We start from the raw sequence: 45,153 nt of genomic DNA, 5'->3' as shown, positions 1-45,153 counted from the left end.
GCCAGGCGTCCGGCGACATCGGCGCTCTTGGCGCCGGCCCCGCACTGCCGGCCCGCCCGGTCGTCGTGGGCAGCGACGGCCGGTCGACGTTCGCTTCACGCTTCGCCAGGGCGGTATCGATGAAGCAGACACGTGACCAGGTCCCCCCACCGGGATGGACGACGGATCATCTGCTACGGTAGCCGTGTTGCAGTTTTGATTTCCGTAGACGTTTTCCAGCGCCTGATGGGTCATCTGAACCCACCCAGGCGCTTCTTCGTTTTTCGTGTCGTTTCGACGCGGGTGATCAACGCGGCGGCGTAAGGGTCCGCACAGTGCGGTCTCCAACAGCCTGCGAGGAGCAGACATGACTACAGGTACCGTGAAGTGGTTCAACGCCGACAAGGGCTTCGGCTTCATCAGCCCGGACGACGGCGGCGCCGACGTCTTCGCCCACTTCTCCGCGATCTCGGCGAGCGGCTTCCGCAGCCTCGACGAGAACCAGAAGGTGGAGTTCGACATCACCCAGGGCCAGAAGGGCCCGCAGGCGGAGAACATCCGCCCGCTCTGATCCACCCTGCGAACGGCGGCCCGACTGATTCAGCGGGCCGCCGTTTGGCGTTTCATGCGCCCACCACAGCATTTCAAATCGTCTGATCGGCAGGGGTCCGGTCAGGTCGGTGGACCTACCCGTACGGTCGCCTCCCAGCGTTGATCTTGCCGTCTGACTGGTTGTCGGATCCCGCCGCGCAGGCTTGGCCCTGCCGGGTGGTGCGCGTCGGATGACGGTGGTTCGTCGGCCATCCCCAAGCTGCCCGGAGTCCAGGGGCGGCCGGCCTGGTTACCGGAGTCGGATCCGGTCTGGAGCGGGAGGTACACCCGCCGGAGGCAATCGCATTCATCAGGCGCGCGCAGGGCGAATCGGCTGGCGCAGGCAGAGCAGGATGGACGCATGGGAGAGGCACAAGATCGAGCGGTTGCCATCGTCCAACGTGCCGCTGGAAACACCGTGGCACCTGCGGCTCCATCGTGGAGGAATCGGTGTCGCTGGTCTACCGACCAACGTGCGGTTCCGGCCGTCGGTGGTGGTGACGGTGAAAATGAATTTCGTCGAAGCGGTTGAACGTGGCCAGCAACACCTTTCCGCCGAGGAAAAGGATGAGTTGCACGACGCGCAGAACACAAGAGGCGTGCCTGAACCGCGGTTCCCGACGAACTACCGCCTTACGGACTTGGGACAGACCATCGCTCACCTCCTTGGTCGGATTGGGGCGCTCCCTGGTCGACACTCTGCCGAGAGCCGCGACTCGTAAAAGTGACCTGAACCCGGACCGCCCGGCCGCGGCGTGGCGATCACCGCCCGGACGCACCGCGGGTCTCGGAGCGTACGTCGCCCGATCGCCCAGGTCGGTCGCCGCCATCCGGCGCGGAATGTAGCTCTTGTCCCCCGTGCGAGCTACCGACAATTGTCCACCGCACGGTGACGACCGCAGCGACGTAAAACCATAGGTTTCTTCGTGTCCGCTGCGCTCCGGCCGCGGTCTACAAAGGAGCCGCTATGCGATTCGTCAAACAGTTTCTCGCCGTCGCCGTCGCCGCCTTCGTCGGTTGGCAGAGCGTCGCCGCCGTCGAGGGCAGCTTCCTGCTCACCTTGGTTTTCGGCGCTTTGACGGCAGTGCTGGGCGTGGTCGTCTACCGGTGGGTCGTGCGGCGCACCGAACGCCGTGAGCCGACCGAGCTCGGCCTGGACGGCCGGGGCGGGAAGCTGGGCCGCGGGACGCTCATCGGCTTCGCCATGTTCGCGGCCGTCATCGCCAACATCGCATTCCTCGATGGTTACCACGTGCAGGGCTGGGGTTCGCCGACGGGAGCGCTGGGTCTGCTCGGGTTCATGGCGGCCGCCGCCGTCACCGAGGAACTGCTGTTCCGGGGTGTGCTGTTCCGCATTGTCGAGGAGCGTACGGGCACCTGGATCGCTCTCGCCCTGACCGGCGTGGTGTTCGGCGCGATCCACCTGGCGAACTCGGACGCCACACTGTGGGGGGCGACCGCCATCGCCATCGAGGCCGGGTTCATGCTGGCCGCCTGCTACGCCGCCACCCGGAACCTGTGGGTCCCGATCGGCCTGCACTTCGGCTGGAACTTCGCCGCCGGCGGCATCTTCAGCGTCGTGGTCTCGGGCAACGGCGAGTCGAAGGGCCTGCTCGATGCTTCGACGTCGGGCCCGGTCGCGCTGAGCGGTGGCGACTTCGGGCCGGAGGGCAGCCTGTACGCGGTGCTGGCCGGCGTGGTGCTGACCGTGGTGTTCCTGTGGCTGGCCAAGCGCCGCGGGCACATCATCCCGCGCCGCCGCCGCACGGCGCAGGCCCCGGCAACCGCTACAGTCACCCAGTGATCAAGCTCCGGAGGCTCCCGGATCTGTGGCAGCAGTGGCCGATCACGGTCCGGGACCTCCCGATCGCACTGGCCCTCGCCCTCGCGACGGTGGTCCCGGCCCTGGAGCGGCAGGGTACGCAGCTCGGCGACCTTCCGGACCGCCCGTACGACGCGCTGACCATCGGTGTCGTCGCCCTGGAGTGCCTGCCGCTCGCCGTGCGGCGTCGGTGGCCGGCCGTCTGCCTCACGCTCGTGTCGCTCGGCTTCGCGATCGACCAGCTCAGCGGCTACCACACCATCGCGGGTACGGGGCTGGCCATCGCGCTCATCAGCGCCGGCGCCCACCTGGAACGGCACCGCTGGTCCGTCGTGGGTCTCGCCTCGGCGGCGTACGTGCCCCTGGCGATCTCCCTCGACCGGCTCGGTTCGGGTGAGGGCGTTGCGGGGTTCACCACCTTCTACCTGCTGCTGGCGCTCGCGTGGGGCATCGGGGCGTGGCTGCGCCAGAACCGGGCCAGAGAGGCCGAACGCCGCCGCCACATCGAGGAGGCCACCCGTACTGCGGAGCGCACGCGCATCGCCCGGGAGCTGCACGACGTCGTCACCCACCACGTGACGGCGATGGTCGTGCAGGCCGAGGCGGCGCGTTACCTGACGGGCGCCCCGGACAAGCTCGACCAGACCCTGACAGCGATCACCGGGACCGGCCGCCGGGCCATTGGCGACCTCCGGCAGCTGCTCGACCTGCTCAACCCGGATCACAACAGCACAGCCGATCCGCGTACGCCCTCCGTCGGCGACCTGGACGCCCTCGTCGACCATTCCCGGCAGGCCGGGCAGCCGGTCGAGTTCGTCCGGGAGGGCACACCGGCGGTGGCCACCGGCAGCGCCGAGGTGGTGGCGTACCGGGTGGTGCAGGAGGCGCTGACGAACGCGCTGAAGTACGCGCACGGCAGCCGGACCAGGGTTCGCGTTCACCACGGGGAAGGAGAGACGACCGTGGAGATCAGCACCGACGGCTCCGGGGGTGACAGCGCATCCCCGGGCGGCAGCGGGCGCGGCCTCGCCGGGCTCCGGGAGCGGGTCACAGTCCTCGGTGGCGACTTCAGCGCCGGTGCGCAGGCCGGCGGCGGCTTCCTTGTGCGGGCCCGGATCCCGGCTGGGAACCCGTCGTGACCGCGCCGGTCCGGGTGCTCGTCTGCGACGATCAGGAGCTGATCCGCGCCGGATTCGCCACGATCATCGACGCCCAGCCCGATATGGAGATCGTCGGCGAGTGCGGCGACGGACGCGCGGCAGTCGACCTGGCCCTTCGGCTCCGGCCGGACGTGGTGGTGATGGACATCCGGATGCCGGTGCTCGACGGCATCGAGGCGACCCGCCTGCTGGCCGGTGCCGGGGTTCCCGTGCCGGTGAAGGTCCTCGTGGTGACGACGTTCAACCTCGACGAGTACGTCTACGAGGCTCTGCGCGCGGGTGCCAGCGGCTTCCTGCTCAAGGACGCCCCACCTGCGCAGCTGCTTCACGGCATCCGCACGGTAGCGACGGGCGCCGCGCTGCTGGCCCCGGAGGTGACCCGGCAACTGGTGGGCAGGTACGCGGCCCGCATTCGCCCGGCCGAGGGTGACCCGGACGGCGGCGCGCTGACCCCGCGCGAGCTGGAGGTGCTCCGGCTCATGGCGGAGGGCCTCTCCAACAGCGAGATCGCCGCGGCCCTGGTGATCAGCCAGGAGACGGTCAAGACGTACGTGTCCCGCATCCTCAGCAAGCTCGACCTGCGCGACCGGGTGCAGGCCGTGGTGTACGCGTACCGCCGGGGCCTGGTGACCTGAGCGGCCCGCACGTCCGCCATCGGAGCCCAGGAAAGGGATGTTCTGGTACTACAAACCTAGATCAGGCATTCATCACCGGTCTCACTGCCTGCCAGCTGGTGTTGCCAGGAAGGTGGGCGCAGCAAAGAAGTAGCCTGATCGCCCGGAGCGACACCCCGCGCTCCTGAGGGGTACCAGCAGTACGCGCCTCGACAGAGACTCGCAGCGCCGCCACGGCTGTGGTGAGGTGCAGGCAGGTCAGCATCACGTCACCGGAGGACATCATCTTCACCGTCAACGCCATCGCCGCGCCCTCGGCCACCGAACCGCTCGTGCGCACCACTATCGAACGGCGAGACCTGGGCCCGCACGATGTTCTCATCGAAATCCGCTACGCCGGCATCTGCCACTCCGACATCCACACAGTGCGCGGTGACTGGGGCAGCGTTCCCTACCCGCTCACCGTCGGCCACGAGATCGTCGGCCGGATCACCGAGGTCGGCGCCGACGTCACCCGTCACGCGGTCGGCGACCGCGCCGGTGTGGGCTGCATGGTCAACTCGTGTCGCGAGTGCGAGAACTGCCGCACCGGCAACGAGCAGTACTGCCTCAAGGGCAACACCCAGACGTACGCGGGCGTCGACCGGGACGGCACCGTGACCCAGGGCGGGTACTCGACCCACGTCGTCGTGAACGAGGACTTCGTGCTGCGGGTGCCGGAAAGCATCCCCTACGAGGCGGCCGCGCCGATGCTGTGCGCGGGCATCACCACGTACTCCCCGTTGGCGCACTGGAACGCCGGCCCCGGCAAGAAGGTCGCCGTGGTGGGCCTGGGTGGTCTGGGCCACATGGCCGTCAAGATCGCCGCAGCGATGGGCGCCGAGGTGACAGTGCTGTCACAGACGCTGGGCAAGAAGGACGACGGCCTGCGCTTCGGCGCCGAGCACTACCACGCCACCAAGGACCCGGCCACGTTCGAGGCGCTCAAGAACAACTTCGACCTGATCATCAACACGGTCAGCGCACCGATCGACATGGCCAGCTACCTCGGCCTGCTGCGCCTGGACGGCACGCTTGTCAGCGTCGGTGCCCCGCCGGAGCCGCTACCGGTGCCCGTCTTCGCGCTGTTCGGCAACCGACGCTCGTTCGCCGGCTCCAGCATCGGCAGCATCGCCGAGACCCAGGAGATGCTGGACTTCTGCGCCGAGCGCGGCATCGCCCCCGAGGTTGAAGTCATCGGCGCCGAGGCAGTCAACGACGCGTACGAACGGGTCCTCGCCTCGGACGTGCGGTACCGGTTCGTCATCGACATCGACACCCTGCGCTGATCTTCTCCCGGGTGCCAGGGTCCGCCGAACGGCGGGCCCTGGCACGCAGCCGGACCGGGGCGACCGGTGGCGAGGATGCCGATTGGCCGCCAAGGCGCAGAGCGCGCATCGGCGGCCCACCGTCTCAGCCGTTGTCGATCAGGCTGGCGATCTCGTTGTAGATCAGGTGCGCCTTCGCGCCCTGGTTCGACGGACAACCGCCGAGGTGGTGCAGGGCGATCACACGGTGGCTGGCGTTCAGCACTGGTGAACCCGAGTTGCCGCCGGAGGTGTCGCAGCTGTAACTGATGTTCCAGGTGTTGTAGTTCGCGTTCCGGACGGCGCAGGTCGCGCCGTTCTGGGTGTCCTCGTAGATCGACAGCCGCTTCGCACTGCCGTCGCCGTGCCCGGGGACATAGATCCGGGTGCCGTTGCTGGTGGCGGTGGTTGCCAGGTACAGCGTGCCGAATCCCTGGATGGCGGCGAAGTTGTTGACCGAGAACAGTGCGTAGTCCAGCTGGTTGGAGCCGCCGCTGCTCACCCTGTAGAGGGTGGCACCGCTGACCCTGGTGCCGGCGCCGGGATTCGCGCCGCCGCAGGTGGCGCACTGGTAGTTGAACTGCATCTCGCTGCCGCTCACGGCGGACTGCGTCGAGAAGCAGTGCTTGTTCGTCAGCATCCGGTTGGTGTCGCCGACCCGCCAGGTGGTGCACAGTCCACCGCCGCTGATCAGCAGCCGCGCCACCGCCCTGCCGCGGGCGTACTCGGTGGGGTGGCTGTTCTGGTAGCAGACCACGTCCCGGCGCGCGTCGGTGCTGCACACGGACTGGGCGGAGAAGTTGTGCGCGGCGATCTCCGTGCGGTCGTATCCGCGCCAGAACCGGTCGATGGTGGCGGCGCTGCCACGTGAGGGGCGGCTGCTGTGCAGTGTCACCACCGCGGTGTCGCCCTCCACCGACATCGCCCAGAAACCCGGCTGTCCGTCGGTGGTGTAGTCCGAACCCGTCGCCCGGTTCAGGTGGCGGTCGTACCGGTAGCTCTCCTTGCCGTCGCGGCTCGACACGGTGACGTGGTCGCCTTCGGCCAGCCGCAGTGCGCTGAAGTGCACCTTGACGTAGGTGGCACCGGGGTGCTGGATGATCTGTGTTCCGCCGTTGGTGGCGTAGGACAGGGAGCTGTCGACGGTGCGGAGTTCACCGATCGTGGTCACACCCTCCGCCGAGAACTGGTTCGATTCCGGTGCCCGCTCGGATTGTGGCGCGAGAGGGGCAACCGAGTACGCCTCGGCGGCGGGTACCGACAGTAGGCTCAGCCCGAGTGTGCAGGCGGCGAGCGCGACCGCCCCCGTTCGTAAGCGGCGCAGGGCATGTTTCATCTGTCGCTCCTTCTCAGGAATCAGCACCGAGACGTGCCTTCAGCCTTCCTACCTGAGTTCACGCAAGACATGTAATCCCATCTATGTCATAGCTACCCGCTGCGCCGCTTCATCCGCCTCATTTCCGTGGAATGCGCCCCGATGTGCGGCAAATGACCTACCTGCTCACCGCCCGGGCAACGTTGGTCGGCGTCGATCTGAGGTCCGGCGCACTCTGCGCCCTACCCGAGGGCGTCGACGAGGTCCCAGCCGCTCAACGCCACCATGACCGCGAACACCTGGATCGGCGCCGGCAACCCAGGCAGGTCGGCATGGGAGACATCGCTGTGCAGGTATTTGCGGCGGATGGAACCGGCCGGTCTGCCGTCGACGATGAGCCGTTCCTCCAGCCGGAAGGTCGACGCGCGCTCGAACGCGTAGAGCTCCTTCGAGAACGCCTGCGCGCGTTCCTCGTTGCACTCCACGAACGCCGCCCGCACCCCGTCTCACGCAACGCGGCGTACGCCTTCACGACGGTGTTCTGGTTGACGCTGAGGTTGTCTGCGAGCTGCCGGACCGGTGGCAGGCGCCGACTCGACGGACAGCTTGCTCATCGCCCGAGCCTACGTCGCCCGATCACCCAGGCCAGTCGCCGTCATCCGGCGCAGATTGGGCCACGAGCACGGTCGTGATCAGCGCGGCGGCCACCGCCAGGCTCAGAGCTAGTAGCGCTCCGGTAAGGCGGTGGTGGAAGTCCGGGCTACGGGCGAGCGGTTGCCGAGAAGGCCTGCTCCCGCAGGTGAACATTGCACAAACGACGGAATGTCAAGTGGATGTCCGGGGCACTACCTGTGCAGACACTGAAGACGACGTGCGAGGTGTGTGATGACCGAACCCGCAGCCAGTGGCGGTCTCGTTGACCCGGAGATCGCCTTGCAACGCCAGGTCGAGACGCTGAAACAACGATTCCCGGATGCCGAGGAGAGCGAGATCTCCGCCCTCGTGCACGAAACGCACCAGCGCCTCAAGGACGGGGCGAGCATCGACTCGCACCTGGTCGCCCTGACCGAGAAGCAGGTGACGGAGGAACTGCGCAGCGACGGTGGGACCGTTCACATCCGTAGCGACGACACGGCCTGAGCACAGACACGAGTGTGCCCGGCCGGTGGCGTTTCGCAGGCGTTCGACGTTCCCACGGGTCGCTGTGGTGGTGGACACGATGCCGTTGCTCACGGCCAGGTGCGACGTAGCGTTGAGGGCTGCCCAGGGCGGCCCGCGTGCCGCGCGCCTGGTTGACGCCGATCCGCAAGACGAAAAGGTGAACGCCGGGTGCCCGTGACGAGTGAACCCCAGGTGGTCGCGCTGCCGCCGTCAGCTGTCGCACCGACGATCCCTGCGGTGTTCCGATCCGCCTCCGCCCCGGCCCGCCGCACGCTTGTCGACATTCTCGACGACTCCGTGCGCGCGCACGCCGACGCGGGTGCGCTCGACAGCGGTGCCACCACATTGACGTACCGCGAACTGGCCGATGAGGTCGAGGCCGTACGGAGGTCGCTCGCCGGGCACGGCATCGGTGTCGGCGACCGGGTGGGCGTCCGGATCTCCTCCGGTACGGCAGAGCTGTACCTGGCGATCCTCGGCGTTCTCGCGGCGGGCGCGGCCTACGTGCCGGTCGACGCGGACGATCCCGAGGAACGCGCCGAGCTCGTCTTCACCGAGGCGGGGGTCGTGGCGGTCCTCGGTGACGGGCTGGCGGTGTCGCTGCGTCGTACCCCCGCGGGTCGGACCGCTCGGCCCGGCCCGGACGACGACGCCTGGGTCATCTTCACCTCCGGCTCGACGGGCACCCCGAAGGGTGTGGCGGTCAGCCACGGCGCGGCGGCGGCATTCGTGGACGCCGAGGCGCAGTTGTTCCTCGCCGACGAGGCGAGCGAGGCGATCGGCCCGCAGGATCGGGTCCTGGCCGGGCTGTCGGTGGCGTTCGACGCGTCCTGCGAGGAGATGTGGTTGGCGTGGCGGCACGGCGCGTGTCTGGTGCCGGCCGCGCGGTCGCTCGTCCGCAGCGGTGTCGACCTCGGTCCGTGGTTGGCCGAGCAGCGCATCTCGGTGGTGTCGACGGTGCCGACGCTGGCTGCGCTGTGGCCGGTCGAGGCGCTGGAGGAGGTGCGGCTGCTGATCTTTGGTGGGGAGGCCTGCCCGCCGGAGCTCGCGCAGCGCTTGGCCGTCGAGGGTCGCGAGGTCTGGAACACGTACGGACCGACCGAGGCGACTGTGGTCGCGTGCGCCGCGCGGATGACCGGCGAGGGGCCGGTCCGCATCGGGTTGCCGCTGGCCGGTTGGGCGCTCGCCGTGGTCGACGGATCCGGCGCTCCGGTAGCGATGGGTGAGACCGGCGAGCTGGTCATCGGCGGGGTGGGACTCGCCCGCTATCTGGATCCGGGCAAGGATGCCGAGAAGTTCGCGGCGCTGCCCGCGCTCGGCTGGGAGCGGGCGTACCGCAGCGGGGACATCGTCCGGGCGGAGCCCGAGGGGCTCCTGTTCGTCGGTCGCGGTGACGAGCAGGTGAAGCTCGGCGGACGCCGGATCGAGCTGGGTGAGATCGACGCCGCGCTGCAGGCTCTGCCCACAGTCGCCGGTGCGGCCGCGGCGGTGCAGCGCACCGCCGCGGGCAACCAACTGCTGGTGGGGTACGTGGTTCCGCGCGACGGCGTCACCTTCGATGCGGCGACGGCGGCGCTGCGGATCCGTGAGCAGCTGCCGGCCGCGCTGGTGCCGCTGCTGGCCGTGGTGGATGCGCTGCCGACCCGGACATCCGGCAAGGTGGATCGGGCCGCGCTGCCCTGGCCGCTGGCCACCCCGGGCGACGCGGTGGTTGAGCTGACCGGGACGGAGGAGTGGCTCGCTGGCGGTTGGGCGGAGATCCTGGGTGTACGCCCCACCGAGGCGGACGCGGACTTCTTCACCTACGGCGGCGGCAGCCTGAACGCGGCGCAACTGGTGGCGTGGATCCGGCGCCGGCACCCGCGCGTCTCGGTGGCCGACATCTACCTCCACCCGAAACTGTCGCGGCTCGCGGCGGTGCTCGACGCACTCGACACCACTGCGGCGACGCGCCGTGAGGTCCGGCCGGTGCCGAGGCGCACCGGGCTGATCCAGGCCGCGATGATGGTGCCGATGCTCGTGTTGGTCGGGCTGCGCTGGCTGACAGTCCTGGCCGCCCTCGGCAACGTCCTCGCCCTGTTCGCTCCCGCACCTTGGGCGCCGGCCGTTTCCTGGTGGTGGGTGGCGCTGGGCTGGCTTGTGCTGTTCAGCCCGCCGGGTCGGATAACCCTGGCCGCCGCGGGAGCGCGACTGCTGCTTCGTGGGGTACGCCCCGGCAGCTACCCCCGCGGTGGCGGCGTGCACCTGCGGCTGTGGGCCGCCGAACGCCTCGCCGAGCTGACCGGCGCCACCAGCGTCGCCGGAGCATCCTGGATGATCACTTACGCCCGGGCCCTCGGCGCGCAGATCGGGGCCGACGTCGACCTGCACTCCGCGCCGCCGGTGACCGGCCTGCTGAAGCTCGGCCGGGGCGCGGCGATCGAGCCGGAGGTCGATCTGTCCGGCCACTGGGTTGATGGCGATGTCGTCCGCATCGGCAGGGTTCGCGTCGGCGCCGACGCCCGGGTCGGTTCCCGCAGCACCCTGATGCCCGGCGCTCGGATCGGCAAGGGCGCCCGCGTCGCCGCGGGCTCGACGGTGGCCGGCGCCGTACCGGCCAACCAATACTGGGCCGGCTCACCGGCCGCAGCCGCAGTTGCCAAGGATTCGGACGGGTGGCCCGGGCAGCGTCCCTCTCGATCGCGGACGGGTGCACGCCTCTGGCCGCTCGCGTACGGGTTGACGGCCCAGTTGCTGGGGCTGGTTCCGGTCGTGGCCGCCCTGCCTGCGCTCGCCCTGCTCGGCTGGACGCTCGCCATCCGACCAACTGTCGGCGCGGTGCTGGCCGCCGTCGCGGTGGCGGCCGTCGCCTACGTCGTGGGCTACGCGCTGGTGGTGCTCGGGGCCGTCCGGGCGCTCAGCATCGGCCTGCGCGCCGGGTACCACCCGGTGCAGGGGCGGGTGGCGTGGCAGGTCTGGACGACCGAGCGGCTGATGGGGATGGCCCGGGTGGGGCTGTTCCCGCTCTACGCCAGCCTCTTCACACCTGTGTGGTTGCGGCTGCTCGGTGCCAAGGTGGGACGCGGGGTGGAGGCATCCACAGTGCTCGCGCTGCCGGCGATGACCACGGTCGCCGACGGGGCCTTCCTGGCCGACGACACCATGGTCGCGACCTACGAGCTGAGCCACGGGTGGCTGCGCGTCGCTCCGGCCCGCATCGGTAAGCAGGCGTTCCTCGGCAACTCGGGAATGGCCGCGCCCGGACGTTCGGTGCCGAAGCGGGGCCTGGTCGGGGTGTTGTCGTCAGCGCCGTTCAAGGCGAAGAAGGGTTCATCCTGGCTCGGCGCACCGCCGATGCCGCTGCGCCGGACCGTGGAAGCAGCCGACACAAGCCGCACCTTCGACCCACCGGTCCGGTTGAAGCTGGCCCGGGCTGCGATCGAGCTGTGCCGGATCGTTCCGGTGATGTGCGCCGGCGCCCTGGCGATCGGCGTCCTCGCCGTACTCTCGCTCGTCTGGCGGGTTGCCGGGTGGTGGGCGGCCGCTCTCGCCGCCGGGCCGGTGCTGCTGGGTGCGGCGATCGTCGCCGCCGCCATCGCGACGGCCGCGAAGTGGCTGTTGGTCGGGCGCTTCCGGGTCGCCGAGCGCGCCCTGTGGACCTCCTTCGTGTGGCGCAACGAGCTCGCGGACACGTTCGTCGAGGTCCTCGCCGCGCCGTGGCTGGTCCGTTTCGCGACCGGCACGCCACTGCTGACGGCGTGGCTGCGCACGCTCGGTGCGAAGATCGGCCGGGGCGTCTGGCTGGAGACCTACTGGCTCCCCGAGTACGACCTGGTGCGCCTCGGCGATGGTGCGACGGTGAACCGCGGTTGTGTGGTGCAGACCCACCTGTTCCATGATCGTGTGATGAGCATGGACCAGGTGACACTGGGCGCGGGAGCCGCGCTGGGCCCGCACGGCATCGTCCTGCCGGGCGCGAGCATCGGCGCGCGGACCACGGTCGGGCCCGGTTCACTGGTGACCCGCGGCGACGCCGTGCCGTGCGACAGCCGGTGGTTGGGCAATCCGATCACCACCTGGTCGGCGCCAGCGGCACGGTCGGCATGAATCCGAAGGCGGCGTCGGCGTCGAGCGGCGCAACGCCCGGCGCCGGCCACTCGGGCGACTCCTACCTGCCCGAGCACGGCAACGGCGGCTACCGGGTACGGCACTACGACCTGGACCTCGACTACCGGGTCGTGTCGAACCGGCTCGCTGGCCGGGCTGGCATCACCGCTGCGGCTTCGCAGTCGCTCTCTCGGTTCACTCTCGATTTCGGTCGGCTGCGCGTCCAGGACGTCCGAGTGGACGGGCGCCCGGCAAAGTACCTGCACCGGCCGGACAAACTGCAGATCAAACCGGAGCGGCCGATCGGCGCCGGGGACACCTTCCGGGTGGAGATCCGCTATGCGGGAAAGCCGGTGCCCATCTCCGGCCGGTGGGGCGAGCTCGGGTGGGAGGAACTCACCGACGGGGTGCTCGTGGCCAGCCAGCCAAACGGGTCTCCGTCATGGTTCCCGTGCGATGACCAACCCGGCGCCAAGGCCACCTTCCGGGTGGCAGTCACAGCGCCCTCCCCCTACACCGTTCTGGTGACCGGTGATCCCGTACTACAGCAGCGGGGCGCGAGTGGCACTACCTGGGTGTACGAGCGCCGCGAACCCACCTCGCCATACCTGATGAGCGTGCAGATCGGACGCTACGAGATGGTAGATCTGGCTGTCGGTGAGGTGGCGCAGCGCGCGGCGATTCCGCCCGCGCTGCGCCGGAACGCCGCTCACGACTTCGGCCGGCATGGCCAGATCATGTCGGCGCTGCGGCGGCTCTTCGGGCCGTACCCCTTCGGGGAGTACGTCGTCGTGGTCGCCGACGACGACCTCGACGATCCGGTCGAAGCGCAGGGCATGGCGGTCTTCGGGCGAAACCACGTCGACGGGCGGCGCACGCACGAGCGGCTGGTCGTGCACGAACTGGCCCATCAGTGGTTCGGCAACAGCCTCACGGTGGCGGACTGGCGGCACATCTGGCTCAACGAGGGCTTCGCCACCTACGCCGAGTGGCTGTGGTCAGGAGTCTGCGGCGACCTGCCAACAGACGCCCTGGCCGCCCGGTGGTACGCGTGGGTCGCGGCTCGCCCACGCCATGTCGTCGTCGCAGATCCCGGCGTCGACAGGATGTTCGACCCGCTGGTCTACAAGCGTGGCGCGCTGACCGTGCATGCCCTGCGTAAGAGGGTCGGCGACGAGTCGTTCTTCGCGCTGCTGCGAGCCTGGGTCGCCGAGCACCAGCACGCGACGGTGACGACCGAACAGTTCCGGCTGCACGCCCAGCGCTTCGCCCGCGAGCCCTTGGACGGCCTGTTCGCCGCCTGGCTCGACAGCCCGACGCTGCCTCCACCACCTCGCTGACGCCGCCGGACGACGCAGCATAGGCGAATGCGAGGGCGGCGGGACTGGCCTACTCACGCGCGGTTCCTCGCCCGAGCGCGGATCGAACGGCCGAGAGATGCGATGCTCGGAGTACGGTCGGGGCTACGAGGAGCGTTCACTCGCCATCGCGCGGTGCCGGCGCAAGCAGCCGCAAAGGCGCGACCTCTGCCAGTGGTTCAGCGTCGGGGCTGGGTACGGTGCGGGGCAGCAGCGCGGCGAGACCGGCGCGCGTGGCCAGCACGATCAGCCGGTCGGTGCGGACCAGTGGCCGACGTTCCGGCAACGACCAGATGGTCTGTCCCGTCCGACCGGTCCGCACCGCGATCACCCTCACTGCGCCCGGCTGGTTGACGTCGTGGCAGTACCGTCCCTCGATTTCGGACCCGGCGCCAACGGGAAACTCGGCCACCAGCAATACCCGGCGGCCGACCGAGATGGTGTCGATGACCTGCTGGCCCATCATGGCGGCTGCGAACGCCGGCGCTGCCAAGGATGAAACGCGCGGGTGTACGCCAGCAGGACGCTGGCCGTGGCGAGTATCGCGGCCGTGCCGACCAACGCCAGTCGCAGATTGCGGCTGAACACCAAGCCGAGGGCCCGAAGCAGGCGCGGCCTTCGACGCGGCGGGTCCATTCGGGGCCGACCGTATGCGCGGACAAGTACCAGGTCTGCCGAATCCTGGTCCACTGGAAGGACGACCGGCTCCGTGCCGGTCGTGTCGGCCAGGCCGCAAACCACATCCACACCGGCAGGTCGACTTCGGCGTGCAGGTGATGGCCGTTCCAGCTCAGGCCCGGGGGCCGTCGTTCAGGTTCGGGCGAGCCGGCGGACGGCGAGGAACGCGGCCATCACGGCTATGCCGAGCAGGGCCGCTACGGCGGTCAGGTTGAAACCGGCGCCGTGCCACGGGTCGCTGACCGCGTCCATCAGCGGCCCCATCGGGGTGAAGTCGACGGCGGTGTTGAGGGCGTCGGGAAGCAGGTACGGCGGAGGCCCGCCACCGGCGATGAAGAAGAGCCCGAAGAAGAGCAGCAGCCCCACCCCCTGAGCGGCCCGCGCGGTCGGTAGTAGCGTCCCGAGCAGGACTCCGAGCGCCGCGAAGGCCAGCGTGCCGGCGAGAAACCCGGCCAGCACCCCGGTGGTCGAGGACGGTGCGTTGAGGTCGTAGCCTCCGAATCCGATCGCGATCATGAGAGCGGCGGCGACCGCGGCCATCAGTGCGGTGACGATGATCTGCGCACCCGCGAGCGGCCAGGCGGAGACCCCGGCCGCGCGGAACCGCCGTAACACTCCCCGTTCGCGATACGCGGCCAGGTGGGTAGGGACGCCGAGGAAGCCCATCACGGCGATCGCCGCGGCGGCGTACACGGGCACGTAGAAGTCGACACCGCCGATGCCGCCCATCTCCGGATCGGGCTCGTTGCCGAACGAGCCGGCCAGCAGGACCAGCAGGAGGGCGGGAAACGCCAGGCTCATCAGCAGCGTGATCGGTTCCCGGCCGAGCAGCTTGATCTCGGTCCAGACGATGCGGGCGGTCATTACGGTCTCCTCTGTGGTTCGTCGCGAAGCCGGCGACCGGTGGTGGCGAGGAAGACGTCCTCGAGCGTGGGATGGTGAGTCCGAAAGTCGGCGGGAAATAGCCGCCGTTCGGCGAGGGCTGCCGCCACCGGCACCGTGACCCGGGCCTGCCCGGCGATGGTGACTACACCGCCGGTGGCGCTGACGTTGCTGATGCCCGGTATTCCGGCGAGGAAGCCGACGTCGTGACCGTCGAGGGTGAAGGTGATGGTGATCGGGCCGCCCTGCTGAGCGGTGAGGGTGTCCGGGCGGTCGAGCGCGACAACCCGACCGCCATCCACTATGGCTACCCGGTCGCAGAGTGCGTGCGCCTCTTCCATGAGGTGGGTGACGAGGACAACTGTGGCCCCCCGTTCGCGTACCCCTCGGACCAGGTCCCAGGTCACGCGCCGCGCCTGCGGGTCCAGCCCGGTGGTCAGCTCGTCCAGGAAGACGACCTCCGGCTGGCCGAGCATCGCCAGGGCGAGGAAGAGCCGCTGCCGTTGGCCGCCGGAGAGCGCGGCGAACGGTCGGCGGCGCAACGCGGCCAGGTCCCAGGCCACCAGCGCTGCCTCGACGTCTCCGCTGGACCCCGACGGGGCGAAGAGCCGGATCGCTTCGGCCACCCGCAGCCGGTCGGGCAGGGCGGAGGACTGCAGTTGCGACCCGACCCGGCGGCGCAACTGGTCCGGCTCGTGGGCCGGGTCCAGGCCCAGGACCTCGACCCTGCCCCCGTCTCGCCTTCGCAGACCTTGAAGGCACTCCACAATAGTGGTCTTGCCGGTGCCGTTCGGGCCGAGCAACCCGAAGATCTCGCCCCGCCGCACTGTGAAGGACACGTCCTCGACGGCGACCACGCGCCCGTAGCTCTTGCGGAGATTCTCGACCCTCACGACATCCATGAGGTGACGCTACGAGAGCGCGGGGCCCGGGCACGTCCGCCAAAGGCGGCGTTCGCGGCTACTCCGAAGGAGGTACGGCCTGGACCAGCCCTGTCTCGTAGGCGACCACTGCCGCTTGGACCCGGCTCTCCACCGCGAGCTTGGTCAGGACCCGGGAGACGTGGGTCTTCACGGTCAGCTCGGCGATGTGGAGCCGGCCGGCTATCTCCCGGTTGGAGCAGCCGCGGGCGATGAGACCCAACACCTCGCGCTCCCGCTCGGTGAGGGCCGCCAGCGCGGTCGGCGCTGGCCGGTCCCGCCGCAGCCGAGCGGCGACCAGATGGTCGACCAGGCGGCGGGTCGTCGATGGTGAGATGACAGCGCCGCCGCGCACGGCCGACCTGACCGCCTCCAGCAGCTGTACCGGCGGGGTGTCCTTCACCAGGAAGCCAACGGCGCCCGCCTCCAGCGCGTCGAAGACGTTCTCATCGGTGTCGTAGGTCGTCAGGATCAACACGTGCGGCGGGTCGGCGGCGGCCAGCACCTGGCGCGTCGCCGCTATCCCGTCCAGCTTCGGCATGCGAATGTCCATCAGCACCACGTCGGGTCGGTGTTCGGCGACGGCGGCCACCGCCCGCTCCCCGTCCTCGGCCTCGGCCACCACCTCGATCTGAGGGTCGTTGTCGAGCAGCGCCCGGAAGCCGGCCCGCAGTAGCGCCTGGTCGTCGGCGATCAGGACTCGGATCACGGCGCCTCCAGTGGAAAGGTGGCGGTTACCCGGAACCCGTCGGGTCCGCCCGAGGTCGACAGCTCGCCGTCGTAGAGGGCGACCCGCTCGGCCATCCCCCGCAGGCCCTGGCCAGGAATGTACGCCGGCTCGGCAGCGCCGAGGTCGTGGATCTCCACTGTGAGCCGGTCTGGTTGGTAGCTGATGGTGAGCTGGGTCCGCACGCCCGGCGCGTGCTTGATGACGTTGGTGAGCGACTCCTGGATCACCCGGTAGGCGGCGAGGTCGAGGCCGGGTGGGAGCGGCACCGGTGGTCCCGAGGCCGCGACGGTGACGGTGACCCCGGCGTCGCCTGCGGCGGCCACCAGCGACGGCACGTCGGCGAGGCCCGGCTGCGGCGCTGGGGCCGGACCGACCTGGTCGCTTCGGGCCGGGTCGCGGAGAACGGTCAGCATGCGGCGCAACTCCGAGAGCGCTTCCCGACCGGTCCGCTCGATGATGGTGAGCGCCTCGGCGGCCTGCGCCGGACGGGCGCCGACCAGGTGAGCGCCGACGCCAGCCTGGACGGTGATGACACTCATCGCGTGGGCGATGACGTCGTGCAGCTCGCGGGCAAGCCGGGAGCGCTCGTCGGCGATGGCGCGCTCGGCGAGCGCCTGCTGCGCCGCCCGCAACAGCTCGGCCTTGACCTCCAGGTCCTCGGCGTAGCGCTGCCGGTCGTCGATGGCGACTCCGAGGGCCCAGACCACGCCGCAGACCACTGCGACGTAGAGCAGGTCGGTCACGCTCACCGGCCACTGGCCGGCGACGACAGCGGTCATCATCCACAAGGGAGTGGCGAGGGCGATGGCCCGCTGCCAGAGCGGCCGGCGCCAAGCGCCGGCGGCGTAGAGGGCGACCATCAGCGGCAGCGACTGGAGGAAGTGGCCCTCGTGCGCTCCGTCGAATGGCGTTTCGAGCCAGAGCGGGTACGTGACACCGAAGACGAGCGCGATGGCGACGGGGTTCCAGCGGATCGCCAGCACCGGCAGGGTGTTGGCGAGTAGCAGGGGTATGGCGCGGAGCGGGTACTCCTCGACGATCCGCCACTCTGGAACGGCGAACACGATGGTCAGGAGCGTGGTGAGCCCGACGAGGGCACGTCCGGACCGCATTGACCCAGCCTACGGCTATTACCATGCGAGCGTGGCTCATGTTGCCCAGGTCCGCAGGCCGTACCCGCTGCTCGTCGCCGCGGTGGTCCTGTTGGCGCTCGGCGCGGCAGCGGCCTGGGGGGTCGGTGGCACGCTGGGGCTGAGCCACTCCCCCGCCGCCGTGCCGCGCGAGGACGCCCTCGCCGCGCCGGCGCGGACACCGGCACCGGTCCCGCCGTTGGCGTCCCTCGTCGTGCCCGACGAGCTTCGTGTCAGGAAGGCCGCGGCCGCCGTCGCCGACGCTGTCGTCTTCCGCGGCCTGCCTCGGCCGGTGCTCGTCCCGGCCACGTCGAGCCCGGCCGGGTCCGCGACGGCCGCGCCGGGCGACGGCACGGCTCCGGACCTGTCGGCGGTGAGCACGCTGCGGGCGGGCGTGCTGGCCGCCCTCAGCGGGACGCGCGAGTCGTACCGGCTCGACGTGCGCGGCACCGAGTTGACCGTCCAGGGTGGCGACGTCGCGGGCGCGGCGGCCGGGATGTACCGGTTGGCCGACCGGATCCGCTCCGGCGCCGAGGTGCTCCCCGCGGCGGACGCGGGTCGAGTGGTCATCCCGCGGCTCGGCCTGCGGCTGACCGACGCGGGTTCGGTGGGACGCGAGCCCGACCCGGCCGTCTTCGCCGCCGGCGACGACTATGGCCTGAACACCGACGTGGTCGGATCGGCGGTGCTGCCTCGCGCCCCGTGGGTGGACGCTGGCGCGGTGGCACGCATCGACGCGCAGTTTCGGCAGTTCGTCGATCACTCGGTGGCGCAGGGATTCAACGGGATCGTCGTGCCCGGCTTCCTGGAGTACGTCACGTTCGCGAAGGTCGGCGACGGGCGCGCGGTCTACCCGCCCGGCGACTCGCACGTCGACCGCGCACGGGCGATGGTCGCTGCGTTCGGGCCCGTCTTCCGGTACGCCGAGGACATGGGCGTGCGGGTCTTCCTGCTGACCGACATGCTCGCGGTGTCACCCCCGCTGGAGGCATACCTGACGCGGACCGTCGGCGCCCTCGACGTGGCCGACCCTCGGCTGTGGGCGGTCTACCAGGCCGGTCTGGCCGAGCTGTTCGAGAACATGCCGTTCGTCGACGGCCTGATGGTCCGCGTCGGCGAGGGCGGCGAGGTGTACGCCGCGACCGGCTGGGACTACTCGTCAAGGCTCGCTGTCACCACGGAGACATCGGTACGCGCGATGCTGCGGGCGCTGCTGGACACCGCGGGCCCAGCCGGGAAAGAGATCATCTTCCGCACCTGGACGGTGGGCGTCGGCGCCGTCGGTGACCTGCACACCAACCCGGTGTCGTACGCGCAGGTCCTCGGCGGGCTCGACGATCCGCACCTGATCGTGTCCACCAAGTACACACTCGGCGATTTCTACAGCCACCTACCGCTGAACACCACACTGTTGGGCGGCGAGCACCGCCGCATCGTGGAGTTCCAGGCCCGGCGGGAGTTCGAGGCGTTCGGCTCGCTACCCAACGACCTCGGCCCGCTGCACCGCCAGGCACTACGCGCTTTCCTTGCCGCCAACCCGAACGTCGAGGGTGTCTGGAACTGGACCCAGGACGGCGGGCCGTTGCGCGCCGGGCCCATGTCGCTGTACCTGCGCGCAGGCTTCTGGCAGCTCTACGACCTCAACACGTACGCCGTCGGCCGCCTGGCCTGGGATCCGCACGCCGACCCGGCGCAGGTCACGGCTGACTGGGCGTACCGCACGTTCTCCGGTGACCCGGGCACCGTCGCCGCGATCGGGCAGGCCATGGCGCTGTCCCGGCAGGCGGTCACCAGAGGCCTCTACATCGGTCCGTACGCCGACCGGTCGGTGCGGGCGCTCGGGCTGGAACCGCCGCCCATGATGTGGATCTTCGAGTGGGACATCCCGACCGGCGACTCGGCGGCGCTGGACAGCATCTACGCGGTGACCGGCGGTCGCGTCGACGAGGCGATCGAGGAGGGCACGCAGGCCGTCGTGCTGGCCCGACGCATGCGCGACCTGGTCGCCGCGACCGATCCGGCGACCTGGCGGGATGCCGAACTGCGCGGGCGCTTCACCGCGACTCTCGACTACCAGGTCGACCTGTTCGAGACGCTGAGCGCGTACCGGGCCATGGTGCTGCGGCACGCGCAGTGGCTGGACACGGGTGCACCGGCCGCCCGTGACGACTGGCGGCTGGCCGCGGCGGCGTACCACGACGCGCGCGACGCGCACCGGCAGCGCTACGGCGCCGACCTGGACCTGCCCGCGTACAACTTCACCGCCGCCGACCTCGGGGCGCGGCGCGCCGACCGGGACCCGGCGATGGCCTGGGCGGCCCGGGCGTTGCTCGGGTCGATCCTGCTGGTGGTGCTGCTCGGCCTGTACGGGCGCGGGTTCGGCGCGGCCGCCGCACGCGGGTTGCTGCTCGGCGCGCTCCGGCCGTGGCGGGTCGCCGCGCTGCCGACGCCCGTGACGCGGGCGGACCGGGTGTTGGTGTGGCTGGTCCCGGCCGTGGTGCTGGTGGCGAGCCGGATCGTGTTGACCTGGTTCGCCGCGCCGGCGCACCTGTTGGTCACCCTCGGTGGGTGGGCGCTATTCACCCTCGTCGTACGCCTCGCCGTCGGTCGCCGAGACCCGTTCCACCTGTGGGCCGTGGTCGGCGGCGTCGCGCTGCTGCGCAGCGTGCTGCTGCTGGCGGCGCTCGCCGGGCGCGGACCGGGCGGTTACTGGTTCGCCTTCTGGACCGCGCCGAGTCGGCGCGCGGCGTACGTCACCGTCGCGTTCGCGGCGTTCTGCTGGCTGTTCGTGGTCGTCGCCGTGGTCCTACGGGACCGGTACGGCCTGCGCCGCCGAAGCGCCGTCGGGCTGACCCTCACCGCCGCGGGCGTGCCCCTCGGCGTGCTGTCCGCCCTGGTATCGGTGGTGGGCCTGGAACGCGCGCTGACGGTGTGGAATGACCAGCTCGCGCTGCTGCCCTGGGGCCTGTCCCGGATCCTCGGCATCACCGTCCACCTCGGCATCCCCGCCCAACTCCCCGCATACACCGCCGCCGCCGGAATCGCCTTGGCCGCCGTCGGTCTGCTCCTGTCACTCGGCCGCAACCGGCACTCCGCCTGACCGCCCATCCCCCGACGTCTTGAGCGCCGTCGGCGCCGACATCGGCGGTCAGGCTGGTGTCGCGCTCGTTCACGGACTGATCTATGCCGGCTCGCGCACGCCACCGGCGTTCCCGCCGTCGTCCGGCATCGGTTCGGTCGGGGCTTCTGGCAATTCGTCCGGCGCGCCGGGCAGGAGGACTCCCGCGTCGTCGGGCACCGGTTCGCGCGGGTCGATGGGCGGATACTGTTCGGGGTCGAGATCGGGTCCAGTCATCAGGCGAGTATCCGTCGTCTTCCGCGCTGCCGCTCGTCGAGCCCGCGAGCCTTGCCCTCGTCTCAAACGCCTTGCGATGACGGGCAGCCGGCTGTTCACTCCTTCAGCAAGCCGACGAGTACCCGCGACATCATGTCCTCGAAGCGTGGCGCGGGCACCAGCGGACCGTCGGCAAGCGCCGCCGTCAGGTGGGCGTGCCGGCCCGCCGCGATCACGTGTGCCAGGTACGCGCCCTGCCTCTGCCGGGTGCTAGTGCTCCCATTGAGTTCGTTGAGGACGAACGCGGCGGTGAGCGTGTTCATCACGGCGAACGCCTCCAGCTTGCGGCCCACATCCGCCGGGTGCCGGGCGAGGAGCGCCAGCACGTGCTCCAGCAGATCGGTACCGTGCGGGCCGAGCGCCGAGCGCGTGAGCAGCAGCTCCGGCAGCCAGCGGTGCCGCAGCATCAGCTCGCGCCCCTGTCGGCACACCTCCAGCAGGCCCGGCAGCCAGGGGCCACCCGGCGCCGGCAGCTGGTAGGCCGCCGCCACCTCGTCGGTCATCAGGTCGAGCAGGTCGTCCCGGCTGTCGACATAGCGGTAGAGCGACGCCGCCCCAGTGCCCAATTCGGCGGCGATACGGCGCATCGAGACCGCGGCCAGCCCCTGTTGATCGGCCAGCGCGATCGCCGCGGCGGTCACCTCCGTTCGGGACCGCTCGGCGGGCCGGCCCACTCCCGTGCGCCGTTCCCGAAGCCATATCGGCATCGCCTCCATGCCACCCCTCTCGATTGCGTCCATCCTAACTATTGGCATACGGTGTTCGCGAACGCCGTTCTCGAAAAGGTGAGGCAGAGATGACCAGAACCCCGTACACCGCACGCAACGGTGACGTACACCTCGCGGCCGACGACCACGGCGGCACCGGCGGCGAGCCGCTGCTGCTGCTCATGGGGCTCGGCGTGTCCCGTTTCTACTGGCCCGACGGGCTGGTCGCCGCGCTGATCAACGCCGGCTTCCACGTGGCCTCGTTCGACGGCCGCGACGCCGGCGGCTCCACCCACTTCGACGACACCCCGGTCGGCAACCCGGTGACCGCCCTGTTCCGCCGGCGGCCGCCCGCCTACACCGCCGAGGACATGGCCGACGACACCGTCGCCGTGCTCGATGCGCTCGGGTGGCAGCGTGCCCACCTCTTCGGCATCTCCCAAGGCGGCCTGGTCGCTCAGCGCACCGCGCTACGCCACCCGGAGCGGGTGCACACAGTGACCTCCTTCGCCGCCGTGCCGAGCGACATTCGTGGTGGCGCGGTCCTGCGCTATGTGCGCCTCCCGTTCCTGGCACGCCTGGCGCGCATGCGCCAGCCCGTCGGCCGCGACGGCGACGTGGCGGCCGGCCTGGCCCTGTTGCGGGCGGTCGCCTCTCCCGGCTACCCGTTCGACGAGCACGACGCCCGCCTCCGCGTGGAGCGCGAACTCGACGCCGGGCTGCCCAGCGGTGTCCGCGACAGCCGCGCCCAGGCCCGGCAGACCAGCGCCACCTGGCACGGCCCGCGCCTGCGCGAACTCCGCGCGCCCACCCTGGTGTTACACGGCGAGCAGGACCCGCTGATCCGCCCCGCCGCCGGCCGCCGCATCGCCGCGTCGGTGCCAGACGCCCGCTACGTCGAACTGCCCGGCACCGGTCACGACCTGCCCCAGGAAATCTGGCCCACCGTGGTCCGCGAGATCCGCACACGGGTCAGTTGAGGCCGCAGAACCCGCGTCGGCGGCGCCTACGCCAGGCTGGCTCGGACCCAGCGAGAAATTGCCGCCAGAGAGATTCGCAGACGGCTGGCTGATCATTTACAACGCGCTGAACGAGGACCGGCTCGGGTTCGGCGACCTCCCGCCGGAGCACCGCCGGCATCGCCCGGGGTGAGCCCACTCCAGGCAAAGGTGACCGCCTCGTGGCTGGGCCGCCCAAATCACACGGCCCACCCGGTAGGTTGGCCCGCATGTCACCGATCCCGGCGCCGCTGTTACCCGAAACCCGACGGGCGCTGGTCCACCGGCTGGCCACTGCTCAGGTAGCGGGTCGGGCGCCTTCGGTCGTCGCCGCCGTGGTGCGGGATGGTCGTCCTGTGTGGGTGGACGGGTGGGGAACGGTGGACGGCAGGGTGCCGGACGGCAACCTCCAATACCGGATCGGCTCGATCACCAAGACTTTCCTGGCGGTGCTGGTGCTGCGCCTGCGCGACGAGGGGCGACTCGCGCTTACCGACCCACTGGCCGACCACCTCCCCGACACAGCGGCGGGTCAGGCCACGGTGGGTGCGCTGCTGGCGCACACCGCCGGGCTGATCGCCGAAGCGCCCGGCCCATGGTGGGAACGAACCCCGGGCGCGCTGCGACCCGACCTGGCCGACGTGCTGGGCAGCGACCCGCAGGTGCATCCGCCCGGACAGCGCCACCACTACTCCAACCCCGGCTATGCGCTGCTCGGCGCGCTGGTGCAGCGGGTCCGGGGCCAGGCGTGGGGCGAGGTGCTGCGGCGCGAGGTGCTGGAGCCGCTCGCAATGACCCGCACCACCCTGCTGCCGGTCGCGCCGCACGCCACAGGCTGGGCGGTGCATCCCTGGGCCGATGTGCTCCTTGCGGAGCCCGCCGTGGACACCGGTCTGATGGCGCCCGCCGGACAGCTGTGGTCGACCGTAACGGACCTGGCCAGGTTCGCCGCGTTCCTCATCGACGGCGACGACCGGGTGTTGCATCCGGGCACCGCCGCGCAGATGCGCAACCCGGCGAGCCCGCCGGAGGCGACGGACTCAGACAGCGGGTACGGGCTCGGTATGCAGTTGCTGCGCCGTGACGGCCGGCTGTTGGCCGGGCACACCGGCTCGATGCCGGGCTTCGTCGCGACCGTCTGGGTCAGCCCCGATGACGCGCTGGGCGCGGTCGTGATGGGAAACGTGACCGCCGGCCTCTCCGCCGGCACGCTCGCCGCTGATCTTCTGCAGACGGTCGCTGAGCGGGAGCCGCGGATCCCTGCCCCCTGGCGACCACTACCCTCAGTTGACCCACAGCTACTGGATCTCGCCGGCCCATGGTACTGGGGGCCTGCCCCTTATCTGCTGCGCCCGCAGGCTGATGGCTTCCTGGAGTTGACCTCGCTGTCCGGCGGCGGGCGCGGCACCCGGCTACGCCCCACCGACGACGGCGGCTGGAAGGGAATCAACGGCTACTTCGCCGGCGAACGGCTGCGGGTGCACCACGACTCGGCCGGCGCCGTCAGCCACCTCGATCTTGGCACCTTCATCTTCACCCGGCAGCCCTACGACCCTGCGGCGCCACTGCCCGGCGGCATCGACCCCGCCGGCTGGCAGGCCGGCTGACGTCACGAACGCACCGATCTCGGCATGAGCGGACGTCACCCGATTGACAGCCGGAAGCACCATGGCCGACATCTTCGAGCCCGTCGAAGAGATCTCGAGCCTGATGGGCCTGCTCAAGACGTTGCCCGCGGGATCGGCATCTCAGATGACGGACCTGGGACGGACCGCAGCCCGCTCGCCCGAAACGCTCTACGCCGATATACAGCATCTACAGAAGCGGCGTTTGGTCCTGCACTTCCTCCGACGACTCGGCCCGACCAGCCCACTTCTTCCACTGCCTAAAGTCAGCGTCTCAGCATCGTCAGCGCGTACGTCGCCACCTCCGTACAGTCCCACCCGGTGTGGCAGGGCGATGGCCGCGCCTCGCGGGCCCGCCGCTCGCAGAGTTCCTCGTCACCGCGCGGAGCCGCCAGCAGCGCCAGATTGGCCAGGTGCGCGGACACCGTGTTCTCGTACCCGGCCTCCCGCGCCAGCGCCAGACCCCGCCGGCAACTGGCCGCTCGGTGCTTGAATGCGCGCGCTACAGCCTCACGGCACAGTACGGACGAAGGCGGAGTCATTCCACCAGCGAAGCAGACGTGGGCAGCACCTGAGGCCCTCCGTGATACGGCTTAGCGGTGTAGCCACGCGACCCGCAACCGGCAACCGGCGGTCGCGCTGACCGCGATCACCTCTCCATTTTGAATGCAACTCTCGAGCGGACAGATCAGGCGGATCAACGCTCCGGGTACGCCAACCAATCTTCCAGCGATTCCCTCAAGCTGTCATTAACAGGATTCGAGCGGACCACAGTCAAGCCGGCCACTATAGCTTCCACCGATTCCCGATCAAGATGAAGCGTCAGGAAGTTGGACGGGTCGACCAACAGCACCTCAAGGTCAATCCCTTGATCTTTAATGACAGAGCCCACTTGGACTGCTTGATCGGCCGTCATGCCCGGCAGATCAAGGCTCCAGTAAAATTGCTTCTCAGGGGTGTTGTCATCTCCCACTTTCAGCATCCAATCTTGTTCAAGAGCGCGTCCGTGGTGGCAAGCCGAGTAGATTTCCTCCCGAGGTCGTCCACCGAGTTGGCAATCTTCCACGTTCCGCCGTTGTGTGATCCATCCCCACTGCCAATGTCCTGCGAGATGAAAGTCTTCCCGTTCGTGAAAACAGGTTGACCACGAACACGGAAGTTCGTTTTCTTGTATCCAAGATACTTAGCAAGATGTTCAGCTTGCTTGTTGGTCAGCGGCTGATTTTTACCCTGAACCTGAGTTGGTAGCGGAATATCATTGACGTTGTGAACCAGCACTGGCGCGGTGCCGGCCAGCACATAGTACGTGTGGATATCGGAAATGGTGAGGTTGTGCATGTACTGGGCGCCAGTGTAATTACGGACGCTCGCGATTCGCACCTCACTCCCAGCGCTCGAGCGCAGCCGCTCCCCCGCCACAAGCTCGGCCGCATTAACCCAGTAGCCACGGGACACGGACCAGATCGGGTGCTCCCACGTGGTCTCGACATCAGCCATCGCACCAGTGGGCAGCACCAGGACGAGCGTCGTGAGCTGCGAGTCGCGATTCAGGTGCAGGCGAGTCACCTGTTTGGCTGCAGTCACACCGGCGTGGGGATCGGTCGCCTGCACCAGGTCACCGACCTTGACGTCCCCGATCTCCTTTGTCGAACCATCCGCCATGAGTACCGGCGTGTCCCGGCTGAAGCTGTTGACCACTCTGCATGCCTCGACCACGTCATCGGCTGCCTTCGAGGCACCGGAAAGAAGATCGACGCCTTCGCCGACAACTTTTCCGGCCTTGCCCACCGGAATTGCTCCGGCAAGATCGAGAACCAGCCCGACGTAGTCGCCGTTGTCAAGCTTCTCCTTGGCGAGCGCAATGGAGTACGGAATCCCAATGCCAGGAATCCAGCTCATCCACTCGTAGAACTTGAGCTTCGATTCCTTGGCCCGGGCGTCCCGCATAGCGCAGTCGCCCTCGACCTCACACATGAAGGCGGCAAGCGACTCCTGAAGTTCAGCCGGAGTGAAGTCGGAGATGTGACACCTGAAATAGCGGTAGCCGCGGAAGCCGCCGTAGGTATCGCAGTCACCGATGTAGTGAACCGTGAAATTGATGAAGGCTTTCCGCCGCTTCTTGACTTCCTCATCACGATCCGGTTGGCCGGCTTTCGAGCCACCGCCACCGCCACCGCCGCCACCGCCGGAACCCGAGCCTCCGTCGTTCCGCTTTACGTCGTCCGGACTTGCCCGACCGGCCCAGACGTCATCCTGGATCAACCCGGTCGGGTCGCTGAACGTGATCGGCGAGTTGCCGGCGTACGCGTAGCCGTGCCACTGCTGCGGTTGGTTCTGGTCCATCAACGGGTCGACCGACACGAACCTGCCGAGCGTCGGGTCGTACTCCCGTGCCCCGATGTGGGTCAGCCCGGTCGAGTCGATGTCGCCACCGACGAAGCCCTTGCCGTTGGGCCAGGCCGCCTGGTCCCCGCGCGGTGCACCGTACGGGGTCTGGCGGCGGATCGTGACCGCCTGGGTCGCCGCGTTCACGCTGATCTGTTGGGTGCCCTGGTGGTCGCTGAACAGCCACTGCAGTCCACCGCCGTCCGAACGGCTGGCGATCGACTTGCCGGCGAAGGAGTAGTACCGGGTGGCGGTGTTCTGCGTCGCGCCGAGGTCTCGCCGGATCTCCATTCCGGGCAGGTAGAGGGTGGTGCCGGTGGCGTCTCGTCGGAGGATCCGCTCGCCCTCGGCGTTGTAGACGTGACTGGCCAGTGTGGCGCCGCTCTCGGTGACGCTTGTCAGTCGACCCTCGGCATCCCAGGCCAACGTCTGGTCGGCGGCCACACCCGGCCGGGTGGCGGTCTCGCCGGTGGCGTTGTAGCCGTACGACTTGGTCACCGGCGCCTGTCCGGGTGCCTCGGTCCGGACGGAGGTCACCGTGTGCGGCCGTACGGAGTTCGCGCCGCTGGTGGGCACCGTGTACGTGTTCGTGGTGTTGCCCGTCGAGCCGTGGCTGGTCTGGGTCAGCCGGTTGCCGATCCGGTCGAACGTCCAGTCGGTCCAGTAGGGGGCGGGTCCGCCCAGGTTCCCCACCGACGGATCGGTGGCGCACTCCACGCCGGCTCGGGGCGTCCAGGCCGAGGTCAGGCGGCGCAGCCCGTCGTACCGGAAGCACTGGCTCTCGGCCTGTCCGACCCCTGGCTTGTCGACGAGTTGCAGGATGTTACCGGCGGCGTCGTAGGAGTAGGTGCGGTCGGAGATGGTGCCGGCCGAGGTCTCCGGCTTGATCGTCGTCTGTCGGATCCGGCGGGTGTCCGTCTCGTAGACGTTGTTGTCCTCGACGTACGTCCCCCCGGCGGTCTTCCGGGTCAGGACGGTGGGCTCGCCGTACACGGTGTACTGCTGCCCGACGACGTACGACCCGACCGTCGGCAGGTTCGTGGTCAGCGTCTGCGGCAGTCCGGTCGTGCCGTCGTATCCGGTGCTCACCGTCTCCTCGGCGAGGCCGCCGGCACCGGGGTAGGTGATCGAGACTTGTGTCCCGTCGGTGGGGGCGAACCCGTACGAGTAGGTCCACTCCTGTCCCAGTCCGGTGACCGTGCTCGGAATGACGTACTGGTCCCCGATCACCTGGTAACGGGTGTTGAAGTTGATCGCCCGCCAGGTGTACGCGTTGGCCGAGCCTGCCGGTTCGTACCGGGTCGACTGGGTCAGTTGTCCGCGTACGGTGACGCCGGTGAAGAGCTGGTCGTACTTCCATTCGGCCCGCAGCTTGCTCGGCGAGACCGCGTCGTCGTACTGGCCGGTCCGGCGGCCCATGGCGTCGTAGGTGTAGACGAGCACCTCACCACGGGCGTCGACGCTCTTCTCCAGGTCGCCGTAGAGGGTGTAGGCGGAGACGCTCGTGCCCTTGTCCGGGTCACGGGACTCGATCTGTCGACCCCTGATGTCGTACTTGTAGGTCCACTCGTTGCCGGCCGGGTCGGTGATCTTCGTGAGCTGGTTCTTCCGGTTGTACGTGTACCTGACCGCGTCGTAGGCGCCGGAGACACCCGCCGGAGTGGTGTGCTGGCGTACCTCGACGTCGCGTCCCTTGAAGTCGAGGAATCTGGTGGTCGGGACGTCACCGGGGGCCGGGGTGCGGGCGATGCTGTCACCCCGGTACGACGTGCTGGTCCGCCACTTCTCCACCAGGTTCGTCACACCGTCCCCGGCGAGCGAGACCTCCGCGATCGGGCGGCTGGCGTCGTCGTACTCGGTGCGGGCGACCGCCGGCACCGACCACTCGGGCTCCCACCACAGCGTCCCCGAGGCCGTGCCCGGCTCGGCATGCGCCCCGTACGCGACGGCGGTCCGCCCCCAACGGTCGTAGATGGTGTCGGTGACGAGACGACCGCCGCCGATCCCGGAGGACTGGGTCTGCCGGGGCCGCAACATCGCGTCGTAGATCTGATACGTCGTCTGGTAATTGCCGGCGGCGTTCAGGGTCTCGGTCCTGACCGACGAGTAGTCGGACCGGGTCGGTGAATAGGTGTACACGTAGCGGACGGACGGCTTCTGCGGGTTGTCCGCCTTCGACCAACCCACCTTCCAGACCTGGGTCGTCCGTCCCAGGCCGTCCAGGGTCACCTCGGCCACGCGGGAGTTCACGTCGGTGGTCTTCCAGGCCGTCCCCCAGTACCGCGACACCTCCTCGTGACTCGTCCAGTTGAACCCGCTCTTGATGGTCTTGCTGACCCTGGTCACCGGCCCGCCCACGGCCGGCGTGTACGCGGTCGCGGTGGTCACCGACCGTGCGTCGGTCGTGGTGACCGCCCGTCCGAAAGCGTCGTAGGTGGCCTGGCCCTCCGTCTGGAAAACCGTGCCGGTCGTGGCCGTCCAGTCGCGCAGTTGTTCGGTTCGGGAGATGGAGCCGTAGGTCGGCGCGGTGTCCGCGCTGGCCGCACCGTCATAGCTGTAACGGGCGTCGGCCACGACGTCGTCGGCGCTGACCGGTGCCGTCCCACAGGGCAGGGCGTTCGTGGTGACCCGTTTCAACAGCCCGGTCTGGTTCCTGCCCAGGTTGCGGTTGTAGGTCTGGGTGACACACTGCTCGTCACCGGCCACGTCGACGTCGCCGTCGTCCTGGGTCCAGTCGAGGGTGCCGTGGGTGTCGTCGAACGCCGACGTGGAGCGGGTGACCCGCCAGCCGGCCGCACCGTCCGCGCCGAGCGCGGTCGCGGAATAGGTCAGCCGGGTGTTCGTGAAGCGGGCCGTGACCAGGTCGTTGTTGATCGTGCGACTGGCGGTCGGCGGGGACTGCCAGGGTACGTTCACGGTCCTGCTGACCGGCTTGTTGAGGTCGCCGTTGTAGACGGTCTCCTCACGCACCGAGCCGGCGAACCAGTCCTCGTCGTGAACGGTCTCGTTGCCCAGCGAGGCGCCGACGGTCACCTGTCTGGTGCCGCCCGTGGGACTGGAGCGGTCACCGTGCATCCCGCGCAGATACTTGGTGACGGTCAGGGTCTTCCGGCCGTCGGTGTCGCCGACCCGGGTGGTGACCTCCGAATAGCCCCGGAACTGGTTCCAGGTCTTGTGCTTCGGCTTGATCAGACCGTCGTCGTCGGAGTAGTGCCAGGCCGGGTTGCCACCGTACGAGTAGGTGGTGAACTTCGGCGGCGCCTGGTGTCCACCGGCGAGTTGCACGTCCGACTCGGACACGTGGCGTACCACGTACTTGTGCCACCACTCCGTCAGCAGCGCGTCCTCGGCACCGTTGGGGTCGGGTCCGATGACCGGATAGCAGAGCTTGGTGTTGGTGTGTGCTCCACTCGGAACGTTGTCCTTGTGGCATTCCGGCAGGCTGTAGGTGACCTGGATCTTCGCGCCCGTCTCGGTGACGATGTTGGCGATACGCTGCCAGTTGTTCGTCGTGTTCGAGTCGGTGAGGACCCGGTTCGGCATCGCGGTCGGCTCGAACGTGATCGGCGGCAGGGTGACGGCCGTGCCGACGTGACCGGTGTGTGCGATGGAGGCGAGCCACAGCCCCGCGTTGGTGCCGTCGCCGGGCGACGGGAACGTGTGGGTGAGGGTCCAGGAGTCGACGTCCTGCCAGTCCGGGGTCGCCTTCGTCGTGTCCCAGACCCGGGTCGTGACCTTCGCGAGTCGTTTCGTGGTCCAGAAGGTCGGGGAGAAGTTGTCGCCGCACTCCGACCCGGTGCACTCCTGGTCCCATGGCACGTCCGGCCAGTTCGTCGCGTTGTGGGTGCCGCAGTTCGACGTCACACACCGGTCGGCCGGCGTGAACAGGACCTGGGCGATCGGGGTGATCGACCGGTCGCTGGTGCCACGGTCCCAGGTGCCGTAGTCGATCCGGCGGATCATCCCGCCCCGGACGTAGGAGACGTCGGACGCCGCGGTCAGGTTCTGCGCGTACTTGTTGTTCTCTCTGTCGTACCAGTACGACATCGTGTTGCCGCGCGGGTCGACGACGTAGTCGAGGTTCCATCGCCACGCCTGGGTGCAGTCCGAGTCCAGAAACTCGTTGGCGTGGCAGGGCTCGTTGTCGTGGTTGCCGAACACGGGTGCGGTCCAGGTCGAGTTGGTGCCACTGCTCTGGCCGGGCAGGCTGTTCAACCCGAAGTAGTACTGGACCCCGTCGGTGGTGGTGACCCGCCAGTGCTCGCCGTTGTTGTCGCCGTTCGAGGCGTTCGCCAGCTTCTCGATCCTCGCGCCCTGCTCGCTGCGCGAATGCCAGCCCTTGCCGTCCTGGAACACCAGTTCCGTACCGGTGCCGTTCAGGGTCATGGTGGCGTTGTCGGAGCGCCAGCAGAGATCTCCGGTCTTCTTCTCGTTGTTGGCGCCGGAGGTCTTGTCGTCGCTGCACGACACATAGCTGCGCTCGATGTATCCGGGCCAGTAGTCGAAGCCCTCGCCGACGAACGACGGTTGGTTGTTCGTGGCGGCCGACCGTCCGTCGACGCTCGCCGACGAATAGGCCAGCGAGACCGTTGGGCTGGGGCCATTCAGCCCCGGCGGGGTCCGCATCGGGTACGCCCAGGAGAACCCGCCGGTGGAGCCGCCGCCGGTCCAGGTGGCCGACGCTGACAGCGAGGTGGCGGTGAAGTCGCCCGCCGACCCCTTGGCGTCGGCCGCGAGCGCGACCACGCTGCCGCCGGCCGTCGGCACGTCGGCGGACACGCGACCGGTCACGGTGTCGTTGCGGGAAGGTAGTGGGCTGGCCTGGCAGCCCGGAGCCTCCGGTGTGGTCAGGGCACAGGGTGGTAGCTGCCACAGCCGCAGACGGTCAGCCCAGCTACCTCCGTACGCGTGGCGGAATTCGTTGTAGTCGACGGACAGGTTGGCCTTCGCCGGTCCGGTAGTCCGTTGCGCACCGCTCACCTGGAGGACCACGCCGTCTCGCCAGGCCGGTGCAACGGCGTCGCGACCGACGATCTCGACAGTGACGTCGGTCGGGTCCCCGCTCGCGGAACCACCGGCCCGGTTCACCCAGACCGGAAGATGACCGACCCGTACGCCTGGTGTGCCCGAGGTGTCCGCGCGCCCGGTCCCGAGCGAGGCCGCTGCCCGGCCCGCCTTGGGCCACACCGGCGCCGGGGCCGGCTTGCCCGCCGGTGACGGTGTGGGCCAGGCGATCCCGCGTACCTCCCCGCCGTGCTTGTCCACCGGGTCGGCCTGCGACCGCAGGCGCTCCGGGGCGGCGAGCGCGCCCGCCGTCGCCGGCGATGCCACAAGCATCGACCCCGCGACCACCGCGGTGACGATGGCGGCGAGCACCTGACGCGGTCGACCCGGTGGCTTGGCACCCGAGCCTCGTTGACGCGGACCGTTCACTGGATCCTCCGGAATAAGGGGTCGACGAGGTCGGGTGTGGGACCGGAACCGGTCACCGGTCCGGCGGTTGACCGGCGCTCAGGACTGGAGCTGTGCCTGTGCCTGTGACTTGTGTAGTTCGGAAACCGCGGTGTCGGTCAGGGCGCCCTGGTAGACCAGCAGGTCGTCCAGGCCGCCCTGCCAGTAGTCGACGAGGCGGGACTGCTCACCGGGGCCGGTGAACAACGCCGCCCCCACTGTCAGCGGCCCCGTCGCCCGGAACACCCCGGCGCAGGGCGTGGACTTCTCCAGGACGCCGTTGACGTACAGCCGGATCTCAGCGGCCTGGGCGTCGTAGACGCCGACCAGGTGGGTCCAGGTGCCGATGTCGTCCTCGGTCAGCAGCCGGTTTCCCTCGGCATGTACGCGCACCGGCGTGACGTCGTCGTCCGCACCGCCCACTGTGAACCGCCAGCGGTGCTCACTCGCGCCGCTGGCGAGGCGGTACTCCCGTAGGGAGAGGTAGAAGGCTGACTCCTTGGTGCCCCGCTGTCCGGCCGCGGTGAAGGTACGGGGCTCGAACTGGTCCGGGCGTACCCAGACCGAGACGGTGAACGAGTCGTCGGTACGTAGCACCGGGGTGTCCTGCCACTGCGGCGGGCTGCCCTCGGCGGCCAGGTTTCGCTGCGACCAGCCGTACTCCAGCGTGGACAGGCCGAAGTACGGGTCGGCCGGGTCCTCCACGAAGTGGCGCTTGTCGAGCATCAGGCCGCTGTCGCGGTAGCCGGCGTCGACCGTCGCGCCCTGGGTCAGACTCAACCGCCGGCCCCACGTCGCTCCGTCCGGTGCCTCGCAGGTGGACGGGATGCCGACCTGGTAACAGGGCCTGGCGGCGTTCATGTCCCAGCGTCCGACCTCGATCGGGGCGAGGATGCCTGGTTCGTCGAAGCCACCGGAGTACTCGTCGGTGGCGAGTTGGCCGGTGAAGTCGTGGTCGACCAGCACCCGGTTGAACACCTGCACGTCGGCGATGTTGCCGGTCCACCAGTTGGACGGGAGACCCGCCGCGAAGCCTCGACCGACCACGAACTTACCGCTGGTGGGCCAGGGCGCCGCGACGTAGTCGGTCTCGGCCACCCGTACGCCGTTGACGTAGAGCCGCAGTTTGCCGGCGGTCCTGTCGTAGACACCGGCCAGGTGGGTCCAGCGTGCCGCCTCGGCCGCGGTGAACGGGGTCGGGGCGATCGCCACCCGGCTCGCGCTGGTCTGCGCCGAGGTGTCCTTCATGACGAACGACCAGTGCGGGACCTGCGGGGTGCCTTGCCGGCGTACGCCGAACTCGAACCGGGCGGCGTCGGTGGCGTCCTGGGTGAGCACCTTCATGTCGCTGGTCGGCAGGACACCCGGCCTGACCCAGGCGGCCACGCTGAACGAGTTGGTGGTGTCGAGCACGGGAGCCGCGGTGGCGGCCTGTGAGGTGGTGCCGTTGAACGCGGCGCTGCCACCGCCGAGAAGCCGGGCGTCGGCGGCCCAGCTGACGTTCGTCGGGGCCAGCGGGGTGTCACCGGCGACCGCGCCCTGTTGGTCGGCGAGCGCCTGGCCCTGCGTGACACCCGGGTAGGTTTCCAGCCCCCAGCGGGCGATCGCCGGGGAGGGACGGTCGACGACGAACTCGACGCTGCCATACCCCTCGTTGCGGGTGGCGTCGACGGCCGAGACGTACAGCGTGTTCTGGCCGTACTTCGGGGGCCGCAGCGTCACGGTGGCGCTCTTCGGGGTGCCGGTTGCGGTCACCACCGTGGTCGGGCCGGTCCAGCCGTACTTGAACGACGTGGCGTCGGTGGCGGCCGACTCGATCCGGAAGGTGACCGGTTCGCCCGGCCCGCCCGGCGAGCCCTGGAGCGTGACCGTGACCGGGGGAACGGTGGTGTCGGCGGTGAACTGGCACCATGGCGACCAGCCGCTCCACCGCGAGTACGGTGCCGGGTCGACGGCGGTCACCCGGTACGCGTACGTCTTGCCGGTGACGACGGCCACGGCGGCGGCGGTGGCCCGGCCGTTCGCGGGTGCGGACGCGGTCGGCGGCCGGGTCAGCCGGGTCGGGTACGCGTCGGTGACGGTGCCGATGCCGGCGGCCGGCACCTCGATCCACTCGTAGGTGCCGGTCAGGCTCTGGGTGGTGTCGGCGTCCGGGTAGACGGCGGAGAACTTCGGAGCCAGCGTGCCGATCGGCAGTACGCCGTCGGGCAGGCAGGCGACACCGGCGACCTGGAGACCGTTCGGCTTGCCCGGGATGGAGTCGTAGTCGACGACCAGCTTGGCGTCGTTCGGGAAGAACTTCTTCCACCGGCCCTGGGTGGACTCGCCGTCGCCGGCGCTGTCCCGGGCGGCGAAGCCGACAGTGATCGCGGTGCCGCCGGCGCTGGCGACGGCCTGGACCTTCGAGGTCACCACGCCGGACTCGAAGTTCATGGTCATGTCGGGTTGGATGACACCGCAACCACCCGCCTCGTTCGCGTGCCCGGGCGCACCGTCCATGATCGCGTTGAGCTTCATCTTCGACCAGGTCGCCTGCATGGCGTGGTCGATCGCCGGCACGTGGTACATGTAGGCCCAACTGTCGTCACACGACCATGAGTGGTCCAGCTTCATCTGCACGTAGGCGCTCTCGATGTGCTTCCCCTTCATGGCGGTCAGGGGGAACTGGAAGAACGACCGGTAGAGCTGCCCCTGGCAGGGCCCCTCCGGGCTCAGCCCGACCCGGGCCACGCTGACGTCGGAGTTGGAGCAGCCGTTGTTCGTCGCGTACGCCCAGCGGTTCTGCTTCACCGACCAGGCCGGGTCGATGAAGACCGGGAAGTCGCCCGCGTCTGCGCCGAGCATGGCCGGGTCCGGGGTCAGCAGCAGGTCACCGGTGGCGTCCACTGCGGTTTCCACCCGTACGGTCCGCGCGGTCGCCGCCGGTCCGTCGACCGAGGAACGCTCGGCGGGCACCGAAGCCACACCGGCCCTGCCGGCGATCGTCGTCTGACCCGCGGAGTTCCACATCGTCGCCGGTGTGGCCGTGGCGAAAGCCGTGGCGCCGACGTCGGCCCGCAACGACCCGTCCGGCAATCGGACCGCCCGCGCGTCGCCGCCCAGGTCGAATCGGATCTGGCGCAGCGCCGGGTTGGCAGCCGCCGTGGCCGTCTTCACCACCAGCACGTGGGTGAAGCCGGTCCGGGTCGCCTGGACCGCGAGGTCGACGCCGGGCAACACCTCGGGGTACGTCGCGGTGTCGCCGGTGAGCGCCGGCGCCGGCAGCGCGGCCGGCCAGCCCACCGTGAGGGTCTTCCCTTCCCTGGTCAGGGTTGCCAGCGGAGCCGCCCCGCCACCGGAGAACGCCACCTCCGCCGCCGACGCGGCCGGCCGTACCCGTCCGTCGGAGCCCCGGGCGAGGTCGAGGTCGACGTCCACCCAGGTGCCGTCCGCGCGGCGGGTCCACTGCGGAACCACCCCGGACTCGAACCTGAGCCGACCGTCCGGTTGCGCCGTTACCTGCGCGTACTCGGAGCGGGACGAGCCGACCACCACCGGCCGGGCACAGTCCTTCGCCACGGCCAGTGCCTGCGCCGGGGAGGCCGCCTCCGCCACGCAGGGGGCAGCGGCGGGTGCCGCGGCGGCCGGCCGTTCGGCCAACACCGGCATCCCCGCCGCCGGCATCAGTAGCGCGGTGGCGGCGGCGAGCCAGCGCAGCCGCACCAATCCGAGCCACCCGTTGGGCCCGCTGCGGCTGCGCAGCCCACCCACCTCTGCTGGGTCGGCGGCGGCGTGACCTACATCGACAGACATGGCAGCTCCAACCGACCAGGCCATGCCTGGTCGTTGTTAGGCGAGATCGGGATTTCGTGAGGTGCGGGATGGTCGCGGGAGCGACCTGGCGACTGGGCCGCCATCGAAACCGACGGAACCGGGGCTGGCACTCGGGTCGGTGACGACCGCTCGGCGGGCCCGTGTCAGCGCCCGACGCGGATCGGCGGCGTGCAGGGCGTTGACTACGGAATCAGATCGGGCACAACCCGGGTCGCCATACGTGGAGACGAACGTTCGGCCGGCGCAGTGGGCGTCAGCGGCCTGGATCGTCCAGTAGGCAGTCGTCTCTGGCGGACAGTGGCACGAGAGACATCCGTTGGATACATCATTCACCCCCGTGAATTGATGTGGCCAACGGTATGGGACGTAGACAACGGGGGTCAATCCCGATGGCGGCACGAGGAGTGACGGAGGTACGACAGCTCGACCGAGCAGCGGACGGCCGGCCCGCCGGGTGGGGTCAGCAGTTGGTCGCCGTGGTGGTGTGCGCAGGCCTGATTCACCCGGCCCACGGCCTCGTTTCGAATGATCGGGAACCGCACCAGCATTTCGTGCGGTATCTGCTCGACGAAATCTCGAACCTTGTCGGACATGCGCAGTTGCAGCTCCACGGCATACTCCCTCGCCTCGCCTCGCCTCGCCTCGCCTCACCGCATCCGGCCGACACTTGCGCTTGACGGATACGTCGACGATCTGCTTATGTCGATGACATGACTAGACCCTCCGCTCCGATGCGTGAGCCCACGTACTTCATCCTCGCCGCGTTGCAGGACGAGCCGTTGCACGGCTACGCCATCGTCAAACGCGCGCAGGAGTTGTCCGACGGGCGAGTGCGGTTGACGACCGGCACTCTGTACGCCGCACTCGACCGGCTCAACGGTGAGGAGATGGTGCGGGTGGCCGAGGAGACGGTGGTCAACGGTCGTGCCCGTCGCACCTACGAGCTGACCGAGCGCGGGTTGTCCGCACTGCACGATGAGGCGACGCGGCTGATCGCGGCGGCTCGGGTCGTTCGAGACCGCTCCGTACGGTCGACGGCCGCGACGGTTCGGACGGCGCCGGCATGACCGGCCTGGAGCGCCGCTACCGGTGGCTGCTGCGCGCGTACCCTCGGGCCTATCGGCAGTACCGCGCCGACGAGATGCTGGAGACGCTGCTGGTCGCAGGCGAGACGGACCGGAGGCACCCGAGGCTTCGGGAGTCCCTCGCACTCGTGGTGGGAGGTCTGCGGGTCCGCTCCGGCGTAGACCAGCTCCGCTCCCGGGACACCTTGCGACACGCCGCCCTGCGATCGATCGCACTGTCCCTGCTCGTGTGCGGCGTCGCCCTTACGGCCCTGCCCCTCACGTGGCGCGTATGGCTGCTGCTGCCGGGCAATTCTGCCAACTTCCTGTATGAGCGAAGCTCGGTCACGCCCACATTGCTGCTTCTCGCGCTGACCGCCGCGGTGTGGGCTCGCTACCGCCTCGCACTCCCCATAACCATCGGCGCCTTCGGCTGGGACGTCTGGTACTCCGCAGCGAATGACCTGAGATACGCAGTAGAGCCATGGGCGAGGTACGACGACGCCTTGGGGCTCCGGACAGGTCTCTACCTGATCATGCAAATCTCCACGTGGATATGCTTGTTAGCCGTGTTAACAATGGTGGCACTACTTCGAGCGCGCCAGCCACGGGCCACGCGACCATGGACCTGGCTTCTCGGTGCCACGATGGCTATAGCGTTCATAACGCCCAATCCGCTCAATGGCTGGGCAGGCGGGTTGACCCTACCGGTCATCATGGCCGCCGGGCTGGTGGCGGCCCTCGTGGGCGCAGCCTTTGATGTGCGGGTATCGATCGCGGCCAGCGCGGTCCTTCTGGCACTAATGCTGCCCATGCTGGCCTATCAGCCGACCAATTGGACGCTCTACGGTTGGGACTGGAGCCCGCGAAACTTACTCCTCGAAGCCGTGGTTGGGATTTTCGCAATCAACTTCACAGTCAGCAGAGTGGCCGCCCGCCGGCAAGTCACCATATGACGGTGTGGTCGCTACATAGGCTCCTGACGGCGGGCGTCGCCGTCATGGGCGCACTCTTTCTCCACATCACACTGCACGGCCCGAAAAATTCGGTCCGTGCCGTCCGGGACGAGGCAGAACCTACCGAGGCCGTCGCCGTCCGCTGACCAGACGCGAGTCGGGCGCACAGCGCGCGAACCGCCCCTGTCTCTGGCGGGTGTCCGCACCAGGATCGCGCGGAGCGTCGCCGTCCGACCGGGCGCGATCACCATTGAACGACGCCCTGAGCGGAGCGGCGAGGGTGATCGCGCGAGACGGGGGTGGGGTTGGTGTCCCTACGCCCGTACACGCCTGATCAGCACCGACTTGGCGCTCGACGCCTGGCTCAACCGGCTGCTGATCGGCGTGATGGTGGGGTACGCGGCGCTGGCGGCGGCCACCACCATGGTGATGGCCGCGCTGGCCCGCCGCCGTGAGTTGGCGTTGCTCCAACTGGTCGGGGTCACCCGCCGTCAGATTCGAAGGATGGTCCAGGCCGAACAGGCCGGGCTGCTCGGCACCTCGGTGCTGATCGGCGCGACGATCGCGGCGCTGACCCTGAGCGCGATCGTCAACGGACTGACCGGCAGCCCGATCCCGTACGTCCCGCCGCTCGGATGGGTGGCGGTGCTCGGCGGCACGACACTGCTGGCGTTGGCAACCACTGTGTGGCCCGTCCGACGGCTACTCAGCGCACCCCCGATCGACGACATCGGTGTGAAGGAGTAGGCGTCGCGGTGCGAATATCGGCGACCGTGCTCGCCCTGTCAGCGGCAGAGGCGGATGGTGTCGAACTACGGGAGTTCCGTCAGGATCGGTACATGGCGGCGAGGGTGTGGTTGTCGTCATCGCCAACCACTCCCCCCGTGCGGCAAGGGCGGCGGTGGGCGTGGGTCAGGGGGTGACGGGGAAGTGCCAGTTCTGACTTATATAAGTAGTGCCTGGTATGGTTCTGAGTCGTGCACGCGTTCGACATCCTCGGAGACCCGGTGCGCCGGCGCATCCTGGAGCTGCTCGCCGACGGTGAGCAGACCTCCGGCGCGATCACCGACGTGATCCGGGCCGAGTTCACACTGTCCCAGCCGGCCGTCTCGCAACATCTGCGCGTTCTGCGCGAGAACGGGTTCGCGTCGGTCCGGGCCGAGGGGGCTCGCCGGTTCTACGCCGTCGACCCCACGCCGCTGAGCGAGGTTGACGTGTGGTTGGACCGGTTTCGCAGGTTCTGGGATCAGCGGCTCGATGCCCTGGGAACTGAGCTGGCCCGTGGCAGGCGTGCATCCCGGACCCCGGGTGTTGGCAAGGCCGATCCGCCAGCGAAAGGAACATGACATGAAGGATGTACTGGACGAACTGGCCGCTGCGCGCCGGACGATGGGCGCAGCGACCCTGTCCGGCGGCGACGCGTACACGATTGAGCTGCGGCGTTGCTACGACGCACCGGTCGACGAGGTGTGGAACGCCATCACCGACCCCGAGCGGCTGGGCCGCTGGTTGAAGCCGATCACCGGCAACCTTCGGCTCGGGGGGTCGTTCGAACTGGACGGCGGTGAGCACGGCGAGATCCTCCGGTGCGACCCGCCGCGGCGGCTGCGGGTGTCCTGGCTCTTCGGTCCGGAGGCCGACGAGTGGCCGGGTACGAGCGAGGTCGAGGTGCTCCTGTCCCCGAGCCCTGCCGGCGGCACCGAGTTCGAGCTGGTCCACGCAGCGGCAGTCGGCGAGCCCATGTTCCCGACCTACGGCCCCGGTGCCGGTGGTGTGGGCTGGGACCTGCATCTCCTCACCCTGGCCCGATTCCTAGCCGACGGCGAGGCCCTCGATCACGAGGAGTTCGAGACCTCCCCCGCGGGCCGCGAGTTCGCCAGGCGTAGCGCTGTGGCGTGGGGCGAAGCTCACCTGGCCGCCGGCGGCGATCCGGATCACGTGGCGGCCGCGGTCGAGGCCACGACCGCGTTCTACGTCCCCGGAGGCAACGAGCGATGAAGTACACCACCTCGATCGAAGTAGACCTGCCCCGCGAGAAGGTGGTCCGGCTGATCTCCGACCCGGCGCAGGTGCCAAAGTGGCTGCGGGGCCTGGTGCTGCACGAGCCGATGAACGGGGCGCACGGCCAGCTCGGGACCACCTCGCGAGTCGTGTTCCAGATGGGGAAGCAGAGGATGGAGGCCACCGAGACCATCACGCGCGTGGATCCCACGGATCTGCACGCCATCCCGAGCTCGGTCGTCGTGCACTACGACCGCGAGATCGTCGGCGAGGGCATGTGGCAGGCCCAACGCGACCGGTTCATCGACGCCGGTCCGAACACGACACTGTGGGAGAGCGAGAGCGAGTTCCGGTTCGACGGACTCCTGATGCGGCTGGTGGCGCTGCTCATGCCTGGCTCGTTTCGCAAGCAGTCGCGGCAACACATGCAGGACTTCAAAGCGTTCGCCGAGCAGGGGACGGACGTCCGCCGAGGGCCGAACTGATCTGTCGCAGCCAGCAACAGGCCCCCACGGCGACGGGACAGTACGGACGCCGGGTGCACCCGGATCGACACCGCAGGCCCGGCATCGCTGCAGCACCGGACACGCGTCAGCGTGGCGGTGAGGCCTCCTCCAGTGGACGCCCGTGGGCTCGGGCCGTATCCGAGACGGCGACGCCGAGCAGGACCGCGACTGCTGCCGCAGCGACCCCGAGAGGCGGTAGGCCGACCATGATCGGTGCCATGGCCGCGAGGACGAGGATCCCGATCGGTCGTGGCCAGGACACTCGGGCGAAGGCCACATACTCGAATACTGAGCGCCCGGCGAGGTAGAGCGCAGGCCCGCCGAGGATGGCTCCGACCCAGGCGGGTTTGGCGTCTCCGGACGGATCCATGAGGACGAGTTCGGAGCCGGCTGAGCTGCCGAGGATGCCGGCCACCATGAGCAGGTGTGAGAACTCGGCCAACCGACCGAGCCGGCCGGGGTCGGGGGATGCCGCGATGGCCTCGCCCAGAATTTGGCCAGCTCGATAGAAGTAGATCCGCCACAGCAACACCGTGGTGAGGAACGACAATGTAAGGGCCATCGTTCGTTCAGCCACGATCGGACCGCGGAGAAGACTCGATCCGGAGGTCAGGATCGTCTCGCCAAGCGCGACGATGACAAGCTGCCAGTAGCGCTCGGCCAAGTGCTCGCCCGCGACGGCCCACGGGGACACCCGCGAGCGACCCACCCCCGGTACCGGCCAGCCGAGTCTGGCCCCCAGGTAGTCGATTGCCAGGGCCACCGTCCACAGCGAATTGCGCGTCACCTCGGGAACAAAGGCTCCGGCCAGCCATGGTACGGCCGACGCGCCGAACCAGATGAGCGCCAACATATTGACGCGGCGCAGATTATGACCGCGCACGACACCTACGAAGAAGAGGGTGCGGCCCACCTGAATCGCGACATAGGTGCTCGCGAAGAGCAGGCCCGTCTCGGCGAGAGCCCCCGAAATCGCGACCGCCAGGAGCAGGCTCCCGTACATCGTCGCAACGACAACGAACTGGATCGGCGGCTGGAACGGATCGAATCGGCTGGTCACCCATGCCGTCTGGGTCCAGATCCACCAGAGAGCCAGGAGCAACAGCAGCGTCTCGCCGTTCTCCGCAAGGGAGGTGGTCAACCGCTCCGGGACGTGACCCCTGGTGTAGTCCAACACCAACTCGTGCACAATCCGGGTGAGCGCGAAGACGTAGACGAGATCGAAGAACAGTTCCAGGAAAGTCGGCCGTTGCGGACTCTCACGTTTGCGCAGCAGATTGGCCACTCTATTCCTCGTCACCCGGTCCGCCCGCCTCGTCGGCTAATCGCTGAAGCAGTCGTACCACGTTGCCGCAGCGCCCACGGATAAGACGCACTTGCGATGACTGAATAGCCCGACGGCCGACGCGGGCTGCCACCGCGCCCAGCACCGCCCTCTCCCGAGAAGCCGGCAGCTGGTTGACCGACGTGCCAGGCGGCTTCCAGGCAGGGATCACAGGCGGCGGGCACGAGGGTAGCCACTACTACCCGACGAGCCCTGGTCACGATCCTCGACTGGAGTACCAGCGAAAGACCGTCGATCACTGCTGGCTAAACACCGCCGCCACGACGAGGTTGTTGACGATGGTCGCGGTGACGGCGCGGGTGGCCGCTTGGCGGGCAGTCGCTTCCACCAGCCCCAGCCGGAGCCTTCCTTCCCCATGCTGTCTCCTCTCGGGCTTCCAGGTAACCCTGCCGACGCCCGAAGGTGAGCCGGTCACCTACCGGACACGAACTCGCTTGGTGGTGGATCAAAAAGAGTCATGACGAGCGCAACTGTGCTGAGGAATCCGCATCCGAGCGCTAGCACCAGCGAAGGAACGAACGCGGATGGCGGCGGGATCCATCCGCCGAGGACCCAGGGTGCTGCGACGATAAAGAGCACAGCTATGTCCGACACAACCTCATTCACGGCGAACGCGATGGACGTGCGCGAGTTGCGGTTCCGCAGGATCCGAAAGGCAGAATCGGCCGCCGCAGCGACCAGCAGGGCGCTGAGCACAGCGAACGCCAGCACACCCCAGATGGGAGCAAGATTGGCGAGTGCGAGTGGCACGACGAGCGGCAGCCCGGTCAGCAAAAACACGCCCCGCGCACCCGAACGCACGTATCGGTCAGCCCCGGACTGGCGAACGCGGCGCTGCCCTGAGTCCAGATAGAAGAACACGCCCACGAGGAACGTCCCGAGAAGCGTGGCTGCGATTTCTGCTAGCCCGACCAGGAACTCCTCGTTCACTTCCCGCATCTCGATCAAGCTCCTTACGGCTCACCACCTGAAGCGGTGCAGCACCAGTGAACCTAGTCGGACATTTCGGGCAGCGGGGAGTTTTCGCATCGCGCGCGATGGTCGGGGCGTCCGGCAGAGCCGAGATCGGGGTCGGCGATCTTCGAGCAGCGGTTCGCCAACCTCCGTCCGGTCAGGCGCGACGGGGCGACCCTGCTGCCGCTCACGCGCCGACCGGGCGGCATCCAGGCCTTCAAGATCGTGATTGCGGCAGGCGGATCGGACACGCCGGACCTCCGCACACACGAGGGTTACGAGTGGCTCTACGTCCTCAACGGGCGCTTACGCCTCATGCTTGGCAGTCACGACCTCGTCCTCCTTCCCGGCGAGGCCGCCGAGTTCGACACCCGTACCCCCCCACTGGTTCGGGACACTCGACGGTGAAGGGGCCGAGTTCCTCAGCCTGTTCGGCCAGCAGGGTGAGCAGGTCCACTTCCGCGCGAGGCCGAAGACGCTACGACACGAGGGCAGCGCCGGCTAGCGGATGATGGCCGGCTTCCGGCCGCGACATGCCGCCGTGGCGTTAGACGACTCGAGACGCCGGCCGGTGCCAGCCATCCCGCAGCTCAGGACATGCACGTGGGCCATAAGATCCACATCTATGGTCCGCACCACACCTCCGCGCTGTGACGGACTTCAACACATGCCCTAGATCTGGGCACCGCTCCAGTGCAGATCGCCGTCGGGCCACCGGTCGAACGGCCGGTCATCGGCAGCGCGATCCCTTCGTGCGCCGGGAGCTCGGCTGGGTCGCGCTTCCCCGCTGCACCGTCGACGGTCGCGGATCTCAATCATCAGCTCTTGATCAGTTCGCGAGCGTGATTCACCTCGCACATGTTTGCCCCTGACGTCAACGTGAGGTTTTAGCGTGGCGATATGCAAATCAACGGCTCAACAGCTCTCGTGACCGGAGCCAACCGCGGCCTCGGCAAGGCCTTCGCCGAGGCCCTTCTCGCCCGGGGCGCCACCGTCTATGCGACCGCCCGTCGCCTGGAAAGCATCGACATCCCCGGCGCCGTCGCGCTTCAGCTGGACATCACGGATCCCGCGTCTATCGAGGCCGCCGCAGGCAAGGTGGGCGACCTCGACATCCTCATCAACAACGCCGGCACCTCCACCGAAGCCCCGCTGCTCGGCCCCTCCACGGAGAACATCCGCCGCGACCTCGACACCAACTTCTGGGGCACTCTCAACGTCACCCGCGCCTTCGCGCCCAGGCTGGCCGGTGGGGCCATCCTCAACGTCATCTCGGCGCTGAGCTGGTACACCTTCAGCCCCGGCAGCAACGGCTACGCCGCCTCCAAGGCCGCGGAGTGGTCCCTGACGAACGGCATCCGGCTTGAGTTGGCCGACCAGAAGACTCTGGTCACCGCCCTGGCGCTGGCGATCGCCGACACGGACATGATGGCTGGCGTCGACATCCCCAAGCTCGCGCCCCACGTGGTGGTCGCCCAGGCCCTCGACGGACTGGAGGCAGGCAAGATCGAAGTCATCGCTGACCAGCCCACCGCCAACGTCAAGGCCTCCCTCTCCCGCGATCCCGCCGACTTCTACGCCGACATCACCGGCAACCTCTTCGCCTGACTTCACCGGTAGTCCGCCTGCCGAAGTAAGCGGCTTGGTCAACGGGCGTACGCCCGGCGGGCGGCCCGGATTCTCATGAAGCCGGGCCTCCGCCTGACCGCCGCAGGGGTGCGGACGTCGAGCGAAGCCCTGAAGATCGTGATCGACTTCGTGGTCTTGAAGCTGGCGCCTCCAAGGTGCGACCGAGGGCTCCGGGAGGTCACTGGTCCGCTGGGGTGTCCGGGCGTCGCGATCACGTCGACCGCGGCCATGGTGATCGCGCTCGCGGACAGGTTCTCGTCCAAGGGACGTCTCGTAATGGCTGCGCCGCCGCCGGGGCCACGATCGCCGTGCATGACCGCCGGCGCCCGGTCCCCACCGCCGTACGCGCTCCGGTCGACTTACCGCCGGCCACCGGCGCCGGCCCGTGACCGTGCGGACAGCCGTAAACGCGCTTCTCCGATTGGCGTTCGCTGCGTAGCATCTCCGACGATCAAGGGGGATGAACGGTGGGCGATTTCCAGCAGTTCACGACGGATGTGACTTCGCGTCTGTCCACGATGTCCCGCGGCGAGTTGTACGCCGTCGGCGACGG

The 45,153-nt window shown here is 69.2% G+C and carries 36 protein-coding genes and 1 pseudogene (1 of these 37 cut by a window edge); 21 read left to right on the top strand and 16 right to left on the bottom strand.

The window, feature by feature from the left end:
* Positions 1 to 346 precede the first annotated feature (346 nt).
* The 6 genes from AB0C20_RS03100 (at position 347) to AB0C20_RS03075 (ending at position 5,494) form a co-directional block, all read left to right on the top strand.
* Positions 347 to 550, top strand: a complete 204-nt coding sequence (locus AB0C20_RS03100; RefSeq protein WP_013283833.1) for a cold-shock protein — start codon at positions 347 to 349, stop codon at positions 548 to 550.
* 373 nt (positions 551 to 923) lie between these two features.
* Positions 924 to 1,292 (top strand): hypothetical protein, encoded by a 369-nt coding sequence (locus tag AB0C20_RS03095; protein WP_357567162.1) that lies wholly within the window; start codon positions 924 to 926, stop codon positions 1,290 to 1,292.
* A 245-nt stretch (positions 1,293 to 1,537) separates the two neighbouring features.
* Complete coding sequence (locus AB0C20_RS03090) at positions 1,538 to 2,374, top strand: CPBP family intramembrane glutamic endopeptidase (protein WP_357567160.1); 837 nt, start codon at positions 1,538 to 1,540, stop codon at positions 2,372 to 2,374.
* Positions 2,371 to 3,531: a histidine kinase gene (locus tag AB0C20_RS03085; protein WP_357567157.1), complete on the top strand. Its 1,161-nt coding sequence runs from the start codon at positions 2,371 to 2,373 to the stop codon at positions 3,529 to 3,531. The genes AB0C20_RS03090 and AB0C20_RS03085 overlap by 4 nt, the downstream gene beginning before the upstream one ends.
* Positions 3,528 to 4,187: a response regulator transcription factor gene (locus tag AB0C20_RS03080; protein WP_357177790.1), complete on the top strand. Its 660-nt coding sequence runs from the start codon at positions 3,528 to 3,530 to the stop codon at positions 4,185 to 4,187. The genes AB0C20_RS03085 and AB0C20_RS03080 overlap by 4 nt, the downstream gene beginning before the upstream one ends.
* Before the next feature lie 263 nt (positions 4,188 to 4,450).
* Positions 4,451 to 5,494 carry an NAD(P)-dependent alcohol dehydrogenase gene (locus AB0C20_RS03075; RefSeq protein ID WP_357567168.1) on the top strand — a complete coding sequence of 348 codons (1,044 nt, stop codon included), beginning with the start codon at positions 4,451 to 4,453 and terminating at the stop codon, positions 5,492 to 5,494.
* 124 nt (positions 5,495 to 5,618) lie between these two features.
* Here AB0C20_RS03075 and AB0C20_RS03070 read toward each other — a convergent pair whose 3' ends face one another.
* Both AB0C20_RS03070 and AB0C20_RS03065 read right to left on the bottom strand, forming a co-directional pair.
* Positions 5,619 to 6,848: a serine protease gene (locus AB0C20_RS03070; RefSeq protein ID WP_357567155.1), complete on the bottom strand. Its 1,230-nt coding sequence runs from the start codon at positions 6,846 to 6,848 to the stop codon at positions 5,619 to 5,621.
* Between the two features lie 221 nt (positions 6,849 to 7,069).
* Entirely contained in the window at positions 7,070 to 7,327 is a 258-nt protein-coding gene (locus AB0C20_RS03065; RefSeq protein ID WP_357567153.1) for a hypothetical protein, read from the bottom strand.
* Between the two features lie 385 nt (positions 7,328 to 7,712).
* Here AB0C20_RS03065 and AB0C20_RS03060 point away from each other — a divergent pair, with 385 nt between their 5' ends.
* From AB0C20_RS03060 to AB0C20_RS03050, 3 genes are all read left to right on the top strand, one after another.
* The gene (locus AB0C20_RS03060) at positions 7,713 to 7,967 is read left to right on the top strand and encodes a three-helix bundle dimerization domain-containing protein (RefSeq protein ID WP_357177799.1); all 255 of its coding nucleotides are present in this window, start codon (positions 7,713 to 7,715) and stop codon (positions 7,965 to 7,967) included.
* 189 nt (positions 7,968 to 8,156) lie between these two features.
* Positions 8,157 to 12,074, top strand: a complete 3,918-nt coding sequence (locus tag AB0C20_RS03055) for a Pls/PosA family non-ribosomal peptide synthetase (RefSeq protein WP_357567151.1) — start codon at positions 8,157 to 8,159, stop codon at positions 12,072 to 12,074.
* Positions 12,071 to 13,414, top strand: coding sequence for a M1 family metallopeptidase (locus AB0C20_RS03050; RefSeq protein ID WP_357177806.1), 1,344 nt, complete (start codon positions 12,071 to 12,073; stop codon positions 13,412 to 13,414). Before AB0C20_RS03055 ends, AB0C20_RS03050 begins: the two co-directional genes overlap by 4 nt.
* Positions 13,415 to 13,550: 136 nt before the next feature.
* On the opposite strand, the gene AB0C20_RS03045 is transcribed toward AB0C20_RS03050, so the two are convergent.
* The 5 genes from AB0C20_RS03045 to AB0C20_RS03025 form a co-directional block, all read right to left on the bottom strand.
* Positions 13,551 to 13,925, bottom strand: a complete 375-nt coding sequence (locus tag AB0C20_RS03045) for a hypothetical protein (protein WP_357567149.1) — start codon at positions 13,923 to 13,925, stop codon at positions 13,551 to 13,553.
* Between the two features lie 317 nt (positions 13,926 to 14,242).
* A complete protein-coding gene (locus tag AB0C20_RS03040) occupies positions 14,243 to 14,974 on the bottom strand; it encodes an ABC transporter permease (protein WP_357177812.1) in 732 nt (243 codons plus the stop codon).
* Complete coding sequence (locus tag AB0C20_RS03035; protein ID WP_357567147.1) at positions 14,974 to 15,894, bottom strand: ABC transporter ATP-binding protein; 921 nt, start codon at positions 15,892 to 15,894, stop codon at positions 14,974 to 14,976. Before AB0C20_RS03035 ends, AB0C20_RS03040 begins: the two co-directional genes overlap by 1 nt.
* Before the next feature lie 58 nt (positions 15,895 to 15,952).
* Positions 15,953 to 16,621 (bottom strand): response regulator transcription factor, encoded by a 669-nt coding sequence (locus AB0C20_RS03030; protein ID WP_357177818.1) that lies wholly within the window; start codon positions 16,619 to 16,621, stop codon positions 15,953 to 15,955.
* Entirely contained in the window at positions 16,618 to 17,754 is a 1,137-nt protein-coding gene (locus AB0C20_RS03025) for a histidine kinase (protein ID WP_357567145.1), read from the bottom strand. Before AB0C20_RS03025 ends, AB0C20_RS03030 begins: the two co-directional genes overlap by 4 nt.
* 31 nt (positions 17,755 to 17,785) lie before the next feature.
* Here AB0C20_RS03025 and AB0C20_RS03020 point away from each other — a divergent pair, with 31 nt between their 5' ends.
* Positions 17,786 to 20,872 carry a hypothetical protein gene (locus tag AB0C20_RS03020; RefSeq protein WP_357177824.1) on the top strand — a complete coding sequence of 1,029 codons (3,087 nt, stop codon included), beginning with the start codon at positions 17,786 to 17,788 and terminating at the stop codon, positions 20,870 to 20,872.
* Positions 20,873 to 20,953: 81 nt separating this feature from the next.
* Here the strand turns inward: AB0C20_RS03020 and AB0C20_RS03015 are convergent, their stop codons facing one another.
* Entirely contained in the window at positions 20,954 to 21,127 is a 174-nt protein-coding gene (locus AB0C20_RS03015) for a hypothetical protein (protein WP_357177827.1), read from the bottom strand.
* A 95-nt stretch (positions 21,128 to 21,222) separates the two neighbouring features.
* Positions 21,223 to 21,873, bottom strand: coding sequence for a TetR/AcrR family transcriptional regulator (locus AB0C20_RS03010; RefSeq protein WP_357177832.1), 651 nt, complete (start codon positions 21,871 to 21,873; stop codon positions 21,223 to 21,225).
* Positions 21,874 to 21,962: 89 nt separating this feature from the next.
* Between AB0C20_RS03010 and AB0C20_RS03005 the strand changes: the two genes are divergently transcribed.
* Together AB0C20_RS03005 and AB0C20_RS03000 are read left to right on the top strand one after the other, a co-directional pair.
* Positions 21,963 to 22,853 carry an alpha/beta hydrolase gene (locus AB0C20_RS03005; protein WP_357177836.1) on the top strand — a complete coding sequence of 297 codons (891 nt, stop codon included), beginning with the start codon at positions 21,963 to 21,965 and terminating at the stop codon, positions 22,851 to 22,853.
* Between the two features lie 248 nt (positions 22,854 to 23,101).
* Positions 23,102 to 24,478, top strand: coding sequence for a serine hydrolase domain-containing protein (locus AB0C20_RS03000; protein WP_357567143.1), 1,377 nt, complete (start codon positions 23,102 to 23,104; stop codon positions 24,476 to 24,478).
* A 284-nt stretch (positions 24,479 to 24,762) separates the two neighbouring features.
* On the opposite strand, the gene AB0C20_RS02995 is transcribed toward AB0C20_RS03000, so the two are convergent.
* The 5 genes from AB0C20_RS02995 to AB0C20_RS02975 all read right to left on the bottom strand — a co-directional run bounded on the left by AB0C20_RS02995 (position 24,763) and on the right by AB0C20_RS02975 (position 36,756).
* The gene (locus AB0C20_RS02995; protein WP_357177845.1) at positions 24,763 to 24,921 is read right to left on the bottom strand and encodes a hypothetical protein; all 159 of its coding nucleotides are present in this window, start codon (positions 24,919 to 24,921) and stop codon (positions 24,763 to 24,765) included.
* A 272-nt stretch (positions 24,922 to 25,193) separates the two neighbouring features.
* Positions 25,194 to 25,478, bottom strand: a complete 285-nt coding sequence (locus AB0C20_RS02990) for a hypothetical protein (RefSeq protein WP_357177847.1) — start codon at positions 25,476 to 25,478, stop codon at positions 25,194 to 25,196.
* Positions 25,472 to 32,314, bottom strand: coding sequence for an RHS repeat-associated core domain-containing protein (locus AB0C20_RS02985; protein ID WP_357567140.1), 6,843 nt, complete (start codon positions 32,312 to 32,314; stop codon positions 25,472 to 25,474). Before AB0C20_RS02985 ends, AB0C20_RS02990 begins: the two co-directional genes overlap by 7 nt.
* A 78-nt stretch (positions 32,315 to 32,392) precedes the next feature.
* Complete coding sequence (locus tag AB0C20_RS02980; protein WP_357567138.1) at positions 32,393 to 36,124, bottom strand: LamG domain-containing protein; 3,732 nt, start codon at positions 36,122 to 36,124, stop codon at positions 32,393 to 32,395.
* Positions 36,125 to 36,525: 401 nt separating this feature from the next.
* Positions 36,526 to 36,756: a hypothetical protein gene (locus AB0C20_RS02975; RefSeq protein ID WP_357177856.1), complete on the bottom strand. Its 231-nt coding sequence runs from the start codon at positions 36,754 to 36,756 to the stop codon at positions 36,526 to 36,528.
* A gap of 120 nt (positions 36,757 to 36,876) precedes the next feature.
* Here AB0C20_RS02975 and AB0C20_RS02970 point away from each other — a divergent pair, with 120 nt between their 5' ends.
* The 6 genes from AB0C20_RS02970 to AB0C20_RS02945 all read left to right on the top strand — a co-directional run bounded on the left by AB0C20_RS02970 (position 36,877) and on the right by AB0C20_RS02945 (position 40,651).
* Positions 36,877 to 37,212, top strand: a complete 336-nt coding sequence (locus AB0C20_RS02970; protein WP_357177859.1) for a PadR family transcriptional regulator — start codon at positions 36,877 to 36,879, stop codon at positions 37,210 to 37,212.
* Positions 37,209 to 38,165: a hypothetical protein gene (locus tag AB0C20_RS02965; RefSeq protein WP_357567136.1), complete on the top strand. Its 957-nt coding sequence runs from the start codon at positions 37,209 to 37,211 to the stop codon at positions 38,163 to 38,165. The genes AB0C20_RS02970 and AB0C20_RS02965 overlap by 4 nt, the downstream gene beginning before the upstream one ends.
* Before the next feature lie 345 nt (positions 38,166 to 38,510).
* The gene (locus tag AB0C20_RS02960) at positions 38,511 to 38,912 is read left to right on the top strand and encodes an FtsX-like permease family protein (protein ID WP_357177865.1); all 402 of its coding nucleotides are present in this window, start codon (positions 38,511 to 38,513) and stop codon (positions 38,910 to 38,912) included.
* A 230-nt stretch (positions 38,913 to 39,142) separates the two neighbouring features.
* Entirely contained in the window at positions 39,143 to 39,511 is a 369-nt protein-coding gene (locus AB0C20_RS02955) for a metalloregulator ArsR/SmtB family transcription factor (protein ID WP_357177868.1), read from the top strand.
* A gap of 1 nt (position 39,512) precedes the next feature.
* The gene (locus AB0C20_RS02950) at positions 39,513 to 40,163 is read left to right on the top strand and encodes an SRPBCC family protein (RefSeq protein ID WP_357177871.1); all 651 of its coding nucleotides are present in this window, start codon (positions 39,513 to 39,515) and stop codon (positions 40,161 to 40,163) included.
* The gene (locus tag AB0C20_RS02945; RefSeq protein WP_357177874.1) at positions 40,160 to 40,651 is read left to right on the top strand and encodes an SRPBCC family protein; all 492 of its coding nucleotides are present in this window, start codon (positions 40,160 to 40,162) and stop codon (positions 40,649 to 40,651) included. Before AB0C20_RS02950 ends, AB0C20_RS02945 begins: the two co-directional genes overlap by 4 nt.
* Positions 40,652 to 40,757: 106 nt before the next feature.
* Here AB0C20_RS02945 and AB0C20_RS02940 read toward each other — a convergent pair whose 3' ends face one another.
* Positions 40,758 to 41,957: a low temperature requirement protein A gene (locus AB0C20_RS02940; RefSeq protein ID WP_357177878.1), complete on the bottom strand. Its 1,200-nt coding sequence runs from the start codon at positions 41,955 to 41,957 to the stop codon at positions 40,758 to 40,760.
* A gap of 471 nt (positions 41,958 to 42,428) precedes the next feature.
* On the bottom strand, positions 42,429 to 42,956 hold the full coding sequence (locus AB0C20_RS02935; protein ID WP_357177881.1) for a hypothetical protein: 528 nt from the start codon (positions 42,954 to 42,956) through the stop codon (positions 42,429 to 42,431).
* 159 nt (positions 42,957 to 43,115) lie between these two features.
* On the opposite strand from AB0C20_RS02935, the pseudogene AB0C20_RS02930 reads away from it, so the two are divergent.
* From AB0C20_RS02930 to AB0C20_RS02920, 3 genes and pseudogenes are all read left to right on the top strand, one after another.
* Positions 43,116 to 43,476: pseudogene (locus AB0C20_RS02930) on the top strand (cupin domain-containing protein); the annotation flags it as partial.
* A gap of 395 nt (positions 43,477 to 43,871) precedes the next feature.
* Positions 43,872 to 44,579 carry an SDR family oxidoreductase gene (locus tag AB0C20_RS02925; protein WP_357177884.1) on the top strand — a complete coding sequence of 236 codons (708 nt, stop codon included), beginning with the start codon at positions 43,872 to 43,874 and terminating at the stop codon, positions 44,577 to 44,579.
* Between the two features lie 488 nt (positions 44,580 to 45,067).
* Positions 45,068 to 45,153, top strand: partial view of a hypothetical protein gene (locus AB0C20_RS02920; RefSeq protein WP_357567134.1) — the 5' portion only. The gene runs 1,924 nt beyond the window's last position; only the first 86 of its 2,010 coding nucleotides appear in the window; its start codon is at positions 45,068 to 45,070; its stop codon lies beyond the right edge, outside the window.

Source organism: Micromonospora sp. NPDC048843, from assembly GCF_040649965.1.
GTDB classification, from domain to species: Bacteria; Actinomycetota; Actinomycetes; order Mycobacteriales; family Micromonosporaceae; genus Micromonospora; species Micromonospora hortensis.
Note: the sequence above shows the minus strand (reverse complement) of the source record. Positions and strands in the feature narration are given on the sequence as shown.

Coding starts and splice junctions, on each gene's coding strand:
- AB0C20_RS03095 (WP_357567162.1), top strand. CDS start 924: ATGGACGCATGGGAGAGGCACAAGATCGAGCGGTTGCCATCGTCCAAC.
- AB0C20_RS02935 (WP_357177881.1), bottom strand. CDS start 42,956: ATGCGGGAAGTGAACGAGGAGTTCCTGGTCGGGCTAGCAGAAATCGCA.
- AB0C20_RS02990 (WP_357177847.1), bottom strand. CDS start 25,478: ATGCTGAAAGTGGGAGATGACAACACCCCTGAGAAGCAATTTTACTGG.
- AB0C20_RS03050 (WP_357177806.1), top strand. CDS start 12,071: ATGAATCCGAAGGCGGCGTCGGCGTCGAGCGGCGCAACGCCCGGCGCC.
- AB0C20_RS03005 (WP_357177836.1), top strand. CDS start 21,963: ATGACCAGAACCCCGTACACCGCACGCAACGGTGACGTACACCTCGCG.
- AB0C20_RS03035 (WP_357567147.1), bottom strand. CDS start 15,894: ATGGATGTCGTGAGGGTCGAGAATCTCCGCAAGAGCTACGGGCGCGTG.
- AB0C20_RS03060 (WP_357177799.1), top strand. CDS start 7,713: ATGACCGAACCCGCAGCCAGTGGCGGTCTCGTTGACCCGGAGATCGCC.
- AB0C20_RS03090 (WP_357567160.1), top strand. CDS start 1,538: ATGCGATTCGTCAAACAGTTTCTCGCCGTCGCCGTCGCCGCCTTCGTC.
- AB0C20_RS03100 (WP_013283833.1), top strand. CDS start 347: ATGACTACAGGTACCGTGAAGTGGTTCAACGCCGACAAGGGCTTCGGC.
- AB0C20_RS02965 (WP_357567136.1), top strand. CDS start 37,209: ATGACCGGCCTGGAGCGCCGCTACCGGTGGCTGCTGCGCGCGTACCCT.
- AB0C20_RS02925 (WP_357177884.1), top strand. CDS start 43,872: ATGCAAATCAACGGCTCAACAGCTCTCGTGACCGGAGCCAACCGCGGC.
- AB0C20_RS02950 (WP_357177871.1), top strand. CDS start 39,513: ATGAAGGATGTACTGGACGAACTGGCCGCTGCGCGCCGGACGATGGGC.
- AB0C20_RS03040 (WP_357177812.1), bottom strand. CDS start 14,974: ATGACCGCCCGCATCGTCTGGACCGAGATCAAGCTGCTCGGCCGGGAA.
- AB0C20_RS03070 (WP_357567155.1), bottom strand. CDS start 6,848: ATGAAACATGCCCTGCGCCGCTTACGAACGGGGGCGGTCGCGCTCGCC.
- AB0C20_RS02970 (WP_357177859.1), top strand. CDS start 36,877: ATGCGTGAGCCCACGTACTTCATCCTCGCCGCGTTGCAGGACGAGCCG.
- AB0C20_RS03025 (WP_357567145.1), bottom strand. CDS start 17,754: ATGCGGTCCGGACGTGCCCTCGTCGGGCTCACCACGCTCCTGACCATC.
- AB0C20_RS03000 (WP_357567143.1), top strand. CDS start 23,102: ATGTCACCGATCCCGGCGCCGCTGTTACCCGAAACCCGACGGGCGCTG.
- AB0C20_RS03015 (WP_357177827.1), bottom strand. CDS start 21,127: ATGACTGGACCCGATCTCGACCCCGAACAGTATCCGCCCATCGACCCG.
- AB0C20_RS02945 (WP_357177874.1), top strand. CDS start 40,160: ATGAAGTACACCACCTCGATCGAAGTAGACCTGCCCCGCGAGAAGGTG.
- AB0C20_RS02980 (WP_357567138.1), bottom strand. CDS start 36,124: ATGTCTGTCGATGTAGGTCACGCCGCCGCCGACCCAGCAGAGGTGGGT.
- AB0C20_RS03010 (WP_357177832.1), bottom strand. CDS start 21,873: ATGCCGATATGGCTTCGGGAACGGCGCACGGGAGTGGGCCGGCCCGCC.